At 31.2% G+C, this 57671-nt stretch carries 66 protein-coding genes (2 of these 66 cut by a window edge); 5 read left to right on the plus strand and 61 right to left on the minus strand.

Going from position 1 to position 57671, the window contains the following annotated elements; translation table 11 throughout:
* The 3 genes in view from Q1A73_RS20335 to Q1A73_RS20345 are tightly spaced (at most 22 nt apart) and all read right to left on the minus strand, a layout consistent with a single transcriptional unit that may run on beyond the window.
* Nucleotides 1–3: the beginning of an aldehyde reductase gene (locus Q1A73_RS20335; protein WP_299609441.1), read on the minus strand. 1023 nt of this gene lie to the left of the window's left edge; 3 of the gene's 1026 nt are visible here — the first part of the coding sequence; its start codon is at nt 1–3; its stop codon lies beyond the left edge, outside the window.
* Between the two features lie 22 nt (nt 4–25).
* Nucleotides 26–784: a LytTR family DNA-binding domain-containing protein gene (locus tag Q1A73_RS20340; RefSeq protein WP_299609443.1), complete on the minus strand. Its 759-nt coding sequence runs from the start codon at nt 782–784 to the stop codon at nt 26–28.
* Nucleotide 785: 1 nt separating this feature from the next.
* Complete coding sequence (locus Q1A73_RS20345) at nt 786–1862, minus strand: histidine kinase (RefSeq protein WP_299609445.1); 1077 nt, start codon at nt 1860–1862, stop codon at nt 786–788.
* Nucleotides 1863–2188: 326 nt separating this feature from the next.
* Between Q1A73_RS20345 and Q1A73_RS20350 the strand changes: the two genes are divergently transcribed.
* Nucleotides 2189–4573, plus strand: coding sequence for a TonB-dependent receptor (locus tag Q1A73_RS20350; protein ID WP_299609447.1), 2385 nt, complete (start codon nt 2189–2191; stop codon nt 4571–4573).
* A 114-nt stretch (nt 4574–4687) separates the two neighbouring features.
* Nucleotides 4688–5146 carry a DUF1569 domain-containing protein gene (locus tag Q1A73_RS20355; protein WP_299609450.1) on the plus strand — a complete coding sequence of 153 codons (459 nt, stop codon included), beginning with the start codon at nt 4688–4690 and terminating at the stop codon, nt 5144–5146.
* Between the two features lie 85 nt (nt 5147–5231).
* Here the strand turns inward: Q1A73_RS20355 and Q1A73_RS20360 are convergent, their stop codons facing one another.
* Genes Q1A73_RS20360 through Q1A73_RS20370 form a run of 3 tightly spaced genes read right to left on the minus strand, consistent with a single transcriptional unit; the run spans nt 5232 to nt 8575 of the window.
* Entirely contained in the window at nt 5232–5831 is a 600-nt protein-coding gene (locus Q1A73_RS20360) for a hypothetical protein (RefSeq protein ID WP_299609453.1), read from the minus strand.
* Between the two features lie 9 nt (nt 5832–5840).
* The gene (locus Q1A73_RS20365; protein WP_299609455.1) at nt 5841–7283 is read right to left on the minus strand and encodes a hypothetical protein; all 1443 of its coding nucleotides are present in this window, start codon (nt 7281–7283) and stop codon (nt 5841–5843) included.
* Entirely contained in the window at nt 7280–8575 is a 1296-nt protein-coding gene (locus Q1A73_RS20370) for a serine hydrolase (RefSeq protein ID WP_299609457.1), read from the minus strand. The genes Q1A73_RS20365 and Q1A73_RS20370 overlap by 4 nt, the downstream gene beginning before the upstream one ends.
* A gap of 322 nt (nt 8576–8897) precedes the next feature.
* On the opposite strand from Q1A73_RS20370, the gene Q1A73_RS20375 reads away from it, so the two are divergent.
* Together Q1A73_RS20375 and Q1A73_RS20380 are read left to right on the plus strand one after the other, a co-directional pair.
* Nucleotides 8898–9725 (plus strand): fibronectin type III domain-containing protein, encoded by an 828-nt coding sequence (locus Q1A73_RS20375; RefSeq protein ID WP_299609459.1) that lies wholly within the window; start codon nt 8898–8900, stop codon nt 9723–9725.
* Nucleotides 9726–9929: 204 nt separating this feature from the next.
* A complete protein-coding gene (locus tag Q1A73_RS20380) occupies nt 9930–11897 on the plus strand; it encodes a hypothetical protein (protein WP_299609461.1) in 1968 nt (655 codons plus the stop codon).
* A gap of 75 nt (nt 11898–11972) precedes the next feature.
* Here the strand turns inward: Q1A73_RS20380 and Q1A73_RS20385 are convergent, their stop codons facing one another.
* The 30 genes from Q1A73_RS20385 to ribB all read right to left on the minus strand — a co-directional run bounded on the left by Q1A73_RS20385 (nt 11973) and on the right by ribB (nt 35954).
* Nucleotides 11973–12815 carry an NAD(P)H-binding protein gene (locus Q1A73_RS20385; protein ID WP_299609465.1) on the minus strand — a complete coding sequence of 281 codons (843 nt, stop codon included), beginning with the start codon at nt 12813–12815 and terminating at the stop codon, nt 11973–11975.
* 37 nt (nt 12816–12852) lie between these two features.
* Entirely contained in the window at nt 12853–13353 is a 501-nt protein-coding gene (locus Q1A73_RS20390) for a DUF1772 domain-containing protein (protein WP_299609468.1), read from the minus strand.
* A 5-nt stretch (nt 13354–13358) separates the two neighbouring features.
* Complete coding sequence (locus Q1A73_RS20395; RefSeq protein WP_299609470.1) at nt 13359–13760, minus strand: DUF5367 family protein; 402 nt, start codon at nt 13758–13760, stop codon at nt 13359–13361.
* A gap of 91 nt (nt 13761–13851) precedes the next feature.
* Nucleotides 13852–14706, minus strand: coding sequence for an AraC family transcriptional regulator (locus Q1A73_RS20400; protein WP_299609473.1), 855 nt, complete (start codon nt 14704–14706; stop codon nt 13852–13854).
* A 78-nt stretch (nt 14707–14784) separates the two neighbouring features.
* Nucleotides 14785–15516 (minus strand): phytanoyl-CoA dioxygenase family protein, encoded by a 732-nt coding sequence (locus Q1A73_RS20405; RefSeq protein ID WP_299609475.1) that lies wholly within the window; start codon nt 15514–15516, stop codon nt 14785–14787.
* An 81-nt stretch (nt 15517–15597) separates the two neighbouring features.
* On the minus strand, nt 15598–16065 hold the full coding sequence (locus Q1A73_RS20410) for a GNAT family N-acetyltransferase (protein WP_299609477.1): 468 nt from the start codon (nt 16063–16065) through the stop codon (nt 15598–15600).
* Nucleotides 16066–16116: 51 nt separating this feature from the next.
* Nucleotides 16117–16503, minus strand: coding sequence for a VOC family protein (locus tag Q1A73_RS20415; RefSeq protein WP_299609479.1), 387 nt, complete (start codon nt 16501–16503; stop codon nt 16117–16119).
* Between the two features lie 59 nt (nt 16504–16562).
* Complete coding sequence (locus Q1A73_RS20420) at nt 16563–16958, minus strand: VOC family protein (protein ID WP_299609481.1); 396 nt, start codon at nt 16956–16958, stop codon at nt 16563–16565.
* Between the two features lie 31 nt (nt 16959–16989).
* Nucleotides 16990–17394, minus strand: coding sequence for an AraC family transcriptional regulator (locus tag Q1A73_RS20425; RefSeq protein WP_299609484.1), 405 nt, complete (start codon nt 17392–17394; stop codon nt 16990–16992).
* Between the two features lie 27 nt (nt 17395–17421).
* Nucleotides 17422–17724: a hypothetical protein gene (locus tag Q1A73_RS20430; protein WP_299609486.1), complete on the minus strand. Its 303-nt coding sequence runs from the start codon at nt 17722–17724 to the stop codon at nt 17422–17424.
* A gap of 108 nt (nt 17725–17832) precedes the next feature.
* Nucleotides 17833–18396 (minus strand): isochorismatase family protein, encoded by a 564-nt coding sequence (locus Q1A73_RS20435; RefSeq protein WP_299609488.1) that lies wholly within the window; start codon nt 18394–18396, stop codon nt 17833–17835.
* Nucleotides 18397–18455: 59 nt separating this feature from the next.
* The gene (locus tag Q1A73_RS20440) at nt 18456–19172 is read right to left on the minus strand and encodes a DUF2071 domain-containing protein (RefSeq protein ID WP_299609490.1); all 717 of its coding nucleotides are present in this window, start codon (nt 19170–19172) and stop codon (nt 18456–18458) included.
* 11 nt (nt 19173–19183) lie between these two features.
* Nucleotides 19184–22375, minus strand: coding sequence for an AsmA-like C-terminal region-containing protein (locus Q1A73_RS20445; protein WP_299609492.1), 3192 nt, complete (start codon nt 22373–22375; stop codon nt 19184–19186).
* 153 nt (nt 22376–22528) lie between these two features.
* Nucleotides 22529–22915: a hypothetical protein gene (locus Q1A73_RS20450; protein ID WP_299609494.1), complete on the minus strand. Its 387-nt coding sequence runs from the start codon at nt 22913–22915 to the stop codon at nt 22529–22531.
* A gap of 62 nt (nt 22916–22977) precedes the next feature.
* Entirely contained in the window at nt 22978–23541 is a 564-nt protein-coding gene (locus Q1A73_RS20455; protein ID WP_299609497.1) for a Crp/Fnr family transcriptional regulator, read from the minus strand.
* Nucleotides 23542–23842: 301 nt separating this feature from the next.
* A complete protein-coding gene (locus tag Q1A73_RS20460; protein ID WP_299609499.1) occupies nt 23843–24733 on the minus strand; it encodes a hypothetical protein in 891 nt (296 codons plus the stop codon).
* A 106-nt stretch (nt 24734–24839) separates the two neighbouring features.
* Nucleotides 24840–25550: a M23 family metallopeptidase gene (locus tag Q1A73_RS20465; protein ID WP_299609502.1), complete on the minus strand. Its 711-nt coding sequence runs from the start codon at nt 25548–25550 to the stop codon at nt 24840–24842.
* A gap of 7 nt (nt 25551–25557) precedes the next feature.
* Nucleotides 25558–26271 (minus strand): hypothetical protein, encoded by a 714-nt coding sequence (locus tag Q1A73_RS20470; RefSeq protein WP_299609504.1) that lies wholly within the window; start codon nt 26269–26271, stop codon nt 25558–25560.
* A 108-nt stretch (nt 26272–26379) separates the two neighbouring features.
* Nucleotides 26380–26715, minus strand: coding sequence for a hypothetical protein (locus Q1A73_RS20475; RefSeq protein WP_299609506.1), 336 nt, complete (start codon nt 26713–26715; stop codon nt 26380–26382).
* An 11-nt stretch (nt 26716–26726) separates the two neighbouring features.
* On the minus strand, nt 26727–27440 hold the full coding sequence (locus Q1A73_RS20480; RefSeq protein WP_299609508.1) for a DUF6090 family protein: 714 nt from the start codon (nt 27438–27440) through the stop codon (nt 26727–26729).
* Nucleotides 27441–27599: 159 nt separating this feature from the next.
* Nucleotides 27600–28100: a hypothetical protein gene (locus Q1A73_RS20485; protein WP_299609511.1), complete on the minus strand. Its 501-nt coding sequence runs from the start codon at nt 28098–28100 to the stop codon at nt 27600–27602.
* 277 nt (nt 28101–28377) lie between these two features.
* A complete protein-coding gene (locus Q1A73_RS20490) occupies nt 28378–30033 on the minus strand; it encodes a DUF4832 domain-containing protein (protein WP_299609514.1) in 1656 nt (551 codons plus the stop codon).
* A 126-nt stretch (nt 30034–30159) separates the two neighbouring features.
* Nucleotides 30160–30633, minus strand: a complete 474-nt coding sequence (locus Q1A73_RS20495; RefSeq protein WP_299609517.1) for a YdeI/OmpD-associated family protein — start codon at nt 30631–30633, stop codon at nt 30160–30162.
* 62 nt (nt 30634–30695) lie between these two features.
* Nucleotides 30696–31157, minus strand: coding sequence for a DUF1801 domain-containing protein (locus Q1A73_RS20500; RefSeq protein ID WP_299609520.1), 462 nt, complete (start codon nt 31155–31157; stop codon nt 30696–30698).
* Nucleotides 31158–31411: 254 nt separating this feature from the next.
* Nucleotides 31412–31996 carry a hypothetical protein gene (locus Q1A73_RS20505; protein ID WP_299609523.1) on the minus strand — a complete coding sequence of 195 codons (585 nt, stop codon included), beginning with the start codon at nt 31994–31996 and terminating at the stop codon, nt 31412–31414.
* A gap of 190 nt (nt 31997–32186) precedes the next feature.
* The gene (locus Q1A73_RS20510; RefSeq protein ID WP_299609526.1) at nt 32187–32606 is read right to left on the minus strand and encodes a hypothetical protein; all 420 of its coding nucleotides are present in this window, start codon (nt 32604–32606) and stop codon (nt 32187–32189) included.
* Between the two features lie 80 nt (nt 32607–32686).
* Complete coding sequence (locus tag Q1A73_RS20515) at nt 32687–33160, minus strand: Crp/Fnr family transcriptional regulator (RefSeq protein ID WP_299609529.1); 474 nt, start codon at nt 33158–33160, stop codon at nt 32687–32689.
* A 35-nt stretch (nt 33161–33195) separates the two neighbouring features.
* Nucleotides 33196–34152, minus strand: coding sequence for a hypothetical protein (locus tag Q1A73_RS20520; protein WP_299609532.1), 957 nt, complete (start codon nt 34150–34152; stop codon nt 33196–33198).
* Nucleotides 34153–34694: 542 nt separating this feature from the next.
* Complete coding sequence (locus tag Q1A73_RS20525) at nt 34695–35291, minus strand: Crp/Fnr family transcriptional regulator (protein WP_299609535.1); 597 nt, start codon at nt 35289–35291, stop codon at nt 34695–34697.
* Complete coding sequence (gene ribB, locus Q1A73_RS20530; RefSeq protein WP_299609538.1) at nt 35292–35954, minus strand: 3,4-dihydroxy-2-butanone-4-phosphate synthase; 663 nt, start codon at nt 35952–35954, stop codon at nt 35292–35294. It abuts the gene before it with no gap.
* A gap of 107 nt (nt 35955–36061) precedes the next feature.
* Between ribB and Q1A73_RS20535 the strand changes: the two genes are divergently transcribed.
* The gene (locus tag Q1A73_RS20535; RefSeq protein WP_299609540.1) at nt 36062–36193 is read left to right on the plus strand and encodes a hypothetical protein; all 132 of its coding nucleotides are present in this window, start codon (nt 36062–36064) and stop codon (nt 36191–36193) included.
* 64 nt (nt 36194–36257) lie between these two features.
* Here Q1A73_RS20535 and Q1A73_RS20540 read toward each other — a convergent pair whose 3' ends face one another.
* The 25 genes from Q1A73_RS20540 to Q1A73_RS20660 all read right to left on the minus strand — a co-directional run.
* A complete protein-coding gene (locus Q1A73_RS20540; RefSeq protein ID WP_299609542.1) occupies nt 36258–37187 on the minus strand; it encodes a hypothetical protein in 930 nt (309 codons plus the stop codon).
* Nucleotides 37188–37334: 147 nt separating this feature from the next.
* Nucleotides 37335–37877, minus strand: coding sequence for a hypothetical protein (locus Q1A73_RS20545; RefSeq protein ID WP_299609544.1), 543 nt, complete (start codon nt 37875–37877; stop codon nt 37335–37337).
* A 170-nt stretch (nt 37878–38047) separates the two neighbouring features.
* Nucleotides 38048–38581, minus strand: coding sequence for a DUF4442 domain-containing protein (locus Q1A73_RS20550; protein WP_299609546.1), 534 nt, complete (start codon nt 38579–38581; stop codon nt 38048–38050).
* A gap of 74 nt (nt 38582–38655) precedes the next feature.
* On the minus strand, nt 38656–39714 hold the full coding sequence (locus Q1A73_RS20555) for a bifunctional transcriptional activator/DNA repair protein Ada (RefSeq protein ID WP_299609548.1): 1059 nt from the start codon (nt 39712–39714) through the stop codon (nt 38656–38658).
* A complete protein-coding gene (locus tag Q1A73_RS20560) occupies nt 39714–40469 on the minus strand; it encodes an isocitrate lyase/phosphoenolpyruvate mutase family protein (RefSeq protein ID WP_299609550.1) in 756 nt (251 codons plus the stop codon). Before Q1A73_RS20560 ends, Q1A73_RS20555 begins: the two co-directional genes overlap by 1 nt.
* A gap of 153 nt (nt 40470–40622) precedes the next feature.
* The gene (locus Q1A73_RS20565; protein WP_299609552.1) at nt 40623–41513 is read right to left on the minus strand and encodes a sugar phosphate isomerase/epimerase; all 891 of its coding nucleotides are present in this window, start codon (nt 41511–41513) and stop codon (nt 40623–40625) included.
* Between the two features lie 167 nt (nt 41514–41680).
* A complete protein-coding gene (locus Q1A73_RS20570) occupies nt 41681–42400 on the minus strand; it encodes a L,D-transpeptidase family protein (protein ID WP_299609555.1) in 720 nt (239 codons plus the stop codon).
* 67 nt (nt 42401–42467) lie between these two features.
* Nucleotides 42468–43025, minus strand: coding sequence for a hypothetical protein (locus Q1A73_RS20575; protein WP_299609558.1), 558 nt, complete (start codon nt 43023–43025; stop codon nt 42468–42470).
* 63 nt (nt 43026–43088) lie between these two features.
* Nucleotides 43089–44321, minus strand: a complete 1233-nt coding sequence (locus tag Q1A73_RS20580; RefSeq protein ID WP_299609559.1) for a hypothetical protein — start codon at nt 44319–44321, stop codon at nt 43089–43091.
* Between the two features lie 76 nt (nt 44322–44397).
* The gene (locus tag Q1A73_RS20585; RefSeq protein ID WP_299609561.1) at nt 44398–44835 is read right to left on the minus strand and encodes a hypothetical protein; all 438 of its coding nucleotides are present in this window, start codon (nt 44833–44835) and stop codon (nt 44398–44400) included.
* A 150-nt stretch (nt 44836–44985) separates the two neighbouring features.
* On the minus strand, nt 44986–45363 hold the full coding sequence (locus tag Q1A73_RS20590) for a DUF2750 domain-containing protein (RefSeq protein ID WP_299609562.1): 378 nt from the start codon (nt 45361–45363) through the stop codon (nt 44986–44988).
* A 45-nt stretch (nt 45364–45408) separates the two neighbouring features.
* Nucleotides 45409–45879, minus strand: coding sequence for a hypothetical protein (locus Q1A73_RS20595; RefSeq protein WP_299609565.1), 471 nt, complete (start codon nt 45877–45879; stop codon nt 45409–45411).
* A 69-nt stretch (nt 45880–45948) separates the two neighbouring features.
* Complete coding sequence (locus tag Q1A73_RS20600) at nt 45949–46716, minus strand: DUF1963 domain-containing protein (protein ID WP_299609568.1); 768 nt, start codon at nt 46714–46716, stop codon at nt 45949–45951.
* 149 nt (nt 46717–46865) lie between these two features.
* Entirely contained in the window at nt 46866–47690 is an 825-nt protein-coding gene (locus Q1A73_RS20605) for an energy transducer TonB (protein WP_299609571.1), read from the minus strand.
* 195 nt (nt 47691–47885) lie between these two features.
* Nucleotides 47886–49397: a class A beta-lactamase-related serine hydrolase gene (locus Q1A73_RS20610; protein WP_299609574.1), complete on the minus strand. Its 1512-nt coding sequence runs from the start codon at nt 49395–49397 to the stop codon at nt 47886–47888.
* A gap of 106 nt (nt 49398–49503) precedes the next feature.
* Entirely contained in the window at nt 49504–50040 is a 537-nt protein-coding gene (locus Q1A73_RS20615; RefSeq protein WP_299609578.1) for a helix-turn-helix transcriptional regulator, read from the minus strand.
* Nucleotides 50041–50210: 170 nt separating this feature from the next.
* Nucleotides 50211–51338, minus strand: a complete 1128-nt coding sequence (locus Q1A73_RS20620) for a serine hydrolase domain-containing protein (protein ID WP_299609582.1) — start codon at nt 51336–51338, stop codon at nt 50211–50213.
* Between the two features lie 190 nt (nt 51339–51528).
* On the minus strand, nt 51529–52293 hold the full coding sequence (locus tag Q1A73_RS20625; protein WP_299609584.1) for a hypothetical protein: 765 nt from the start codon (nt 52291–52293) through the stop codon (nt 51529–51531).
* Between the two features lie 99 nt (nt 52294–52392).
* Nucleotides 52393–53157, minus strand: a complete 765-nt coding sequence (locus tag Q1A73_RS20630) for a hypothetical protein (RefSeq protein ID WP_299609586.1) — start codon at nt 53155–53157, stop codon at nt 52393–52395.
* A gap of 78 nt (nt 53158–53235) precedes the next feature.
* Nucleotides 53236–53880, minus strand: a complete 645-nt coding sequence (locus tag Q1A73_RS20635) for a DUF6090 family protein (RefSeq protein WP_299609589.1) — start codon at nt 53878–53880, stop codon at nt 53236–53238.
* 365 nt (nt 53881–54245) lie between these two features.
* Nucleotides 54246–54944, minus strand: a complete 699-nt coding sequence (locus Q1A73_RS20640) for a cyclase family protein (protein ID WP_299609592.1) — start codon at nt 54942–54944, stop codon at nt 54246–54248.
* A 138-nt stretch (nt 54945–55082) separates the two neighbouring features.
* The gene (locus Q1A73_RS20645) at nt 55083–55556 is read right to left on the minus strand and encodes a GNAT family N-acetyltransferase (protein WP_299609595.1); all 474 of its coding nucleotides are present in this window, start codon (nt 55554–55556) and stop codon (nt 55083–55085) included.
* 92 nt (nt 55557–55648) lie between these two features.
* Nucleotides 55649–56158: a DUF4274 domain-containing protein gene (locus tag Q1A73_RS20650; RefSeq protein WP_299609598.1), complete on the minus strand. Its 510-nt coding sequence runs from the start codon at nt 56156–56158 to the stop codon at nt 55649–55651.
* Nucleotides 56159–56358: 200 nt separating this feature from the next.
* Complete coding sequence (locus Q1A73_RS20655; protein WP_299609601.1) at nt 56359–56853, minus strand: hypothetical protein; 495 nt, start codon at nt 56851–56853, stop codon at nt 56359–56361.
* A gap of 192 nt (nt 56854–57045) precedes the next feature.
* Nucleotides 57046–57671, minus strand: partial view of a hypothetical protein gene (locus Q1A73_RS20660; RefSeq protein ID WP_299609604.1) — the 3' portion only. The gene runs 34 nt beyond the window's last position; the window shows 626 of its 660 coding nt (coding positions 35–660); its start codon lies off the right edge, out of view; it ends in the stop codon at nt 57046–57048.

Genomic DNA, 57671 nt, shown 5'->3' on the forward strand with positions numbered 1-57671 from the left:
CATGTTTTGATAATTTTTAATGATATCAGAGATCTAACCACTTTTTAAAATTTGAGGTTCTTTCTCTAGAAACAATAATTTGTTCGTCTTCCTGAGGTTTTAATTTTAGTAGTAATCTGCTATTGAAGTAACTATGGATTTCGATAACAGACTTTACAGAGATCATAAATTTTCTGTTGATTCTAAAAAAATGAACAGGATCAAGAATTTCTTCTAGTTGATCAATAGAATACTCGATAGGGTATTGTTGTCCTGTGTGAGAGTGTAGAAAAATTAACCCTTCGTTTGATTTAAAATAGGCAATATCATCCACACTAAACGTGTTAAACTGATTACCAACCTTGATCATAAATCGTTTTTTATATTCTTTATTGAATAGTTTTTTGATGCTTGCTAGTTTTTGTTCATCAAAAATCCCATTGTTGTTAGACTTAGATTTTCGATATTTATTTAAGGCGTTGTTTAGGTCATTTTTATCAATAGGTTTAAGCAAATAATCGAGTCCATTATACTTAAAACCTCTTATAGCATATTCGTTATACGCAGTTGTGAAGATAACAGGAGGATGATCTTCTAGCATATCTAAAATGTCAAAACCATATCCATCATTTAACTGAATGTCCAAAAATATCAAATCAGGTTTTGGGTTATCTTCGAACCATTGCCTCCCATTTTCTACAGATGTGATTTGCCCTATGATGTTAATTTCAGGAGCCAATTCTTCTATTAAAGAAGCTAATCTTTTAGAGGCAAAGTTTTCATCTTCTACAATTACTGCTTTCATCTTAGGATACTTTTACAATAGAAACATCTTTCATGTTTTTTGGCAGTAAAGGAATGGTTACTTTGAAATATCCATTCTCCGTTTCTATTTTTATGTTTTCGTTTGTATAAAAAGAATATCTCTTTTCAATGTTTTTTAATCCTAACTTAGTGGATTCTTCTTTTCTTTTTCTAACATGCAAATTGTTTTGTACTACTAAGCTGGTGTTTTCAACAGAAATGATAGTGATCTCAAGAGGTTTTTCTTTAGAATAATAATTATGTTTTAAAGCATTTTCTACCAGCATTTGAAGAGAAAGAGTCGGAATAACAAAATCTTTGGGATTTACTGATATATGTGTAGTAATGCTAAGAGCGCCTTCGTGTCTTACATTCATCATGAAGATAAAAGAATCTAAAAAATTAAGTTCCTTTTCTAAACTTACCAGATCTTCTTCTCGATTATCTAAAATATATCGGTAACAGGTTGCTAATCTGGAAACAAAATCAGAAGCGAGATCTCTGTCTTCATACATTAAAGATGTTAAGGTGTTTAGACTATTAAACAAAAAATGAGGACTGATCTGATTTTTCAAAGATTTATATTTAGAGGTCATTATTTCTTTTTGCATATCATTCATCTTATTCTCCATTTCTTTTTTCTGTTGTAAAGAATGATAAAACAAATTGAAAATAATGAGGGCAAATCCGAGAATCGCAGCTCTGAAGAAATCAATTCTAAATCGTAGCCAGGGATCAGCAGCATCTATTTGACAGATCTGATCAAATTGAAAAATGGCCAAATAATATATCAATGCAGAAACCGGAAGACATATTGCTAGATTAATTAGTAATATCTGTATGCCTTGTTTTATATCAAGACCACCACCATTTTTGGATTGTTGTCTTCTTACCAACCAATCATTGCTTTCCCAAGCAAGCATAAATAAGAAAAAAGCACTACTATAATAAAATACACCAGGTGCATCAAAAATGGAATCTTTCTCATCATGTACTATGGTAAGCTTTATTAAAAAGTATACCACATTAATGATGATAAATCGTATTCCTAATTTTTTTAAAGTAGTCTTTTTGAACATATAGCATGTAATAGTACAGTTAAAGATACGTAAGAATGGATCAAATTGAAGATTCGTTTTCAGCGAATTGTCAAAAAACGATCTGAATTGTAGTAAAAGTCATTTTATCTGCAAATGGACTAAGATCATGCCCTTAAAACAGCTTCAAAGAAGGTTTCATACACTTCAAAAGTAAAAATGACGACTCTACTAATTTAATTTTGTTCATCCTGAAGTAGTTAGCAGATTTGAGTAAAATCAAAAAGATAAGAAATAAACAATAATCATTTTACAAGTACCTATAAAGATGATTAATGAGAAACTCTGTCTGACTAAAAATAAAAGAGATGAAAAAAATAATGCTATTATGTACATTACTATGTATTTCCTTTATGAATGCGCAAACTGGCACTATAAAAGGATTGGTCATTGATAAACAATCAGAAACTCCTTTAGTAGGTGCTACCGTAGAATTGTTAAATACAGATGAAACCAATGGCGTGATTACAGATTTGGATGGATATTTTACCCTTGAAAATGTACCATTAGGTAGACAAATAATTAGAGTAAGTTATATTGGTTTTGAATCGATAACCTTACCAAATATAGTAGTAACTTCTGGAAAAGATGCTGTGGTGAATGTTTCGCTTACAGAGGCTTTTGATCGGTTAGATGAGGTGATTATTACCTCAGATACCAATAAATCCAGAGCAATCAATAAGCTTACTTCGGTATCTGCTCGGCAATTTAGTTTGGAAGAGGTAACGCGTTTTTCTGGTGGTAGGAGTGATGTAGGTAGACTAGCAGCCAATTTTGCAGGTGTATCGGCTCCTGATGATAGTAGAAATGATGTAGTTATCAGAGGAAATTCGCCAACAGGATTGCTTTGGAGATTAGAAGGAGTACCCATTCCTAGTCCTAATCACTACAGTACTTTAGGTACTACGGGTGGACCCGTTTCAGCATTAAACCCTAATATGCTAAAGAATTCTGATTTTATTACCTCTGCTTTTCCTTCCGAATATGGAAATGCTATTGGAGGTGTATTTGATCTTGGTTTTAGAAAAGGAAATAAAGATGATTATGAATACACCGCTCAAGTTGGAATTTTTACTGGAATCGAGGCAATGGCAGAAGGACCGTTAGGTAAAAATAACGGTTCGTTTTTAGTAGCAGGAAGATATTCCTTAGTAGGATTATTAGGAGTAGGAGCAGGAGGAACCTCTGCAGCACCTAATTATAGTGATGTGTCTTTTAATCTTGATTTTGGAAAAAGTAAGTTGGGTAATTTCTCTCTATTTGGAATCATAGGTTTTTCTAATATTGACTTTTTGGGTGATGACATTGATGAGGATGATTTGTTTGCAGCAGAAGATGAAAATACCTTTGTAGAATCTGGTTTCGGAGTTTTAGGTGTAAAACATCAAATTAATATTACTGATAAATCGTACCTAAAAACAATTCTTTCCGGATCTTTTACAGGAAATGATTTCGTAGCTGATCGTTTTATTGATAAAAATACTCCACAAGAAAGAACAATTAGATATACCGAAGCGGATAATACCGAAAATAGATTTACCTTCTCTACATTGTTTAATTCAAAGCTTAGTAGTAGAAGCACGATACGAACAGGAGTTTTGGTAGAGAATATAGGAGTAACATCCTTACTTAGAGATAGAACAGAGCAACCAGATCTTAATAATGATGGTGATCCTGATATATTTACATTTCGTGATATCGATGAAAACCTTACCATATTTCAACCTTTTATCCAAGGACAGTTTCGACTTACCGAAAAGCTTACGTTAAATACCGGATTGCATGGGCAATATAGTTCTCTTAATGAGCAATTTGTCTTAGAACCAAGAGCAGGACTTAATTATAAAGTATCACAAAACCATCGTTTGAGTTTTGGTTATGGATTACATCATCAACCCGTATCATTACCGCTATTATTCTTAAACGAAGAAATAAACGGAACCATAGTGCAGTCTAATAAAGATTTGGATTTTGTGAGAAGTAATCATTATGTACTAGGATATGATGTGAAATTAGGAAGCAGTTGGCGTGCTAAATTAGAAGTGTATTATCAAGATATTGATAATGCAGCAGTAGAACCATTTTCGTCTAGTTATTCTTCATTAACCGAAGGAGCAGATTTTGGATTTGATAATGATAGAGTTTCTCTGGTAAATGAAGGAATAGGATTTAACCAAGGAATTGAACTTACCGTAGAACGATTTTTTAAGAATGGATATTACGGTTTATTAACTACGTCCTTATTTGAAAGTAAATATAAAGGAAGTGATGGTATCGAACGTAATACGCCATTCAATAATGGATGTGTATTGAATTTACTGGCAGGAAAAGAATTTGCTATGGGTAAAACAAAAAAAGATGTATTGTTTTTTGATACAAGAGTAACTTTTTCTGGCGGGCGTTATTTTACACCTGTTGATTTAGCTGCTTCTCAAGCTGCAGGTTTTGAAGTGCTACAAGAAGATCTGGCATTTAGCGAACAGAATGATGGATATTTTCGTTGGGATGTAAAGTTTGGCTACAAAATAAACAGTAAGAAAAAGAAAACTTCACATCAGTTTTATGTAGATCTTCAGAATGTAACTGCCAATGAGAATTTGTTTGCCAGACGATATAATCGATTAACCAATAATGTAGATGAGGTAAATCAGATAGGATTTTTCCCTGATTTTGGATATAGATTTGAATTTTAACATAAATAATTGATATGAAACACAATGAGATAACCATTATTTACGTTTGGGGATATCTGTAACTTGGTTTTTGGGGATATGACGAGTTAGCAGTTTGGACGTTAAATGGGTTATATGGAAAACCAGTTACAAGATATTGCTTATTTGATTCAGTTTAGAGATCGATGTAATAGTCAGGTTTCTAATGTCACTGTGGCTTGGCATTTGGATCATATCCTTAAAGTAATAAATAAGATTCATACAATTCTTCAAAATTCGGATCCCACGGTATATGAGAAGCGTTTTAATGTATGGCGCAGTATTTCTTTTTTATTTAGGTTTATACCTAGAGGAAAAGGAAAATCTCCGGCATCGGTTTTGCCTCCAAGTGATATTAAGACAGAGAACATTTTATCACAACTCGAAGAGGCAAGAATACACATTTCTAAATTCGAAGAATTAGATGAAAATGCGAACTTTATGCATCCTGTTTTTGGTCAATTAAATAAAGGTCAGGCGAAATATTTTTTAAAAATCCATACCAAGCATCATCTAAAGATCATTCGAGATATTTTGGGTAAGAGTAGAGAATGAGTTTATTTTGCAGGTATATGCAATGAAAATTAATGTAAATCGGGACTCAGAAGATTCAGAATTTATATCATTAAAAGAGAAATAATCATAATGTATTATTTCTCTTTTCTATTTCAAGAGCTTTTTTATAAAATTCTCTAAACTTTTCTTTGGTATATAAAGCGTTCATAGCAGATAGAACATCTGGCAATGATAGGCTACACCATTCCCATAACATGGTACTGAAGTTATACCGATACATCTGTTTTCCGACTTCTTTTCTGATCATTTGTACTTCATTGATACTAAAACCATTTTCTAAAAGTAAAACTTGTACTTGTTGTTGATACTCTTCGGTTAGTTCGGTGTCTAGATAAGGTTCTAGAATCCAATCCCAGTTCCAACTATATGCTGATAAAGGGATATTATTTTTATGTGCAAATGTTTTTAAATCCTCTTTCTTTTCTGCAGCAATAAAAATGATATCTTCTTTTAGAATAACTCTTGCAGTACCAAAAGCAGTACAGATAGAGACAATATCCTTAGCGTTAATTCTTTTTTCGGGGTATGCAAAGGAAGGTTCGAAAGGATAATTGTAAACCCAAATATCTTTCTCATTAATTTCAGACGCTCCAATTCCGGAAAACAGAAGCGTAGGAATGATTTTTTTAGTTCGCTTTTTAAATATTTTTCTAAAAAAATTCACTTAATCGAATTAATAGTTTACTACAAAATTAAGAAATCCTCCTGTCCAATTAGAGGTTGAATTCGTTATATTTCGAATTCCTTTACCAGGAAAAGAAATACTAAATCCTGCATTAAAGAATAAATGTTTGCCAATAATTTTATTATACTCTATAAATACATCATCTGCTAAATGAGAATTGGTTACTCCAGCAATCACGGTAGGAATTTCATTAGAAAACTCCACTCGCGCAGCTTGTCCAAATTGTATAGGACTTCGTAATTGTTGAGCAGCAATATGAGCATATCTCAGCGTAATAATATCATTAGACGAAGGTCTTACCTGAAACGTTAAGCCTTGTGACTGTACATTAGAATTAATAAATACCATTGAGGATTTGGATCCTGTGGACCATGAACTTGGAGAGCCTTCAAAGTATACGGGATCAAATCGTTCTTGATTATCGGTGTCTGGATTATCTCCAGAAAAGAATTGATAAGAATACATTAATGTTGGTTTCCAGGATACTTTTGGAAATAGATAGGCCAGTTGCAATCGACCTCCTAATGAAGAAAGATCTATCGTAGGATTGAATTGATACGCAACATCCATTCCTAAGGATAACTTATGTGAACTTTTACCAAAGAGATTTATTTTAGAATATAGATTTAGAGCATTTAGATTTTTCCTATCTCCTATAGTAATAGTTGGAGGACCTTCTCCATTTGGTGCTGCCTGAGGATAAGGAGCATTAGAATTTATTACTCGTATGTATGATAATCCTAGATATCTTTCTTTGGAAATAAAATAATTGAGGTCTAAACCCGCTAATTCATTATCAGTATCATTAGAAGGTAACTCATTTGGTGCTAAATAAAAGAATGTACTATTGAATTTATTTTTACTTATTTTTCCTAATATAGTTTTTTGCCAGGCTTTCCTAGGTCCAAATTTCAGTGCACCACGCTCAAACCCACTAGAAGCTCCGTTAGAGATTAACATTCCTGTGCCTAATTTGAGTGGTTGAGATCCTATAGATAGCTCTACTAAAACACTGTCTTTTATTCTGAAACGATACCCTATATAAGCATCTTCTAAGGTTATCCGCCCAGTATTTTTTGCATCAAAAGCGTCTACACCCCAAGTGTAAGATCCAACACCCGATATTTTGGCATAGATACGGGAATTGGATTTAAAATTATGATAAAAAGTTAATCCTGGTTTTGCATAAAGTTCTAACCATTCTGTATCTGAATCAAAGTCTAATTCAGGGACATCTGCTAAATTCCAAAATAAATTGGTTTCTCCTACTGCATTTGCGCCAGCTTGTAACTGACCTTCAATCGTAATGCCATTTTTACTATAGAATAGTAGATCAGATTTTTCTTGTGACGTGGTCGATATTGTTATAAATAGAATAAAGCTACAGACTAAATTAGAAATATGTTTATATCTACCTAATGAGTTTTTCATTTTTCTAACAAATATTTAGCTACAGCATGATAAGCGGGTAGAGAAGTAGGGTCTATTTTTGCATTTTTGGCTTCAGGATGAGATGAGAATCTAACTAATACCATTTCTGCTTTTGGATCAATATAGATTGTTTGTCCATGAACGCCTCTTGCGGCAAAAGCATTATGCTCATTATGAGTAATCCACCACATATCTCGATAACTCCAATTAGTTAATGTTTTGTAAGCAGATTTTCTGAAAGCTTCTTGATTTCCTCCCTTCATAATATTTTCAACAGTTTTAGAAGGTATTATTTGGGTATTGTTGAAATACCCTTTGTTACGTATCATTTCTCCAAACATGGCCATGTCTCTAAGATTTGCACTAAATCCACCACCAGCAAAAGCAATTCCCGCACCATCGATCTGAAAATATCCATCGACATGAGTACCTAGTGGTTTCCATATTTTTTCTGATAGTAGGTGGGGAATACTTTTATTGGTTACTCGAGAAATAATCCAGCCCAGAGCATCGGTATTGATTGTTTTGTAACCAAACTCGTCTCCATGCGTTCCATTTTTTTGAACAGTTTGAAGATATTCATAATAGTTGTTAGGACCGTTATAAGATTTTGGTTTAGGCAAAGGGTTACCTGCAGCCGAAAAGGACCAGATTTCAGCATTAGGATCCGAATAATCTTCGCTATATTTCAGGTTTGTGGTCATATCTAATATTTGCCGTATGGTAGCATCTCCGAATGCAGAATTTTGAAGTTCTGGAATATATTGAACAGCTTTCGCTTCTTGATCTAATATACCTTCAGTGACTAATATAGCACCCAATGTTCCTGTAAAAGTTTTACTAACAGACATAGCTGCATGTACACCATCTTTCGTTAATTCACCAAAATACCTTTCATAAACAATAACTCCTTTGTGCAATATGATAATTCCATCGGTATAATTCTTATCTAGAGATGTCTTCCAACTCATTTTTTCATTACGATCTAATGGAATAAATTCAATTTCATCTATAGCAGGGTCTATTTTTGTAGTAAATTGATATCGATTGGAAGAAGCAGATTTTACCTCGGTAGTAGGCAGAAACTCTCTCATATGACATACACTATATCGCAATGCAGGAAATGTAAAAAAACTACCGTTAGATGCGGAGATAGTTTTTTCTTTGGTTGGAGGGTATCCTTGCATCCATTTTAATGTTTTAGGATCCGAATCTTTTGCACTAAGGAATTTTTGAGCGTTAAGTTGATAGTTTATGAATACAAACAGAATTAGAAAAAAAGTCTTTTTCATAAGATGATAGTTGATTAATCTTGAAAATATATTCCAAGGTGTGAGGATGAACTTTTTTATTTCTAAAGATACTTAATTTACAGTGCTTTATGAAAGGTTTTTAGATTAGTTATACATGAGTACGACTTCTCCATTTTGTAATATGAAGAGAGGTGTTTTTTTCTTGATTCATAATTATATTCAATACTTTTTTAAAATCTGAATACTCCCTTATTTGAAAACTTGTATTTTGATTTGATTCTTGACTCGAAAGTTCTTTCTTAAAGTTGTAAATACAGTTTAATTACTGCATTTTTGCGTTCAATTAAAAAACGAACAATTAGTGAAAAAATTAGTACTTCTTTTAAGTTTAACTTGTATACTGTTTTCTTGTAGTGAGAGTGATATTTTAGGTTTTGATGATGAAGATTTAGATGCTATTTATGATGCACCTAATGTAAAATCATATACCACTTATATTTCTGAAAATTCAGTAACTCTAAATGGTTTTATTAATCACGAAAATGTGTTTTTTAGGGAATCAGACACTTACAAAGTAGGATTTATATTTAGAACTGGAGATCCTCAAGATTCAAGTAATGATCGAGTAATTGAACTAGAAGGAGAAGTAGAGTATTATACTGGTTTCTACAAATTTAATTACGCGATAACATCTTTAGAACCTAATACTACTTATTATTACACTGCATTTACCAAAAATGGGCCAACAGGAGACAATGATTGGAGCTCATTTACTACTTCTGAAGTCCCTTGCTCTTATACACAGGATAACTATTATAGTATTGATGGTGTATGGAGAGATGCGTATGTGACGGTTACGGATCCTAATTGCTGTGGAGAAGGAAATGTTGGATTTAGATTTGGGATATGGCCTGATATCTTTGATATTAATTTTAATGAATTAGAAAACGGGTATCCTAAAACTGGTCAATACTTTGGAGTAGATTACGAATTTGAAGGTACTCATATTCAAAGAGACCTTGTTAAGTCTACGAATCAAGTGTTAATGGAGAATGGAGATTCTACTCCAGAGACCGAAATATTTGTAACGAATGATGGACAAAGAATAACTTTAATTTTTTGTGACACCAAATTAAGAAACGGAGATATTCTTAACGGTAAGGTATCAGTACTTATTCCTCAGAAATAAATAAAAACTCACAAATTAAAAGAAAACTCGACTATGGTCTATTGGATTCCTAGTCGAGTTTTTTGCTTAATGATCTAATATGTATGATGATAATTTTTTTGAATTGTATATTTATTGAAAACGAAATCATAAAAAAGTGCAACGTTTTGTTAAAACTTTAGTTACTATAGTTGATTTTTAAATTCATCACATCAATCAAAAAATATGAAAAAACTCATTACATTATTCGTACTACTTTTTATTTGTTTATTTGCTAATAGTCAGGAAATAAAGAAAATTTCAAGAAATTGGTCTTCATTCAGTCAATCTATAGAAGTTGCTACAGATTCCGTACGGAAATTTAAAGTAGTTGCCTATGTTAAAGTAGAAACAGATGATGATAAAGCTAGAGCAGGGGTTTGGGCTAGAGTAGATAATAAACCAAAACAAGGAAGAGGTTTTTTTGATAATATGAGTAATAACCCCATAAAATCAAACTCATGGAATTCATATACTCTTCAAGGTATTCTAGATAATAAATCTGAAAAACTTGTTTTTGGAGGGTTATTTTACAATAATGGAACATTTTTCTTTGATAAATTCGAACTATATATTGAAGATGATCAAGGAGAATTTCAATCTGTAGATATTAAAAATGCTGGATTTGAAACTAAAACAACCGATCGTACAATTCCCGAATGGACCCCTGGTATTGGAAGAGGAGAAATAATGATGGTAAGAGAATTCACTTTTACATCCAGTACAGATAGCGTAGATGGAAAGTATTCCTTAGCTATTGAAGGAAAAGGTATCTCGAAAAGTACAGGAAGTATAGAAAGTTTTTTTCCCAGCATTGGTATAATCATACCCATTATTCTAATGCTACTTTTCGTCTTCCCTTTGTTTACATATGCGTCTTCTACGGATAATGAAAAATGGTCTATATGGTCTCGTATTGGTTTCAGATTTTCATTTATCTATTTCCTATTAATTATTTTTTTCCAAAATAATGGTGCTTACCCGTTCTTCAGTTTTGTGGCTAAGTTTCCAAGTGATCTCATGGAAAAGTTTGTACTTTGGTTTGCAGAGAGTATACTGGGGATTCCGTTTAAGCTAAGTACAGGTCCTAACGGCAGCGGTGATACAAGCTACGATTATTTAGTGGTATTCGTTATTTTTATTGCAGCCGTAATAGGTACAGGAATTTGGTCTGCTTTAGACAGAAAGCGTTCTAATTATAAAACTTTGTTTTATTGGTTAACGACGGCACTGCGTTACTATGTGGGACTTATGTTGATTAATTATGGATTGGTAAAAGTTATTCAATTACAGTTTTCAGCTCCAAGTTTTTATAGGTTATTACAACCATATGGAGAATCATCCCCAATGGGATTAGCCTGGACATTTTTAGGTTTTTCTAAAGGCTATAACTTATTTATGGGAATAGCAGAAGTTCTTGCCGGGCTATTACTTTTTAGACGTACTACTACTTTTGGAGCTATTATTACATTAATGACAACGATGAATGTGATGGCCGTGAATTACTTCTATGATGTTCCTGTAAAAATATTGTCTACGCACTTAGTAATCATGACATTATTCCTGTTATCTAGAGATTTAAGAAAAGTGATGGAGTTTTTGGTAACTAATAGGCAGGTAGAAAAACTAACTGTTATTGCACAACCAAAATTTGAAAAAGGGATTCGTATCGGTCTTAATATTGTAAAAAGTTTAATCATAGTTTATGCGCTTGGTTATGGATTTTATAATACCATGGATCGTAAAGAATCATATGGTTTAAATAAGCCAAAACCACAGTTACATGGAGTGTATGAAGTGACAAATTTTGTAGTGAATGGAGATACACTAACTGATTATAGAAGTGATAAACGTTGGAAAAATATTAGAATAGAAAGAGAAGGAAGCGTTCAAATAGAGAAAATGAGTAAGAAGAGAGAGAATTTTTCGATCGAAATGGATTCCACAACGAATGGAAGGATTAAATTCATTCCTTCTTCTGGCGATACAGAATCTTTTAATTTTTATTATACGAAAACAAAAAATACTTTAGATTTTAATTTTATCCATAAAAATGATACCATTTATGGACAGACCACAAAAATGGGAGTGGATAAATTTTTGTTGGTCAATAGAGGTTTTAATTGGATAAATGAGCGACCATATAATCGCTAATCTAATTTTACTTAAAGTTAATATAATACAAAATGGACTGTCTATATACATTTAGACAGTCCATTTTGTATTAAATTAAATAGATGGTTCTATAACTGAGTTCCAAATTCCTAACGCATTTGTTTTTTCTGCATATTCTCGAAAAGTAATAGGTTTTCTACCTAGTACTTTTTCGATGTCATTTGATATTTCAGAATTATCAGGGTTCCCTAGCACCTCGGTAAATAAGTACTCAATTAACCAAATGAAATCTGCTGGGAGTTCTTCTTGTTGTAATGCAGATACATAAGTTTCTATGCTAAGAGGAGTAAATTGAATCTCTTTTTCAGTAATATCCGAGATGATCTGAACAGCTTCCTGAAAAGTAATAGCTTCAGATCCAGTAAGTTCATATATTTTTCCGTGATGTTGATCTTCGGTCAATGCTTTTACAGCTACTTGAGCAATATCATTTGCATCTACAAATGGAATTTTCATTTCAGAAAATGGTAAAGCTACATGACCTGTTAATATTCCTTCAACTAAAAAGTTCTCACTAAAATTTTGATTAAACCAATTAGCTCTAACAATGGTATAATCAATACCAGAATGTATGACAACTTGCTCACATAATTGGGCTTCTTTTTCACCTTTACCAGAAAGTAAGACTAACTTTTTTACATGCTGATTTTTAGAAATTTCTACTAATTTTTCAATTGCTTGTAAGGCACCAGGAACTGCTAAATCTGGTTGATAGGTAATGTAGATGGTATCCATCCCTTCGATGGCTGCAGACCATCCTTCTGGGCGATGCCAGTCGAATGATGGATTTTCTTGTCTAGATCCAACTCTTACATTGTGATCCTGATCTTTTAGTAATTTAACAATTCTCTTTCCTGTTTTACCGGTCCCTCCAAGGACTAAAATGTTTTTTTTCATGATGTATAAAATTTATGTATTTAATTATGTTTGATATTTAAGATTGATGATAATACAATGACCCAACTAGTAGCAAAACAAAGGATATTGTGGAGCTTATCGTTCGTATAAAATGCCACTGCTTCCAAGGGTTTTCAAATCTTTTACGGAGCATCTTAAGTTCTTCCAAAGAAGCATCTGCCAAATTTGTTTTATCTAGGACTTCGTTTAAAGGAACATTTTTGAGTATGGTTATAAAAACCACTCCAATAGTGAAGGTTAGACTAGCTGCTAAAAAGATCCAAAACGAAGCATCTTGGTGTTGATATTTCAAAAAGGCTACATAGCTATTGCTTATAAACGGTCCGAAAAATATGATCAGAAATATTGGATTAATGATCGCTCTGTTCATTTGTTGAAAAGACAATAAAAATGATAAATCGTCTAACTGGCCTATTCCTGGAGTTATGACATTGGTCCATGTAAAACATAGTCCTGCCGTTAATCCTGTTAATACAATACTGATGATCATGGTCGTTGTTTCGAAATTGATATCCATAATCGTTAGGCTTTGATTGTTTTTACTTTAGGATAAACCTTTAGGTAATAGAATAGCATGGCTACTCCCACAAGCTCTATCGCAATAATCCAAAAGCTGAAGTCTGTAAAAAACGTGTAGTAATTACCTCCATTTGGCATAATAAAGAGCGGAACAGTGATGAGCGTGTCTAAAAATGCTGCGATCAAAAAGAATACTACTCCTACGATATACCCATTAGTTGTAACGCCGTTTTTATAATATATAGAAGATCCTAACCAGACTAATGGAAGTATTGATAAAGATAAAACCATATTGGCTTGCTGTTCAGGGTTATGTAGGATTTGGAATTCATATGAGAATGTGAAAGCACATACTGCTAAAATCCAAATTCCAATACCGATAGTTACTAATCTAAAAATTTTCATGTCTTATATTTTTTTGATTACAAGACAAAATTAGAGTAGAACTTCTGGGATTATTTATTCCAAAAGAAGTATGATTTGTTCGAAAAGACGTTTATTTAATTTGACTAGGTCTATAGCCAAATTTCTTAGCGAAAGCATTGGAAAAAGAGCTTAAGCTATCATACCCCACATGCCAAGCAGCTTCTTGTACGGTAGCTTTCTTTTTGCTGATCATGCTATGAGCAGTAGTTAATCTTTGATTTTGTAAGTATTTAAATACGGGAAGTCCAAAAACTTCTTTAAACTCTTTTTTAAGTTTGGTAGTATTTAATCCCAATTCCTTAGAAAGCTCAGAAAGGGAAGGAGGGTTGTTGAGATTACTAGAAAGAATATCTTTTGCTTTTTGTAGTCTGTTTTTATCAATTGATTTTAGATGCTGTGCATGATTAGCAGCTAGTTGACCAAAAAAATGTGATAATAATGTGGTTATCTGACTTCTGAAAAACATCATTTTAGTTTTTCCTTCATATTTTATATTAAAAAGACTATCGATAATTTGATGCATTTCTGGAGTCATATAAAAACTAGGACCTTCTACATAATGGTCTTTTGGGTTTACAAGGTTCTTTAACAGTTCAGAAAATAGTTCTCCTTCCTGATTAGGTAGGTTTTTTAAATTTCGAGTAGCTGTTGCTATCACAATACATTCTAAGGGATTGTCTTTAGAAACTGTATGAATACAGTCTACCTGTTCATCTGCGAAAAAGGAAAGTGCCAGACCTTTGGTATAATTAAAATGATGAGAGCCCGTAGGAGCGGACATTTCCAAATCAACATTGCCAGATCCATAGAATGCCACTGCAATCACAGGTTCGTCGAATCTACAGGAGTCTTTGATAACTTCTTTAGAAAATGCGGTTTCCACCAAAATAGTGAAATCATTGATATCGATAATATCTCTGGTCATTTTAATAATTTAAAAGTATGTTCACTGACACCTCTAAGTTAGTAAAACCTATAGAGTTTTTGATGACTGTTATATACTTTATAACATTTTATGAGTAATATCTCTTCGTTCTAACCAATCTAAAGGTTTGGTGAGCTCATTTTTGTTAAACTCTAGATGTATGACTCTTCTTTTTTTTCCGTTTGTTGTTCTATTAGAAGCATGTAATGTTAGGGGCTTCATTAACATAGCACTGCCTTTATCTACCTCACACACCACTTCGTTTTTAGTCTTCCAATTTTTAGAATCTGTACGTATTATTCCTTGTTGGTGAGAATTAGGAATTACTTTTAAAGCACCATTGTCACGAGTTGTATTATCCAAATGGACTCTCAACGTAATAGTGTCTTGTAAAATTTTTAAAGGTGGTTGAACACCATACTGGCCTTTTTTAAAGGTCCAATTTGAATAATTTGGAACATTGGCCTTTTGATTAACTGAAATGCTCAAATCTTGATGATAAGCTACAAACCAATTGGATTCACTGGGTTTGTCAAAATAGATTGCCTTTGTTAAGAAATAAGTAGATTCAAAAAGATCATAAATTAATCTTGTCATAGATTCAGTAAATAACAAATCACCTAATTGAGGTACGTTTTTGATTAATTGCCTAATGGCAAACAAATCTTTTGTTTGCTTAAATGCATTTCCAGTTTGTTCCGTATTTTCTATGCAATTTAAAATTCTAGATATTTCTTCCTCTGAAAATAAAGATGATACTACTGAGTATCCATCATTTTCAAGTTGCGCCTTGTTTGTTAAGTAACTCATTGCTCTTTTTTTAATCAAAAACATTTAGATTAAATACCGTTTCTTATATGGCAAGTATGCTTCCCAATGGAAGTATATGCACTATACAAATCGTTGTAAGATGGTTTTATTTTTTTTACAAAGAAGTAATACTTTCTTTCCATAATTGCTTTCAGAATTACACCATTCTAGTTTTCTAACTATTTTTTCAGGAACTTCTATATTGCTATAAGTTTTAAATCCAAATTTTGAGTAAAAATTCAACAAATTTTCAAATGGTAGGCACCAAATATTAGATTCCCCAAATGGTTTCTTCTCACATAAATTCTGAACTATGTTTTCAGCAACTCCTAAACCTCTAAAATTTGGAAAGGTATAAATTCCTCCAAGTTCCGCATTATTTTCATCAATTTTCACCAATCTACCAAGTCCAGCATTTTCGTTTTCAACTTTAGCAATAACAATGTATTCATTTTCATAATTTGATTCAACAAAATCAATTTCATTGTATTTTGAGTTTATCCAATCTATCTCTTCTTTTTCAGCATGTTTTATAGTTACTGTTTTCATATGAACATCTCGTTTGATCAGCGCGCTTATAACTTCGGAATATATCCAACGTTATACAGTATCATCGTTTACTTCTATCCAATATTCATTCGGATCCTGAAAATATACTTGTCTGATACCGTCTTTTCTTATGTAATCCTTGTTAGGAGTATCTTTCCAATCCGAGTATTCCACTTTTAGCTCATTTAGACGTTCTATAAACGCATCAAAACTAGCTGTAGACAAAGCAAAATGAACTGCTTTATTTGTTTTGATTTCGGCATTTGGACGTGGAATCAAGTGAAGTTGTTTCCCTTCGGCAAAGGACAACCATCTTGTTTTGGAATTAGAAGCAGTATTTTCAATTTCTTCAAGGCCAAGTAATTCTTGATAAAATTTAACCGATTCATCAACATCTTTTACGGATAGTGCTATATGGTTAAATAAAAAGTTTTGCATGTATATTGAAAATTTATGATCGGTTAATAGGAATGTTTCTCAGGAATACGATTCCTGTTTTATAAGGTTTCCACAATTTGAATATTATTACCACAAGTATCATTGAAAACAGCAAATTTTACTGTTCCCATTTCTGTTGGTTGTACGCTAAAATCAACATTAAGTTTTAGGAGGCGATCATATTCTTTATCTACACTATCCACATCAAATTGCGTATAGGGAATACCAGCTTCCATTAATGCATCTTGAAAAACTTTGCTAGGTTCGAAGTGATTCGGAGCAGGTTCTAATAATAATTCTGGTCCATCTTGCCATTCTGGAGAAACGAGTGTGATCCATCTGTTTCCGCCACCTAATGGGGCATCTTTTTTTATGATAAAACCTAGTTTTTCGGTATAAAATTTCAACGCTTTTTCTTGATCTCTAACAGGAATGCTAATCAGGGTTACTTTCATTGTTTGTATTATTTGATTTATTTGTCAAAGGTTAAAAGTTTGTGTCTAATTCGCTTCTCGAAACTTGCTCTTTTTGAAATTTGCTTGGTGATTTTCCTGTTTTAGTCTTGAATAATTTACTGAATGAGCCTAAACTTTCGAAACCAACCGCAAAACAAGTTTCAGTTACTGACATTCCTTTTTTTAAATTTTGCTTTGATTGCTCAATACGTTTATCAATTAGATATTGTCTGGGAGTAAGTCCGTAATATCGTTTAAAAAGTCTATGTAAATGATATTTAGAAGTAGAGTTTACATCTGACAATACATTTAAGTTTAGATCTTTTTCAAAATTAGTGTCAATGAATTGTCGAGTTTCTATAATCGTTTGAATCTGCTGATCATTAGAATAGCAACTAGCTTTGATATGGTTTATTTTTTCCTGGTAGAATGTCATTTCTAAAAGGTGTGGCAAACAAATTCTTTAGAGTCTGCTGGTTGTTTTAATTTTTCTTGATCCATTAGGTTGCTCACCTTGTGTTAAAATGCATTTACTTATGGATCCTTTAGCATTAGTCACAAATTCAATTGTAGCTTTTGGTTTTACAATATCGACAATAAATTTTGAACTTCCTATAGATGTTAATTTAGAACTCCATTTACCTTTTTCTGTTAATATCAATTTTCCTCTTTTCAGTTGTACTTCAATTGCTCGGTTCGCAAGCACATATGTTCCGGTATAGTTCGTAAGATCTTCTTTTTTAGTAGTTAATTTTTCAGAAACCATAATTTTCTCATGCCCAGGCCAATTATATACCAAAGAAACGCTACTGATAATCTCTTCTATAATTTCTGTGTTTACATCATTTCAATTTAAAACAATTCAATGATACCTCTAATATGATACCAATTCTAAATCTTGTATTATATTTTCGAAACTATTTACCGTAATGCTACCGTTGGTAGGGATCATATTTTGCCATACCCAATTATAATGTGTAATTACTTTTTCTGCCGTTAAATGTGGTCTTTCACCAGTAGTATGACCATCGGAAACAACAGTGATATGGTAATCCTTTGTTAATGCAGATTGAATTGTGGATTCTACACAAAAATCAGTTGCGCATCCTGTTACTAATAAATCGGTCACTTCTAAGGATTGTAGTTTTGATTGAAGCTTAGAATTGTAAAAAACATCATTCGCATACTTGTTAATGAATATGTCAGTTGTGGTTATCTCTAATGATTCTAATAATTCCCATTCCCAAGTGTTTTTTTCAAAAGCTCCAGTTCCTGTTCCATCATGTTGAATATAGATTACAGGTAATCCGATTTTACGAAATACATCAGCTAATTGATTTATTCGTTTTACAACACCATCTGTATCAAATCGAGGAGTTTCTTCAGTAAAAGAACCTTTTTGCATGTCAATTATTAAAAGCGCTTTTTTATTTTTCATTAATGTTGACTATTTCGTGAGTTATTTATTTAGACTAAACTTAGTATGGAGATATGTATCTAGTTTTTTCGAATCGTTCTTTTACTTTCTACGGTGATTTTGGATCCTTCTGCAAGCATTACCGAATTTGGAGTTAAAGAATTTAGAAACTCAAATTCTTTGCCATATACAGCGCCAAAATCAACGTCGATATCGTAGTCATTTACTTTGTAAACTTGCCATGTAGGATGAGTCACTTCATATTCATTAGATTTCTGATCATTTACCTTTGCATAACCCCAATAATGCTCAGTGATGAATTCTGTTTCGCTATCAGCTTCGATAGGATAAGAATCGATACTTGCTTTTATCTCTATAGAATTCCATTTACTACTTCTTTTCCATTTGTACTGAACTGTTCTTTCATCATTTTCAGTGCTCCAAACATGTTCCATTGGGAGCGTTTCATAGTTTTCGTTATAAACGGTATTGGCAACAAAGGTTAATGCATGTTTAGGAACAATTTCTTTAATAAATACAACACCTCTTTTCCATTCACCATTTTCTAATCTTTTTACATAAAACCTCAAATTTACTTCTTCAAAATTTACATGATAAGGGATTTTTATACCTAATAGCTTCGTGTTTACAAACATGAAACCAACCAGACTCACATAGCAGTTTCCATTCCATATGTCTAATTCTGTGCCAGCAGGTAAGTATTTAACAAGCACATTTTTATCAATCACATAATTGGCGAGTGCAAGTTTTCTCCATTCTGCCTTTAGAAAGCTCATTATCTATGGTTTTATTCCTTTTTCTTTCCCAAGGATATCTTGTAGTCATCTACACTACCTTTAATCTTTAGGTTGAGGTATTTTGTTTTTTTGTTAGGATCTACTTCTACAATTTCATCTTCTTGTTCTGGACTGATTATAGTGTCTTTTTTGTTTCCAAATAGTTTTTGCCAAGAAGCTTTTCTTACAGTTTTCCAAGGTATTCGTAAGAAATAATCAATATTCTGATTGCTATCATGTGTACCTGATAACTCCATATGACCTAATGTAGATTCAATGGTCATAGAAGGGATGTTGATTTTTCCCTTATTAATATCCAAGTTGTTTTGTAAAGTATCAAATCGAATATTTTGAAGGTTTTTATCTCCCATATAATCCGAAAGCGCCAACATAGGATCATAATTTTTTAACCTTCCATTTAATACTTTTACATCCATTTCTACTGTGGATTGATCAAGATCCGGTACCATATCAGGATATACCCTAATCTTTCCTTTAATTCTGGAGGTTAGTTTTCCTTGTATATTTTCTGAAACAAGATGATCTTGACCAAAGTTCTCAAACTTGAACAACAGTTTATCCAGATCTACATTATTCATCACCAAATCTGGACGCATATAAATATGTTTAGGATCACTACCATTAAAATATCCACTTAATCGAATATTTCCTCCAGCAGCATTCATATGCAAAGTATCCACATAAATATAGTGATTAGGTGTTGTTCGTATATCCGCTTTGATGTTTTGAAGATCTATTCTATGATAAATAAAGTGTGCTATATCTGCTTTGAATTGCATATCTGTAAAAGGCAATTCATATAAGTTAAAAGCTTCTGCATGTTCTTTTACGTCTGCTGTTTTAGAAGCGGCTACTTCCGTTGGTTTTGATGATGAAACATCGAATTTAAAGAGGGCATCAAAGTCTATATAATTAGCTTTTACGGCAAGATAATTATCCCTTTTCTTTATTTTCTGATCTTCTCCAATGTAATAGTTAAGATCAAAATTAAAATTAGTTGTTCCTATTTCTCCATGAAAATCTTTTATCACGATGTGTTTATCTTCGTAATGAATATTTCCTCTAAAATTGTCAAAGCGAAGAGGATGCAGTTTCATTTTTGTATCCAATTTGTCTAATGTAAGATCAATAGAGTGTAATGCAGAGTCTTTGTAATGCATACTGGAGGCAAAATGCAAAGCCAAATCATCAAATTCTTCATGTCGATATTCTTCTGGGACATAATTTTCTCCTTTATAAGAAAAAATATCTTCGAGTTTTAACTTTTTAGAAGTTAGATTAATATCTAAATCAACATCGCCATTCAGTTCGGGTTGCATCCAAAAAGCATATTCGTGTACCAGCCCATCAAGATGAAAATCGCTATCATCTATATATCCAGTAAAATCTACAATTTTTAGATCTTTATCATCGATAAGTACATCCGCATGGAAATCATGTAGTTTATGTGGATAATGCTTTAAATCGGCATACAAACTATCGATAAAAAACTCTCCTTTAGGTAAATATTTAGACTCTGTAAAGTCTTTAGCAGAAGCTTTAAAAGAAAACCCCATACTTAGCTTTTTTATTTGTTCATCGAAACCAGTTTTGATAGAATCTTGATTAGAAAAACGTGTTAGCTGAGCGATATCTAAGTTTTTAGAACTAATATCTAAATGGACATCTACAGGAATATCTGTATGATGTACAATAGCAGGTAAGTCTGAAAGAAATCCACTAATAGACAAATCAGATTCTCCGATTAATAATTCAAACTGGTTTAGGTTTGCTTCTTTACCGTTCATCACTAATTGAACGTTGAGGTCATGTAATGGAGCAGGAAGTTCTTTAGCTTCTAAACTAAGATCTTTTATATTTAATTCTGCAAAATATGCTTGATTTAATTTTTGTAATGCCTTTTCAGGATTATCGATATCAATAATATCATGAAAGTTCATTTTTAAGGACACTTCGCCAGAAGTATTTTGTACTTGCTCCAGCTCAAAAAACTCTGTAATAAAATTAAGATTGAAATTGGAGTTTACTTGCATATCAACTTCTGGAGATTCAAAATTTTTCACAAAAAGCGATCCTTTAAATTCTCCTTTTTCTAAAGAAGCAGTCATATCTGTTAGCGAAAATTCCATGGTGCTGGCATCTCTATTACTACCATTGGTGAAATAGCCATTGAATCCCATATTATCTATCTTTTTCGCCTTTTTAGTATTTTCTAAATAAGCTTTGCCAGCACCAAAATTGGCTTTTATAAAGGGTCTATTTCCTTTGTTAGCAGGACCTTCAATTTTAGCGTTAAAATAAATTTCACCTGCATTTCTATATTTCTCTAATACGGGAATAACATCTGTAGGAGCAAAAGCAATCAGCATGTCGAAATTTGGTTTTGTTCCGTTGATAGAAAGATCTAGATCTACATCATTCTTTGTATCTATAGATCCTTCTAATTCGAAATCTCCATTTTCCATTACAATTCCAGAAGGAGCGATATCAAGAATTCCCGTCCTTTCATTAAATACTAAATCCGTATGTACTTCGAAATGTTTATTATGAATAAAGGTGGTATCTCCATCTTTAATGACATTTAACTCGAAATGAGTATCTACGTGCCCAGAGATCATGCTGTCTTTCTGACTAAATCCACCGTTACCAGCATATATGAATTTTTCTACATCCGAATTTGTAGCTTCGTCTAAGGTGTGTACATCCAAATTTTTAAATCGAATCTTTTTAAGATGAATATTAGTAGAGGAGGACTCCGATTCTGATGTGCTTGCTAATGAGTTTTGAATATTCGTGGTATTGTTTTCATGAATGACAATATTAAAAACACCTTCTTCTACGACTAGTGATTGTATGTCATAATTTCCCTTTACGATATCCCATAGATTGAAACCTACATAGATATCTTTTACATCCATAATAACGGGAGCATTATCTTCTTTGGTTTCAAAAATTTTGACATCATACACTTTTATAGAAACGTACGGAAAATTACTAAAAAGAGAGAGTTCACTTTCTCCAATGCTGACTAAACCCTTATGTTCTTTATTTAGTTTTTCAATTTCTCCTTGAATGATTTCGGATTGGTTACTTTGGATATATAGCATCAGGCCTCCGACTACTAAAATTGGGGCTAAGATTACTATTAATAAAATTCGTTTCCAGAATTTTTTACGCTTCAAGGTGGTGGTATTTAAGGTTATAAAAGATGTTCGACTTTAAAAGTAACGAATTCATCGGAAAAACCACTTTGAAGTTTTTAGATATTTGAACGGAGCTCCTCTTTTTAACAAATTTAGTGTAGTCTATTATTAACCTACACGTACAATAGCTTCTTACATATGAGGTATTGATTTATAAGTTTTGCGTAAACCAAGGATTTGATTTATTCCCATACATAAAACAAAAAATGCTATAATTCCGATAATGATATTTCCAGTTTCGGTAATCCCAAAAGGTTTAAAGATTATAAGTAAGATGCTTCCTATTACCCAGATGAAATCTTGAATAATAATCCAAACAACGGCTGGTGTTCGTTGTTTTTTTATTTCGAACCATATTGTCATAGCGAAGTATAGTAGTAATAGTCCAATGACCCAAAAGGGAGTATTATTATTAATTCCAAAAAGCGTTGCTATTTGTTGATTTAGAAATACCATTATAATACCTGATGTGCTGGAAAATAAGGCGTTTAATTGAAGTGATTTTTGTAAAGGATTCATTTGTTTAGATTTTTAAAACAAATTTCTACAAACCACACATAATCTCTCTTGACAAATGTTAATTAATGCATTTTCCTTAATCTACTTAATGATTCGGGAGCAATTCCTAGCATAGAAGCTATATACTGCAAAGGAACATACTTAAAAAGTTCGGGTTCTTCGTTCATTAATTTATCATATCGTTGCTTTGCCGTAGTATGCAATTGAAAAAACATCTTATTTTCTAATAAGGCAAAAGAATTAGCCAATAAAATATTATCAAACTCTAACCACTTTGGATAGGTTTTGTTTAGTCTAAAATGGTTCTCTCTCGTAATTGTGTAAAGGCTACAGTCTGTAATGGCTTGTATATTCCAACTATTATTAGTCTCAAAAATAAAACTACTAAGAGAGGTTATAAATCTTCCTTCACTGCCTATCCATAAGGTTATTTCTTTTCCATCCACGATATTATACAACCTCATGTATCCAGATACTATAAAAGCCATTTTTCTACAAATTTTTCCAGCTTGGAGAAAGAATTCTCCTTTATTGATTTCCAAAGGTTCAAAAAAGGAAAGAATACGATCTAAAGATTCGTTTTTTATAGATACTTGGCTTGCAATACAGTTTTTTAGTTTTTCCATAGCGTTTACTTACAGCTAAAGGTTTTTTTATTGAAGTGGTTTAAACTTTTTTCAATTTGCTAAAAAAATGCTTTTTTGCACCCATATTTCACAATTTTTGACTTCCGTAGCGCTGCTATGCAATTAAAAAATTACTTCATCTGATCACAAAACTGCTATTTTTCACTTAAATCAAAAAAGTTTAAACCACTTCATTGATAACAGGTCGAAAATGTACTGGATGTTCAAAATACATTTGTGAAAATTTTCTTGGATACCATAGTAGTAGAGAGGATCTATTTATGATGCGTGTGGTTTTGGTTTAAGGGGTTTTTAATAACTCTGTAGATACCCATCTTAATTTTCCATTATTAGAGAAAAATATAAATTTTCCGTCTGGTGAAAGAGAAGGCGCAAAATCTTGATTAGTAATATTAATTTGATCTCCTAAATTTTGTGGTGTCGTCCAGTTATCGGATTGATTTTTAAAACTTACATATAAACTACTATTACCGTTTTGGATGATAGAAAAAATTATAAAACGTTCATCGGGCGAAATATAAGGATCAAATTCATATTTCTCTGTGCTTACTGGTTTTCCTATGTTTTTTGGTTCTGAGAACTGATTATTAGCTAGTACTTTAGTAGTGTAGATATCAAAAGATCCTTGACCACCATTTCTGTTCGAAGAGAAGAATGCATTTCCTTTATTAGAAATAGAAAAGAAATATTCATCAAACTCATCAGTATTAATTGGTTTTGGTAATGGTTTTGGTTTCATCCATTCTCCATTTTTATGATCAGCATACCAAATATTGAAATCTAAATTTTTATCAGTAGCGCTGGTTGGCCTTTTAGAAATAAAATAGATTCTATTACCATCTTTCGTTAGGAATGGGTCCGCATCATTATAGTTAGGATCAGAAAAGGAAGCGATCTTGGGTGTACTCCATGTATCACCTTGCTTTTTTGAAAAAAAAATATTCTCACTAGATGTAATAGTCGTGAAGTAGATTTCATCACACTTTTTAATCTCAACATTAAATTTAAAACTTCCCTTTAGATCTAATATTTCTGGGTCGAAATCTCTAGGAGTTGTAGTTGGTTTTTCAAGTCCGTAATAATCACATAGATTTTCTTGAGCTCTTATTTCTTGAGTAACAAGCAAACATGAATAAATAAAAAGAAGTCTTTTAAGAATAAACCGAGTCATGATTGAATATGATTTTAATTGATGAATGGTTACTAAATTAAGCAAAAAACGGTTTGAGAATGAACCCAAACCGTTTTTTATACTTTGTTGTTTTCTAAGATGGGATTTAATTTTTTCTAATAAATTGACTTTTTACAGGTTCTCCGAGATCCACTAATGTATCATCTTCATAATAATTTCGGAATTGAGCTGGCAACCCAATTCCGTTCAGATAATTTGGGCTGTTTTGTAAGTGGTAGTGTAAGTGTGGACCAGTTGAGTTTCCGCTATTTCCTGCTTGGCCTATTTCTTGTCCTTTTGCAACGATGTCTCCTAGATTTACTAAAACTGACCCTTTTTTTAAATGTGCTAATAATGAGTATTCGCCATTAAAATGATCTATTAATATATAATTACCTGCAAGATTACTATCATTGATATTATCATTTACGATCCCCGATAAGTAATTATCATCAATATTATTTTCCATTGCAATGATTTTACCATTTGCAGGAGCATTTAAACGTTTTCCAAAGCAGTAATGATTTTCGTTTTTACTACTATCACCAGAAAAACTGCTGCCATCAATCACAATAGCTAGGTCATACGCATATCTCTGACCTGTTCCTCGAGTGATAAAGTGATGTCCTCCATCTTGGTGGGTTCTACCACCAACGAAAACGTACCATTCTTCATCAAAAGGTAATTCTAAATCTGTTTTGGTTTGATAGTTTAGATAAATGTCTTCATCTTGTTTTCCTTCATCACCGATGAGAGTTTTGGTACAGGAGAATAACATCAAAATGAACAGAAAAGAAATAACACATATTTGTTTCATAGTGTAATTAGAATTTATAATTAATACCGAAGTTTACCTGATATTGAAGTTCCCTAAAAGCATTGGAGATTTGTAATCTATCATAATTAAAGTCATAGCTTAGTTGTCCACTTAATTGTTCAGAAAAAGAGTAGGAGTATCCTATTTTCCATAAGATACTTTGAAAACGATTTAAAGAATATACATTAGCGTTTGAATTCGTAATTCTAAGTAATAGAGTAGGGAGCGTTAGTTTAGAAAATAGATGTTGTTTTTGATTAATTTGATAGGAAAATCTACTTGATAGCCCTAGTGTTTGATCAAATACAAATTGATTATTAGGATTGATGTCATATAAAGAAAGATCACTGTATGATTCCAACCCTACATGAATTAGGAGTCTATTTTTATTATAGATTTTTTTTAATGAAGCAACGCTTATACCTATTTTGGTGTATTCAAAATCTAAAAGAGCGTTTACATTGTTCTCCAGTTTGGATTGTAGATAATCTAATTGAACTTCAAATATTTTTTCTTTTTTGGTGATTCGTTGATACTTAAATTTATAGATAGCGCTGTTATAATCATATCTGGAAACAGGTGCTATTTCCAAGTTTTTTAATGCACCAACATTATAACCAATAGAGAAGTCGAATGAATTGTTTTTAGAAAGAGTTTGCGCGTTAAAATTTGTAAATAATAATACGCATATTACAACGATTAAGAGTTGGTTTTGTTTCATTTAAGGTATAGGTTACTAAATACTTAAATGAAAGACTATTTGTATTTTATGACGTTGCAATAATTGATTGTATGGTACAAATAAAGCTAATTGGCAAATTGGAAAGTTTTATTCAATTTCTATATATTCGGATTTACCACTAGACAGATCTCCGTTCAACCAATTCCAATCAAAATTTAATTTGAGTTTTCCATTTTGTGTTTCAGAAATAGTGCCCTTTGATTCTCCAGCTTTTAGTTCTCCATCAATGGTGAGACATTGATATAAAAGTTCAATTTTAGAATCATCAATCCGCTTGCCGATGATACCCCCTTCTTTTATGGCTCCACCCGAATAGGTTCCTGTTATTGTCGTTCCCTTTTGAGAATAATGAAAAACGGTTTCTCCGGATGATAATCCATTTTTGTTTTCAGCTGTTATAAATTTCTTATTGTTTAAGTTCAATTTGAGTTCTTTTACTGTTTAATTACTTCAATTTCATTGATGAGTTCTAATCCTCTCTGTTTAAATTTTTCTAACTCAGGTAGATATACTTTATAGGCAAAAAAATCTGCAGTAGCGACACGGTTTTTATAGTCTTTACTGTTTATAGCATACTCAATAAATTCATTGTTTATTTTTAATTGTACATAATCCAACCACCATTCTGTGTTATTTTTCCAATAATTAAAATTGTCCTTGTAATCTTTAGAGCGTAATTCATCATCTACTTGTATTTCCCATAGTTGTTCTTTGTAAAACAGAATTAATTTTTGCACAAGTTCTTCTTTTTCCTGACTTATCTCACCTCTAAAATTTTCTAGTTGCGAAATACCTCTTTGGTTAATGGCTAGTTCGGGATAACCAAAAATTAGAAATGCTATGTTGGGATTTTTAATATAATCTTCTTGTGTATATTCTGATTTTAGAACTTTTTCGAAAACAGGTTTAATATTTTCATAATGGTTAAAGATGTTGTCGATTTTACTTACATCATTTTTGAGATCTTCTTTTACTTTTAGCAGTAATTGATTCAACTCATTATTTTGTTTGCGATTTTCATTCCAGTTATTAATGGAAACAGCTATCAATATTCCTAGAACCACCAGGATAATTTCTCGTATTGCATAGATAAAGAAATTAGACTCTTTCTTTTCTTTTGTCTGTTTTTTATTGAAAACGTTTCTCATTCTTATTTTTCAAGGTTATCTAAATCTTCCAATATGGATTTGGAGATTACATCAATATACGTTAGAGTGGCAGCATAATTGTCTTTACTATACATCGAGTATGGTCTAACATGTTTTTGTGTAATGGTTTTAAAGCTGTGATAGACTTATTGCAGCTTGCTACTTATTGAGAGCACTTTCAAATTCACTAAGCGATACTTTTTCTTGTTTTGTTGAATACTCTCCGAAAGCAATTCCTTTATAAAAGTCAACATTCAAATAATCTGTTGTACAGGCAAAAAAGTCATAATCACCTTTATTGCCTTCATCTGAGTCACTCAATATTTTTCTTGGTGCAATTAAGTAATATTTTCCAACCTCAAAATTTGAAATATAGGGTCTGCATAGCATTCCATTGTCTCCCCATATTTTAATTCTCTTTTTTGATTCTACACCTTTATATTTTTTGATGATCTCAACGGTCATCGAAAAAGGCATGTCTTGATCATACCCAAGAATTTTATGATCTAAAAAATCAGTGTATTCGATCACTTTTACTAAGGCCACAAACCCGCTTTGATTGGATATTGCGCTAAAAGAACAGTCTCCTTGGCAGTCGCAGTCGCAAGCAAACGAATCGAAGGAGAGTAATACAAAGAGTAGAATTAGTGTTTTTTGCATCAAAGAGGTTTTCATAGTTCTCAATAATATTTCTTATCAGTTGTAGTTATATTCCAAGACTAACATGCAATATACAAATTGTGAGTTAGATAGCGATTCGCAGCTGATAAGATTTACCTATGTAAGTATTACATCTAATAAACTACCTGTTCTAAAAGTCATTTTGCTTACAATTAGTACTAGTCCAGTTAGTTTAGTTGCCAATGACAATAAACTTTTGTTCCTTTTATGTTATGATTCTACCAAAAAAAATCAATTGATTGGTAGCGTAGGGAAGTTATTTTTTGATCAACTTACATTGCGCTACTTTAGAATTACCAATTTTAAAGAAGTAGATTCCACTATCTAAATGAGAGACATCAATTTTTTGAATTTTTAGAGGATGTATTTTCATGATGAGTTGTCCTAGGCTGTTAAAGATTTGTATGTCTTCTTTTATAGATTCATGAACTTTAATCGTTACATCACTAGAAGCAGGGTTTGGGTATATTGAAAGTCTATTGTTCTCTAATGCAATATCATCCACAGAAAGACTTGGTTCTAAGGTCACTGTTTGTAGTAAGTCATTATATCCTGTTTGTGAATCCCAAGTACCAGCATTTGCGAGTTGAATACTGTAATCAGGATTTGTTTGTAATGAAACATCATTATCAGGAATCCATAGATATAATTTATACGTTCCAGAAATGCCAATATCGAAGTTTTGATTTATAATTGTAGTATTTTCCCAAGTTCTTATATCGGTATCGATTAGAGAAGTAGTAATGTCATTTGTTTCAGTATTTTGGATTATAAGATATACATCACGTTCTTTAAAAATTCTTGCAAAACCAACATTCTGAATCTCTAGCGCCAAGTCGAAGTCAAGATTATTTACAGTTACGGTAGATGATGTGAGGGTATATCTATACCCTAATCTTCTAACAATTTCTTCGTAAGTATTAGAAGCAATAATTCCATCCCAAAAAGGAGTATAGAAATCTCTATTAATGGTCGTCCAATTTGTTAAATCCATTTCATTAATGGCATTTTCTCCTGAGGTTCTAAATCCGTTATCACATCCATTAAGGCCATTAGTTTCGCCTGTCATGGGAAGATATTTTGTTTCGTTGGCAATAAAATTGTAATCAGATGTTCCTACAGGTGTTGCACATTGATTAGAAACGGAATAGGTTCCCTGATCTCCATAATCATTTAGGAAAGCATCATTAAAAAAACCAATTCTGGCATTTGCTGTATTTTCGTAAGCAGTTTGCTCTGTTAATAGTGTATTGCCATACATAGTTTTTTTGATATTAGCATATCGTACTTGCAAAGGGATATTTGAAGGAGTGGCAGAAAGCATTGCATCTACAATCTCTTTTCTATTATTCCATTGTGCTGCAGATATAGCGCCTTCTGTACCAAACTCATCAGAGTTGGTGTAGTACCATTCGCCCCAAGTGCCAATAAATCCAGCTTGATGAGATAATATAATGTCTTTGTTCTCATCTAATATTTGAGTAATTTGAGTGATATGTGATAGAATTTGAGCTTTAGTTGGTTGCTGAGGTCCGGTTCCTTGACTATTGGAGTAAGAAAACCTAACAATTGTTTTTAAACCTGCCAATCTAATATTATCAAAGTCATTTCTAATGTTATCTAGGTAGGTGTTATTAATATTTGAATCTAGAAATGCATCTAATAGGAAATACCTAAAAACTACCGTTACTTTATCAGTGCCATTCTTCCAACTCTCTAGTGTCGATACGGATAAATTATTCGCTCCGACAGTGGTAGCATAATTATTAGACGTTATAGAATACTTTTGTAATCCTCTTTCTGGATTAGCAATGATGTTTTGAGAACTTGTATAATTAACTGTTTGTGCTAGTAAGATGGCATTGCAAAAAAGAAAAGCTAAAACTCTAATAGCATTATGTATCGCACTCATATGTTGGTTTTAAACTTAAAACGAGTAGGTATAAGATTTGTTGTTTTATGAATAAAACCAATTAGGAAAGAGTTCGGAATAAAAACAGGACGGAGGGTTTCTAAAAATGCTTTCAAATATAGTATTTTACTTTGCTAGCTTAGCCTTTTCCTTTGCTAAGAATTCGGTAATTATTTTTATTTGCCTATCCATATTCTTGATTTTTACAATACTATAAATCAAACTTCTTTTTTTTCCGTCGGTTATTTTATCGAATATTTCTTTGGCTTCGGAATCTTGTTCTAGCAAAACAGAAAGAACTTCAGGAATTTCAACACCTAGTTGATCAGGGTCTTCTTCAATTTTATATGCTACTTTATCATTAAGTTCTTTATCTAGTTTTTCCAAATGTTTTCCTGCAACTATGATATAAAAGTTTCCATCTCCTAGGTGATTTAAACCACAGCGATAAGAAACTATATTGTCTATAGTACAAATCATTCTGGTCGCCCTTTTTCGACTAAATTGATTAATGATTTCAGAATCAATTTTTAAGTAGAAATATCCGCCTTTTCTTTTTTCGAGTTGTTTTATCGTCTGTTCGCCAGAATAAGATTTCATATAGTTTTCAATATAAATATTCTTGTAACCAAGTTAAGCTTTTATGGATTGGTTTTAATTGTTTATGTTTTGTTTGGTCTTATTTTCTTTTCAGAAATAGACATTACAATGCTTTTGGGATTATTGTTTTCTAATATTAATTCACCATTTATTTTTTCTGATATACCCACCGCTTCCCAGATCAGTTCTTTTATTTCCTCTTTAGGGAAAGATCTAAAATCTTTCACCGAAATATGTCGTATCAATTTTCCTTTTCCATCTAGTTTAATAGTTGTTTTGGATAATTCTGCTCCGCGATTAAACCCAAAATTCACATGTTTAGAATACACTGCTATATGACAGAATGCGTCTTTCAATTTTTCTGATTTAGAATAAGCAAGAGCTACAGCATTATAATTATCCCAAATCAACTCATTAGCCTGAGGAACTAATTCCGTTATAAAGTTTCGTAAATCTAACGTCAACTTTTGGATTTTTGGATCGTAAGGTTTTATAAAGCTTTTAAGTTGAGGATTTGGTTGCATGTCTTTCTTTTTTGATAGAGAACTATCTTATCAAAATATGAATTTTTTATTTTATCTAAAGTGATAAGATTGTATAAATTTTTTAGCATTGGCTAGGATAGGAGAAACTGTTTATTTTCCTTGGTATTTCAATTTCTCATAAGAAATTACTATTTCACTCGATCTTATTTCTTTGTTTACTACAAATCTTGAAAATCGAACAATATTTAAAGTTTTATCGATAGTGTTAAATAATGCGGTATAAATTATGCTTTTTAAGGGAGTAACCAAAATCTCCATCCGCCAAAATAGTTTCTGTAATTTTGGTCAAAGGTCATTAAACTTGATGATTTGGGCAAGTTGTTTGAAAGCGCATATTCATTATATTCTTCTTTATTGCTGAATTCAATGATTTGATCCGACTTCATATTTAAGACAAAAAAATCATTTTCATAATCATAAAAAAAGTGATTTTGATCAAATTCTCCGCAGAAAAATTCCTCTCTCGTGATAAATCTTGAAATACTAATTTGATGTCCGTCTTTATTCTGGTATCCTTCTAAATCAGAAAACTCCCAATTAGTGTTCTCTACTGTGTTCCAATAACCAACAGGAATTCTAGGGCCATCACCCAAGCCATGATTTCCCCAATAGGTGAAAGAATAAATGAATAGTAAAACAGAAATTATAAACCCAAATATGAACCAACTTGACTTTTTATTATGTACTACTTTGTGAAGAGAATCACCTTTTCTAAAATAAGAAATTACCGTTATGATCATAATCAAAATCCAAGAATAAATCGATGCTAGAATTCCGATTTTTAAAATCATGAATATAAAGTGTCCTAAAGCTTCCATTTTACTTTTTTGGGTGTTTTTATAGTCTTTACTATAAGTACCTTAAAAATAGAAAATGTTACCTTGTTTCTTATATAACTAGGCTTTTTTCTGGAAAATATTAAAAAATATGTTTATCCATTTATGATAATAATAGTATAAACGATTCATAGTATTCTTTAATTTATTCTTCTTTAAAATATATTGATATTTAAGGAATATGATTCTTTTTTAGCGTTTTAAAATATACGTAGTAACTCAAGATTATTGCTAGTGAAGAAAAAATGGTCATTAACGTCCCTGGTATAAAATTTACAAAGCCTCCTAAATCCATAAATAAAAAATAACCTAAATCAGCCAAACCACCAGTAATCGCAGCAAGAAAAATAGCGTTTTTATTTCCTTTCCAAATATAAAATGCTGAGATAAAGGTTACAATTCCAATCCGGAATAAGTTAAATCCATGCTGACCAATAATAGCACCTGATGCTTCTGTGTAATTCATTTGTAGAAGGTTTGGATCAATAGCATCTGCAATTCCTGATACCGAAGACGAAATATCACCTGCTAAAATGTGAACTAACCCCCAAATAATCCAAAGTATTGCGGATACTCGTAATAAAATTTTCATCCTGTTTGATTTTAGTTTTGTTGAATTACAAAATTAAATCTGGTAGAAAATCTGTGCATTATGATTTCATAAGAAATATGTTAGCGATCTTTTTTTACACGTTTAGATTTGGCAGCACTAAGGGTTTCTGGATTAACACCAATGTAAGAAGCGATCATATGTTGTGGAACACGCTGAGCAATATCAGGATATGTTTCGATGAAGTTCTCATAACGTTCAATGGCGTTCGTACTAATGAGCATTAAAATACGTTTTTGTAAAACATGCAATCTTTTTGTGAGCGCACCTATATTTTGCTTTTCTCTTTCGAGATCTTTATTTAAAACGACTATAATAGAATCTTCTAGAGTATCGATAAACAATTCTGATTTAACGTCAGGGGAACAGGTATCAGCAATTACCCATCCCTCAGGGGCGAACATAAATATATTTTCTTTTCCATTTTTGTCAATAGAATAACTTCTAAGCAATCCAGATTTCACTAGATAAATCTTTGAGTTTAGTTCACCTTCTCTTTGGATGATCTGTCCTTTCTTAATTTTTAGCTCTTTCAATATTGATTTTTTTTTGAATTTACCTTTCGTATTGTTTAATCAATCTGATTAGCATTACTGGTACTACGATAAACGTCACTTATAATATCTTCGGGACTACATTTTTCGAAAAGATACTCTTGTTTAGGGATTATGAAAGTTTGCGTTGATGTAGGCATGTCTTCTTCCATGGTATTGGTAACTTCTTCAATTAGTTTGCTATTAATTACATCAAAGTTTAGACTATGATGACTTCCAGCACCAACATTATAGGTTTCGATATGAGTTAAAACTAGTTTCTTGTCATCATATTTAAACGTAGAAAAGTTATTGCCAACAGGCCCTGTTCCATATAATTGAATCTTTAGTTCTTTATTTGAAATAATGATATCCTCTTGATAATAAGTTTCCATATCACTTTCATTAGAAAAAAACTTATTTGGAAAAACTGTGTTAGAAACTTTATCAATCTTGTAGCTGTTTTCCTTTTTTAAGAATACCATTACAATTCGATCCCCACTAAAGTTCTCGATCTTTCTTATCACCGTAACAATATCGTCTATGTTATCTCCATTTAAATCTCCTTCTGTTTTATATTCTATTTCATAACCGTAGAGGATGAGATTTTCAATGTTAGTGCTAATATGGTCAAACTCTTTCTTATTTGCTATAAAACCATCGAATACATATTTTACATCAGATTCCTTTTCTATTTGAACTCCAACCCATTCTCCCGATATGTGTTTGTTCTCGTCAACAATTTCATCAAATATATTTGTATGCTCTACAATCTGTAATTTTTGACCAAATTCAAACTTTCCTAAGATTTTTCCCTTTGGTGTTTTTCTATAATTGAGACCTGATCTAGCAATGACGTATCTAATTTCGGTATTGTTTACCGAAGAGTTATCTACTGTAGTTTTAGATTCATTTTTGATATTGGAACTAGTGTTAGAATCTGTTTTACAACTCAATAATTGGAAAAGAAGTATACAAATAAAAAATTGTTTCACGAGAATTAGTTGGTTTTACGAATATGAATTGTTGTATAGTTAGTTATTTGATTTTTATAAGTATGTTTAAGACAAACGAATAAGAATAAGAATAAGAATAAGAATAAGAATAAGAATAAGAAAAATAAGGAAAAAGATTTTATGAAAATATTATTTGGTGTTGATTTTTATAAAATCTATGGTGCGTGAGGAGTAGCAAGACAAAAGAATTATTGAAACAATTTCACCAGGAAGGGAAATAAAATTGTAGCATTTAACTTTTGTTTTTGGTTTTCCATTGTTTATAGCTATCCCAATTGGTAAGCTACCAATTTTCTATGGCAAATTGCGTTATTTTTTCAGTTCCCTTATGATCTATATAAAAGCTTCTGGTCAAACCTTTGGAAATGAAATAGTGATGCTTACAAGTCTTACCAGCTTCTAATATATATTCAGATTTAGAGTACTCTTTTAATTACATTAGGGTAAAAAAGTAGTCAATGTCAGAAATTGATATTTTTCCATATCGTTTAAAATATGCTGCTAATTGTCCTTTTTCTGTCTTAGCTGACTTCATTTTTTAAAAGAAATTTAGACTTAATTCTGCTTAATGTTTCATGCGATATATTTATGTAAGATGCGACCACTTTATTTGGTAAACGTTTTACAATCTCTGGATTTACATCAAATAATTGCTCATAACGCTCTAACGCATTTAAGGTAGTAAAAGAGATTAATCTCTTAGAGTTATTTACATAGGCTTTTTCTAAATAAATATTATAAAAGTCTTTCCACTTGGGAATGATTTTCATCAGTTGTCGGAAATCTCTGTGAGTAATATATAAAAGTTCACTGTTTTCAATGACTTGAATAGATTCTTCAGCTGGTTGATTCGTAATAAAACTTACTAATTCTGTTGCAAATTGATTTTCGAAGGCAATATATCGTGTGATATCCTTACCTTCTTCATCTATATAAAATAAACGTAAACAACCTTTTACGACGAAATAACTTACCTGACTATTTTTACCTTTAGGTAATAAAATATCATTCTTGTTTTTATTTATGGATTTAAAATATGACAAAACAACTTTTAAATCTTCATCGTTAATGTCAATATTCTTTTTTATGAAATAGGAGAGTTCTTTATAGTCTGTCATTTACTTATAGTCTCTTACAAATGTACGATATTGAACAATATCCTGAATTGACAATACACTCAAATTATGCTCTTTAGCAAACTGTAGTATGGAATTATCTTTGGCCATTGTTCCATCATCATTCATGATTTCGCATAAGACAGCTTCAGGTTTTAGTCCCGCTAGTTTCATTAGATCTGTACTTCCTTCTGTATGTCCTTTTCTTGCTAATACTCCATTATCATTAGCTCTTAATGGAAAGATATGCCCAGGTTTTACTAAATCACTATTTTTAGCGTTTTCATTGCTAGCTACCTGAATTGTTGTTAATCTGTCTTTAGCAGAAACTCCAGTGGTTACTCCTTCTTTTGCTTCAATACTGATCGTAAAGGGTGTTTGAAAACTACTTGTATTTTCTTCTACCATATAGGGTAAATCAAGTAGGTCAGCTTTTTTATTTGTCATACATAAGCAAACGATACCACTACATTTTCTGATCATTAGGGCCATTTGATTGACAGTCATGGTATGTGCAGAAAATATTAAATCCCCTTCGTTTTCTCTATCTTCATCATCGACTAGGATAACTCCATTTCCGTTTTGAAGATGTGTTATTGCATTTTCCAACCGTTCTTTACTATTGATGCCAAATGTTTCTAATTTATCTAACTGTGCAATTATCATTTTGTGTTTTTTAATGTATAGTTACAAAACTAATGCTGTTTAAAACCAAACCATTTGACCTAAGTCAATAAATTAGTTTAGGTTTTGAAACACCTACCGCATTCGGCTTGCAGCGACTTATTGATGTAGACTTTAATGACAAACAAATAAAAGGTACTTCCGAAAACAAGGAGCTTTTTGAAATCGGATATCAACGATTGAGCGAAAAAGAAGATTATCTAAATGGGATTTATGAGTAAGCATAGTTTATCCTATATCTTATTACTTTTTTGAAGGAAACATATTCTCTTCATTAATAGTAGCTTAATCGAAGTTAACTTTTACAGATTTAATCTTTCCTTCTAAAGTGGGTTGCTTCTTCAAGAACATAGTTTTAAAAAGTTCTGCTTTTTTTGAAAAAGTAAGTTTGTCCATTTTTTTATTGTAACAAATAAAGTAGAAGGTACTTTCTTTTGATAAATTTACACTTGGAGCGAATAGTGATTTAAGACCATTATGATTTAATTTTTGATTTTGAAGCTCTTCTTCTGTAAAAACAGTTGTAGAAAATTGTATTTCATCTAATAATGCTATTTCTTTTTTAGGTGTTGTACCAACTGCAACAAACCAAGTTGCCTTTCTATTCTCTATTTGTTCGGTCAATCGTTGTTTTGCCTTATCGGAATAGTAATAAAGTTGAATCACCTTATATTTGTTTTTAGAATCTTTTTTATTGATGTTTTTGAGATGTATGGTACTACTTAATTTTTTTTCGAAAATATTAGCAATAAATTCATTCCCTTTTCCTCGATCAATAAAAATATTATAACCTAAACTATCTTCCTTTTTTTGAAATTCATTTATGTATCTTAAAGTTTCTTCTGATTCAGCAATATAATTTCTACCAATTTGAGAAGGATTAACATATTGGCTTCTATATTCTCTGTTTGCACGAATTTTTGCAGAGTTTATTTTGGTTGTATCATTTGTGTAGTATAGAATGGAATTAAGTTGTTTTGCTTTTTCTGAAATTAAATAATTAAGCTCCTCAACTTTTTTATTCCTCATTTCAATATACTTATTAACCTCGGAAACAGATCCGCCATAATGAATAGTTTCCATTTCGTTTTTTGCTTTGTAGCTGTGAATGAATTCTTCAATAGAATACCCACAGACTCTCATTAAAAGTAATCCTCCTAAAATAACGTAGATTCCATATTTAAATATCAAGAAGCCAATAGTTTCTTTTTTCATAAAGGTAAAGTTACATTAGAAATATATAAAAATTGTAGTCAACATTTTATATAAGTATCCTAATGCTGCTAAATGTTACCCTGAATTAACCAAAACAGAGCAAATGTTGCTTATGCATAGAGTTATAAATTACCTCCTTAATAGTGTTTATCGTATATGTTCAACAGAAAACCGAACTCGTACATCTACTCCAGTAAATTCTGTAAGTCTAAATTCGAATTCTACAGGATTGTTTTCATTGGACACTGTGCGAAAAACTTGTACAAATTGAGATCGAAGTTCATTTCCTAAATAATCATCGATATTCCCATCTGGATCTCTATCATACATTTGTGTATAAAATCTAAATTCTGCTCCATTTAGTATTTCATCTTGGGTAATCGTAAAAGTATGTTCAGACCCTTCGGAATTGATCAAGAATTCTTGAGTACCTATTGATTCGAAAAAGTCGCGATTTCGTTCCCATAAAATATGTTCTTCAGTAGTATCGCCAACTGCTATAGTAGTACTGATTCTTCCATAAAGTTCGAGAGCTTCTCCTTCTGTATCCGGAAATTGTCGTGAGACAATGGAGACTGCTTTTACTTTAAAAGATTCTGTTTGTGGCTCTAGAATGCCATCGTCGGTACTACAAGCAGTAGCAAATGCTAACAATACTGAAATAAAGATTGTGAACTTTAATGTTTTCATAATATTTTGTTTTTTAGATTCAACAAGGCAAACCTATTTCAAAATACTACCTGCACCTAGTTTTTGCTATGGACAAAGTATGGACAGGTAAGAAAATCCAGTATATACAAGAGGAAATTGTAAAACACAATGTAACCTTTAATGAGGTTTAGTAGTTGCAATTAGACGGTTTATTTCAGTGCAGTTCTAGCTTGCTTTCGCTTTTGTTTGTAGTAGTTCTTATTAGCAACATAGATTGTTTTTTTTACTTCACAAAAGATGGTTGCTTCATTTTTATTAGTGAGTACTGTGTTTTTCAAAATTTCGATTTCATTTTTTTCTGAGACTTGCTGTTTAATGGAGTCTAGTTCTTCTGTTGTATAAGTAAAACGTGCATATAAATCTTCTTTTGCAGGTTTTTTGAAGAAGATTTCAGCAGATTTATCCCAGACTACATAATCGTCACCCAGAAGATTAATTAGTTGAACCATTGGTATCGGATCTACCGCAGAAAACATACTTCCACCAAAAATAGAGTTTACATAATTTCTATTCTTATAACTTATAGGAAGTTTTATTTTTACTTCTAGTAAGTCTTCTGAAACTTCAATTACCCTTGCCGTACTTCTTCTGTACATTGGCGAATAATTGAAACCGTACTTAAATAGGGTTTTCAACTTAAAAAATCGACCACCGATAGTTGCTACTTTTTTGTATAATGACATTATAAATTGCTATTTAAACTAATGTAAAACTTTTTATTTTTTCAGTGGGCTTTAAAAATGTTTTTCATTTGTTGTTATCTACTGGCATTTTTATATTCGTGTTCAATTAACCATTTTTTTCGTTCAATTCCTCCTCCGTAGCCAGTCATTTTTCCATTTTTTCCGATTACTCTATGACAAGGTACGATAATCGCAATACGATTATAACCATTTGCTGAGGCGACTGCTCTAATTGCTTTTGGATTATTGATCTTTTTAGCTTGTTTTTCATAAGTTGTCGTTGTTCCATATGCTATTTGCTGCAAACATTTCCAAACCAAGTTTTGAAAATCAGTTCCTGGGGTTTCGAGTTTTACATCAAAAGTTTTTCTAGAACCATCAAAGTATTCTTTAATCTCTTTTTTGACTTGCTTAATATGTTCATTTTCCCCAGAAATGATATTTGCTTTTAATAACTTTTGTAAGTCTTTGAATTCTGTTTCCAGCATTCTTCTGTCAACAAACTCTAGTAAACAAATTCCATTATTAGTTGCACAAACAAACATTGGCCCTAAAGGTGTTGTGAGACGGTTGATGAGTATTAGATTTTCTGCGGTACTCTTTTTTGGTGATTTTCCTACTAATTTTTTAAAAGTATATCCAAAACCACTCAGTGATTCATAACCAGTATCGAAAGCGGTGGCTGTGGTTTTCTTTCCTTGTTTAAGTTCTTGAAAAGCATTATTAATTCTGTACATTCTTTGATATGCATGAAAAGTCATACCATAATTTTTTTTAAACCACCTTCTAACCACTTCTGGACTAATACCTTTTTGTCTTAACTGATAATCCGTTATTTTCTCTTTAGGGTTTTCTTTTACTAATATAATTGCACTTTCTACTTGTTCTGGTGCTTGATTTGCATTTTGTGTTGGCTTACAAACTTTACAAGGTCTGTAACCATTATTTAAAGCTTCTTTAAAAGTAGTGTAAAACTCAACATTTTCCTTTTTTGGTTTTCGCGCTCTACAAGTAGCGATACAAAAAACTGAGGTTGTTTTTACACCAACAAAAAAGATACCTACAAAGCTTTGATTCCTTTCTAGTAAAGCCTGGTAATATAATTCTATTTTTTTGTTGTCAGTTATAAGCATTAAAAAATGGGATTAAATGATTTTTCGTTTAAAACTGTTCCTGTTATTTGCTCAAATAGACGATACATTTTATCAAAAAGGAAATTACCACTACTTATTCGCTTTACACCTAATTTGGATAGTGTATCAAAGTTTGGGAGATTAGGCATGGACATCACATTAAGTGGTAAATTAGTTGAATCAACGATTGTTTTGATATCAACTTCTTTTTCAATACAAGGTATGAAAATTCCATCAGCGCCAGCATCTTCGTATAGCTGAATTCTTTTTTTTGTTTCTTCAATGATGTTTTCCTGAAGTAGGATAAATGTATCTGTTCTCACATTTAGAAAAATATCAATCTTATCTTTTTCTAAAAGTTCTTTTATTTCGGCTAATGTGTTTGCAAATCTATCAGCTTCTAATAGAATTCTTTTTTGGGTAACTAAGCTATCTTCAATATTAATTCCAACCACTCCTAACGCAAATAATCTTTTAATTCGATCAACAATTTCTTTTGGTTTATCACCATATCCTGATTCTAAATCTACTGACAATGGAAGTTTTGTGTTTAGAGCTATTCTCTTCACCATATATTCCATTTCGGAAAATTCCATTTCCTCTCCATCTCTATATCCTAAAATTTGAGCAATTGCAGAACTAGAAGTACCAATGGCTTGGAAATTCAATTTTTCGGCAGTTTTGGTACTGGTAACATCCCATACATTTCCAATAAGTAATGGTTTTTCTTGATTGTGTAAGTCTTTAAATTTCATTTGTTTGTAATTTTATACAAAGGACTCAAGATGAAATTTATTCAGCAACCGAAAATTTGACGAGTATTTTTTTACTAATAAGGTAAGAACAATCATTTTGTCATGGAATCATCTAAAGCCTTATTTACTGCAGTAACTAAATGATACTTCTTCCTATAATTTGGCTTTTAAGTTTTTATTAAAATAATTAGCACTATCGATGGCGCTTTGCATAGAGTTTACGGTAAAATTTCCGCCTTGTTCTATATAAAAAAAATCTAGTCCTGACTGTTTAGGATCTGGTAATTCCTCTTTGTAATTGATAGAGCCATTTCCTAATTCTGTATAATCCCGAGTTTGTTTGTCCATATCTTTTATATGCCACATAACGATTCTTCCCGATTGACTAGCAACAATTTCTTTTGGCGTTTTATCAGATGAATGCATAACCCAATATATATCTAATTGAAGTTTTACAAGTGCAGAATCCGTTTCATTTAATATAATTTGATATCCGCTAGTTCCATTATGTTTTTCAAATTCGAAACCATGATTATGATACGCAAAACCTAATCCTGATTTATATACTTGTTCGCCAATTTTGTTTAATTTGGATGACAGTAGTTTAAAATTTTCTATTGTTCTCTGTTTCGGATCTAACCAAGGCCACGTAATATATTTACTTTTTAGTTCTTTGGCTGCTACTATACATTTGTCAACATATTTTTCTAGGACTACATCTGATTTGTTTAAGTAATCTGAAAAACCATAATGTCCGCTGGAAACGGTTAACCCTAAATCATTTAATATTGTGTAAAACTCTTTAGGACTAAATCCATAAATTTTGTTTTTAGTTGCATCATATCCATAAATTTCAAAATCTTGATACCCTGCTAATTTTAATTTCTTTAGTGTATCTAAGGGATCTGTTTTCATTCTATCTCTTATAGAAAATAACTGATATCCCAATTTATAATTAGTCGTATTGTGGAAATTCATGGAAGGATAGGCAAGTATGGATGCACTACTAATCGCTCCTGTCTTTATAAACTTTCTTCGATTCATAATGTGTATTTCCTTTATCGTGAGATTCTGGTTAAAAAGGATTTAGGTTATTATAGATACTAATTTAATAAAAGGGTAGGAGAGTGAGGGATATTTAGAGAAATTTCCGATCTATGATAACTAGCTGAAAGAGTAGTTGTAGTTTCTTTGTTTACTACCTATGAACCTTACCTGTTGTTAGGTAGTGTTTTTAATTCGTTATGTATCATTTCATATAGTTCATTTTCCCAATTAATTTTTTCAATTTTTGGGTATTCTGAGTTTATTCTAAAATCTCTAGGACTAATAATTACTTTAATATCGTTGTTTATCGCTTTTTGTGTCAATAAGAATACTTCTTCTATGGCTTGATCTCCAATTGGAATGCATCCGATTGTTGCAGATTTTCCATGTATGAATATATCTCCACCCATTTCCGAAATATTTGTAAATTCAGTTTTTGATTTGTCGAATTCGTTTGGATAACTCACTTTTACGGATAAGTAATATGAGCTGTTAGGGTTTAAATATTCTACTTTATAGATACCTTCAGGAATTTGTTTGTCACCTTCTTTTAACTTAGGACCTAATTGACCACTAAATGCTGTGAAAGGATATTCTTTAATTAGTTTAATTCCACTGTAATCTTTAGAATAAACCTGTAGTATTCTTTCCTCTTTAAAAGCAACAAGAATAATCTCTTCTGGATAGTCCATTTTATAACCTGCTATCTCTAAATTTTTTTCGAGTCGATTCCAAACGTCTTTTTCAATGCGCTCTATTCTTGACTTAACAGTTTCTTTTCCTTTTACTTTGTTAAGTAAGGGGATATAGATCGACCTCCCGAATTTCAGGAATACTATTATGATGACTATTAATCCTACTATTAAGACTAGTTTTCTTATCATTATTTTAATTGTTAGCTTAACTTTGTTACTATACTATCATGATCAGATATGTTGCGGAAAATGTATTCTATTTCCATAATTCTTCATTTTCGTCTAACCACTTTTCGGCAAACTTAGTTGGGCGAATAATTGCTAAGAAGTCGGAGAAGGACTTACTTATAATTTGCCCATTCTTAATTAATTCAGAAGTACTTTCTCCACAATCGTGATATATGTAAATTACGCTTGGATTTTTTTCTTTAGTATTGATGTAAAAACCATCACCATCATTATTTTCGTTAGGAGCAATACAGATATATCCAGCTTTAATTAATTCGCAACCAGGAAATTCCTTATTAGCCATGAATTCAATATCATTTAGGCTGTTCAATGATGTAATCATAAAAGGAAGCTCGTTTTGTTTTTTATCTTTTAATGATTCCCAACCGTAGTTAAATGGAATTCCAATTTTCAAACCTTTCATTGGATATTCAGTTAGAATTTGATTGTACCAATTTGGAATCTTATTCTGTATTTTTCTTTTAATTTTTTGAAAAATACTTTGTTTCGTTTTAGATCCAGTTTTAATTAGTTCAGGATATTTTTTGAATAGTTGCTCAATATTTTCTATGATTTTTCCTTCCAAACTCAATTACTTCTAAATTTCACATAATGGTTATTTGAAAATAGATTTTAATCTAGTGTCAATCTATATTTTTATTATTGGGTTTCTTTCATTATTTGCATACTTACAGGGCCACGAACTTTTTTCAAGGTTTCCAAGAGTGGTTTTCAGAACGTATAAATTTTCATTTACTGAAAATACTAAAATTCCTTTTTTATATAATAACATTCGATCAGAAGTCCAATCTCGTTCAGTGGGTTCAACAGAAAATAGCTTGTGCAAAATTCCTCTGTGATCCATAATCATTAGTTCGTTATTTCTCCAAAATATAGTGTTTCCTAAATCATCAATCACGGGATTAATAATATAATAACCTGGAATCCTTTTTCCCTTTTTTACTTTACCTCCTTTTTTTAATTCTACAAAATGTAGTTTAGAGGAGGTATTGTTGTCCATTTCAATAGCGAAGATTTCATCATTAGAATTCACTACCACGGCGCCCACAGATTCCCATTTTTCAATTATCTTACCATCTTTACTGTATAAATTTGTGTCAAAAGCTCCATATCCTTGATGACCGATTAAGAATTCGCCATTTTTTAGCCCACAAACTGATTCAAATGGTGCTGGTTTTGTTTGCCATTGTATACTACCGGTATTGATATTTAAACAAAAAGATATACCAATTGCGCTACCAGGAAACTCAAAATAATTAACTAGGACATTTTTACCTGAAATAACTATTTCGTTATTAATTAAACAATTCCAGGATTTAGGATTCCAAGGAGGTGCCTCTCTTGCTTCCCAATTATCTTTTGCACTCATTTGAACTAACCCTTTGTAAGATATGTCTTTTGATGGAATCGGAGATTCCCAAATTACCTCTCCATCCAATGTAGTTCGTTGGACTTTAGCATTTGGTTTACCTTTTCCTTGAAGAGTAATGAGAAACCCATCATTAATTAGTGCGAAGCTTCCAATTTCTTGATGCGCATTTATTTTGAACATTATTGATTTTTGAATCTTTCCATCCTGAGATACCTGTCGTATTTCGTTGGCATAACTAATATAAGCATCTCCGTTATCCGAGATTCTCAATTCATTAGGTTTAAAGTCAGATGTTTCATGTTCCCATATAATTCCTTTGTCGAGAGAAATCCCAACTAACCTGTAATGATTCCATGACGCATCCATTTTGTTAGGGTGTAGAATGGCAAAAAGGGTTCCTGAGGTATTCATCCCGTATTTTGAAACTAAACCAGAAAGTCTAATTTTATTTTTATCTAAAATTTGGTATTTGTTTTTATCGTGAATCAAGTGTTATGCTTTTTAATGGATTTAGGATTGTAGACGCATATTGTTGTATCGGAGTGATAAAGAAAAATATATTTTGTTATGGTTTTTTATTTAATTCAAAAACTACTGGGATGATTCCATACATGGATGAGAAAGACTCTCCAGTAGGATCATTTACAAATTTCTGAACTTTTCCAATAGGGAATACAAGATTGTTGTCAGATAATTTAATCCCCCATATTCCAGGCTCGTGTTCAATCCATTCACCTCCATAGGATTTAATTATACATTCTCCAAGATATGATCCGACTTTAAGAATATATTCTGTCTGTTCACGTTCTGATTTACTTTCAAGAAATTTTTCGACTTGCTGAAGTCCAATTTCGCTACAAATAGGTTCTATTTTTTCCATTTGAAGTTCAATATTAAGTGCTCCAGCTAACTTTTCTATATCTGAGACATCATTTATTTTATGTAATTGAGAACTACAGGATGCTAAGAGACAACATGCTAATATTTGTATTTTGATCTTCATGGCTTTCAAATTGGTTATAACGTTTAATACTTTGTATCTTGATAGGAAGATATGTTACCTTATTTCATAGAATTATTTAGTCTGGGTTATGATTGGGTTGTATAATATAAAGTGTAATTCTGTAAAGAAATGAGCTAATAATTAATGGTTTTATTCATATTGCTCACATTCTTTTAGTAGATCATTCTTAAATTCGGATGCGCTTACAATTTTAACTTCGTTTTGTTGATTTGGGAAAACGGCTAAATTCAATTTGTTAGATTTATCTTTTTCTAACCAATGAATGAATTTATTTAAACTTTTCTTCTTTACACTTTTAGATTCTTCCGACTTTATATGCTGTTCAGCAAAGTCTTTTTCAGGAAAAACCAATATACATTCAGCACCGTTTATATTAAATGTACCTATTTGCCAAAACCTTCCATAAATTAGATATATAGTTTCAAAGTCGGCAACTTTACGAACTAGATATTCATAACGTTCGTCATTACTTGATTGTATTATATTTTGATATTTTTTTTGATTCATCATCGACCTAATGAGAGCTAATATTTATCGTTCTACATTTTATTTTTAATTGATTTTCGATTTTATGTCGGATTTTTCTTTTAAAAGTTCGAGGAATTGAGCAAGAGGTAGTTTTTTATCCAAAGTCTTTGAAAATATCATTTTAAATAATCCTAGATATCCTATTTTTTGACCAAAACCTAACTGTGTAAAATGATATTTATTAAAAATGTTATCTGAATCGGTTATAAAAAGATAAAAAGTATCCTTATTGAAATCAAATACTTTTAGATATTTTATTTGATTATAATTAAAAGCTTTACCATTAAAATAAACAAGTTCTGAAGTAAACTCCACTTTTTTAAGGCAAATACATAAAATAGAAAACAATATTGCCAAAGTCCATATAGCATAAATCAAGAATCCAGAGTTAGCATTTGCAAGTTTGGTAATAATGAATAACCCCAAAATAGTAAACCAAGACAAAAAGTATTTTTTAAATATAATTCCAGTAGATATTTCTTTTCGTTTTTCCATTTTTGATCCCATTTTTAGATTGTGTGTGTTATAATGGTGTTATTTTTTATCAATCAGCAGATATAATTTTTAACAACAATCCCAATAAAAATAAGCTTTGGAAAAGTCTTTTTCAAGTAAACTTTCTTTATCAATAAAAATATGTCCAATACCACTATCTCCAAACATTATGTGGTCGTCAACATCTATTTGTAAAACTTGTATGTCATCGCTTTGCCCGTCATTGCAATCTCTAGGGTCGGATTGTGTGAATTCTGCATATCCACCAATTTTATGTCCCATTGCATCAAAATATTCTCCAAATTGTTTCTCCTTTTCTTCAGTGAGGTTTTCTGTAAAATCCCAGTAATCCATATCGTCAAAAAGATAATCAAACTGAGAATCTTCTGACGCTCCTTTATCAATTCCTTTTTCGAATGATAGTCGATGAAGTTTAAAAACAGGCATTTCATCATAATCCTTTTCTTGAATAAATGAAAAGTCGCTCAAAGTTTCTTTAGTTAACTCTTCAAATGTATGGTATACAATAGCCGAGCCATCTAGATACCAATCTGAAGGTGACAAAAAAAGTTGAAGGATTCCATTTTTTGGAAACAAATCTAGTTCCGGTATTTGCTCAAAGTTTAGTTGAGCAATCATTATCATTGGTTTTCCATTTTGATCTTTGGGATATTCTTTATTAATTGGAAAGAATGGTATCCCGAGAAATTTGTTGTCTTTTAGATCCAAATTATCCTCCAGAGGCTTTTCTTTTTGTGGTTTAGCTATTATGCGAACAAATTCACGTTCGTATTTTTTTAAGTCAGATTCGAATTTCTTTAAAAAGTCGGGAATCATTAATTTATGGTTTTATTTTAAATACAGGTTCCCCTATAGGACATTGAGCATTTTAGAATTAGTTAACTGTAGTAAACTATAGACTAAAATTTTTGTAACAATTTTCTGTATAAGTATGCAATAAAAGTGGTTTTTATAGTTCTTAATGTTTAAATGTTTAACGGTATTTTAAATCTGGTTTTTACATTTTTTCCATTCAAAGTAGCTGGTTCCCATTTTGGCATTTTCTCTAACTTTTTGATTGCTTTTTTTTCAAAGTTTAAACTTTTATTATTTAATGGTTCAAAATCAGTCAACTTTCCATTCTCATTGACTACAAATTCTACCGTTATTCTTTTATCAATTCCTAATAGTTTGGCAAATCCTGGATATTTTATGTTTTTTGCCAAATCTTTATAAAAAGATTTAAGTCCATTTTTGGGATATGCTTTTGTATCAGTCTTATAATAAATGGTATCACTTTTCAATTCCCGAACAACATAACCCTCTATCTCAACAGAATCTTTAAAAATTCTGACAAGTTTTTCATTCTTTTTGTCTGAATTGCATTGATATTTTCCGGAACCATTAATCAAATATGTTTTGTCTTTATTCCATATTTGAATAAATTTTGTTTTGTTTTCAATGAATAATTGCTCGGAAGTTTGTTTGCCTTCTTTATTAAAGTATTGCACTATTCCTTTTCTGTTTTTTGTTTTTAATTTAGGGTTTTTATCATATTGATTGTTAGAGTTGTACCAGATAAATTCATCAAGGTTGTTTAAATCGGTGAATCCATAAAATTTACCAGTTCTAAAAAGTTTATTTTTATAATAATCTTTAATTTCAACTAAACTATCTCTTAAAAAATATTCTCTTTTGTTCTTACTTTTAGAATCATCAGTTCTATGATGAAAACTTCTATCAAACATCGCAGATTCTTGCGAGTAAATGATAGAAGTTGTCAATAGAAAAATTATAGATATGTATTTCATTTTTATTTCAAAAAGCACTTAATAATATTTAATAAGTATCATATCAGCGTAAAATGTTACTCTAATTTTAGACAAAAATTATACTTTGGTTGCTAGCTAGTTATTTTGCTCATTACTTTACCATTTCTAGAATAGGCAGATGGCCTGTCTTATCGTTCAAGTTACTATGGCCATAATAGGTTATTGTATACAGAACTATTTCATATTTCTTCTCATAATTTCACTTCCATAATCTGGGAAATATTCATTTAATAGTTTTTGCCATAACACCATACCATTTTCGGAATTGGTAAATAGCACTAATCCTTTTTTCGATTTTAATGATATGATAGCAATTGTCTTGGTTCCATAATCTCCTCCTGTGTGCATTAAAACCGTTTCATTTTTATCCAAATTTGGTAGTATCTGCATACCTAATCCCCAGAAGATTCCATCTTTCTCTTTGGTTTGCGGCTTTATAAACTCTTTGTATAACTCTTTTGATAATCCAGCTCCATTAAGTACGTGAGCTAAAAATTTAGAATAATCTTCTGCCGTAGTTAATAAGTTTGCAGCAGCATTGACCTTAGTATATTTTTCGAAAGGGATCTGTTTACCATTTTCATCATGTTCAACCGCATATAAGTTATCGTCAAGATGCTTTGTCCAATAAAAAGAGGTGTTTCTCATTTTTAAAGGATCAAATAGGATCTCTTGTGCAATATTTTCCAAACGTCTTTGAAGTTTATTTTCAATAACTTTTCTTAGATATTCAAAACCCTCTCCAGAATATTCCCATTGAGTTCCAGGTTCTCTTTTAAAATGTAGTTTTTTTGTTTCGGTAAGGTATCTCCAATTCGGAAAGCCAGATTGATGAGATAATATATTTCTAATGGTTAACTTGTTTATATATGGATGGTGTTTTAAGTCCTTGTCCACATAGTATTGAGATAGCGGTTCGTCTAAATCTAATATTTTCTTATCAACTAGTTTTAATACTACGTTTGCAACGATTGGTTTGGTTAAAGAGGCTACTTTGTAAAAGGTGTTTATCCCAGTCTTTATAGTATCCTTTTGTACACCAAAGTTTCTAATTTGAGATACTTTACCTTGTTGTATTAGTCCAATAGAAATTGATGAGATTTTATGTTTTTTTAGTAAAGATTCTATTTTGAGATCATTGTCGAATAAAGGCATTGGATAGTTAGCATGAAATCCTTTTCCATAATCAGCTTCAGGTTCTTTATGGTCATAACTTAGCACTCTTGTAAGCTTCCATTGTCCTTGATCAAGACGCCAAACCGAAGTGAATTTCGCAATATTGGTGAGTAATAACTTCTTACGAGGTTCTTTTATGTAAAATAAATGTATCCCTTTTTGAATAGCTCCATAGGTTTCACCGTTATTCTTTAGTCTATAAACTTCGAGACTTTCTTCAACAACCTTTCGTATTGGTTTTCTGTCAGGATTTGAACAAATACTTTTTTTAAATCCTCTAAGAAATTCTTCTTTGTTTTGTACTCCATTTTCATCATGATAAAACTCAAAGTTTTGGGGTATGTATTGTTCTAAAATTTGAAAATTACAATTATTGAAGCCTTGTGTAAAAAATAAACTGTCAATCTTTTTTAATTCTTGGAATAGTTTTGATTCTTTAGAAACCTGACTATTAGTAGATAAAGATAACATGCTTAATAACGTAAATAGTATTCGTTTTAAATATTTCATTGTTGTTTTCTGTGTTTAAATGTGACTTTGGCGCAATAGTCCAAATTTTATACATATAGAAGCACGAAAACAATACGAAAAAAAGCCGACAGTTTTACGACATAAATTATATGATGCTGAAATTCAATTTAATACGAAGGGTTTTGTTTTTGGATAAAGCAAAGGCGTTTATTAAGATCATAAGTATGTTTACCAATACTGAAATGATCAAAACGGGTAATGTTATTCGAATTTCAGTTTCAAAAATCCTATGAAAAAATGGACTGAGAAAAAATACTATAGTGGAGATGATCGTCCATAAAATTTGAAGGGATACAATTTGTTTGGTCAATGTATTGAATTCCTTTTTCTTATAAATGATAATGATAGGGAGTAAAATATTTAAACAAGGAATGATTAAAACGGGTAAGGAAGATAGGTTAATCCATTTGACCCATTGCAGGTTAATATTTTCTTGTGATTTCTTATCAACCAATAAGTCTTTTTCAATATTTAAAGCATCTGCCAACACATTTAAGGTATGGCCTTTTAATGTTGCACCAGCTTCGATTCTTTGGATTGTTCTAATGGATACTCCAGATTTTTCGGCTAATTCCTGTTGCGTAAGATTTAGTTTTTCTCTGTATTCTTGGACTTTCGGCATATGTTTTTGTCAATGGATTTGGTGCTTCAGTATTGTAAACGATTTTGTATACAGCTCGTTGGTAAATTATCTTATGAAACATTAAGATGAATCACTAAAGTAGTAAATCTGCAACGAATTTTGTCTGGAAATTAAGTTATAATAAGCGATACAGGATATAATTTATTGTTTTATTCTTTTATCAATTCTTTAAGCATTTTTTGGGCTGTTTTATTTAGTAGCTTCGGTGTTTTAGGACCGCTCTGATTCGTTATAATCGAAATCCCCAGATTATATTTTGGATAAATGAATAACCAATTCTGAGTACCACTTGTTCCGCCGTGATGATTGTATGAAGTTCCATACTTATCTTTCCAAATTCTCCAGTAATACCCTATTTGCAATGGACTGCGTATTTCATAAAGTGCTTTATGAGATTCAGAAACTATGGGGTTGTTATCATCTAGTTGTAATTTGATATAGCGCATCATATCGGTGATTGTCATTTTAATTCCGCCTGCAGTTCCCCAAAGAGGATTCAAATTATTGGGAGCAAGTGTTTCACTGTCCATCCAATACCCACGAACAAGGTTTTTAGCTTGGAGAGAGTCTAATTTAATTGTTGTCGCAGACATGTTAAATGTATTGGAGAAATTATCTTTTAATAACTCGTCAATACTTTTATGATAGACTTTTTCCAATATGTATCCTATTAATTCTGCACCTGCGTTAGAATACAAATAATGGATACCTGGTTCTGTGGTTATGGATACAGTTGTTAAATCATGTTGAAACTTTTCTTTATCATATGATTTTTCTAATGCGAAATATTCATTGGGTACTTCTTTAGTGAGTTTTTCATACAATCCGTTCATCTTAGAAGGAAGGAAAGTGGGCAAGCCACTGGTATGCGTTATTAGGTGTTTTATTGTTATTGGTGCGCCCTTATATTCTAAGTTTGGATAGTTTCCATCTAGATAAACTCTAATATCATCTTCTAGTTTAATTTTTTTATTTAGAACAGCTTTAGAAAGGAGATAACCAGTGATGGTTTTTGAAATAGAACCGATTTCATAAATAGTGTTGTCGTTAGGAGGGTTGTTCTTGCCTTTCACTATTTCTCCAAAGTGTTCTGTATAAACTCGCCCGTCTTTATAGATCCCTATAGAGACAGAACTTATATTTTTATTTTTTACAAACTTCTCACCGTTTTTTTTGATAATTTTTGGAACAATATCATCTAAATTATTTTCCTGAGAAAACGATGTTTTGAATAAAACAATAAAGAAAAGAGATGCAAGGAGTAAAGAATATTTCATGATATTTTTTTGCTATTTAAAGCAATAATTAAGCCAGAATTTTAATAACTAACTCACATGTAAGATGTTTTTGCAATGTCCTATATATATTGGAAATTTTGCCGCTCAATGCTATTGAAATAAAGTGAAATATGATTAGGAAAAGAAAAGTTTTAATTATTTGTTTTACTATGTATTACATATAAAATTTTCAGTGCTGTACTTCTTTTATTGCCAATCCTTTTTTATCACTTAATTCTTTAATTTTTTTACCAAGTAATTCTTTATCCTTTTTTAGAGCGAAGAATCCAAAAACGTGACTACTCCATTTATACTCATCATTCATTCCTATCACGTAATGATCAATACTTTTAGACTTTCCTTTTTGCGTCAAAAATATATCGCTATGAGCTAGACTAACTATGTTTTCAATCTTGTAAGTTTTTGATCTCAAGTTAAATAATTCATTAATTTCTATTTGATTACTATTAATTCGAACAAACCAGTTTAATCCAAGAATAAAAAATACCATACCTGTTATGGAAAATATTAATTCTAGAGGTCTCCATATTTTTTCACCATCAAATCCATGTTTCATATTGGTAAAATGTTTATAGAGGTAGTAATCATTTTTTAGATATAATTTATAAATGAAATCCATTGGAACTCTCAAAAATCCAAATCCTAAAATTAATCCAGGTAAAAACCAAAATAGCGATGAAGGTTTCATTATATATTCATAGTCATTCGAAAACAAAATGTCTACAAGGTTAGTTCCCAATATGAATACAAGGAAACTAATAAACCCAAGTGATAGGAAAATCCATAAAACTGCCATTTTCTCTAGACGATTAAATTTCTTTTTATTTTCTTCAATTTTTGAAAAATCTAAATTTTTTGGAGATCTATATGGAAATATCAGTTGAAATAGTATAAATGATAATGCTATACCAGATGTTATTATCAATTGATTCATGTTTAATTTATATGGTTGGTTTATATGTTGAATTATAACATTGCTAAGGTTTACTAAGAGGATAAAAGTATAAGAGTAGTTGTTTGTTGCTATAGCAAGTTACTTATGCATAAAATCGGATACTATCTTATTAAGTGATTCAATATCTGTTTTCTTATTTAAATACGCATCAATATTTTCATCTCCCATAGTCTGGATCTCATATTCTGGTAATTTTTCTTGGAACATTAGATATACAAAAGTGTCTATAATTCTTTCTTTTAATCCGTGAGGGAGGTTGTGTTTGCGAACTATTGAATATTCCATTCCCATATGGGTGATTTCGTGAATTATTGTATAAGCAGGATTTTTATACTTCATAAACTTGCCTTCTTTGTTCGTTAGCAAGGTGATTGTTCCTTGATCTGGGTCATAGCTTCCTCCAGTTCCATACAAAGTGAAAGCAACTTTGTAATTGTCAAACATTTTAAACTCCCAGTCCCAATTCCTTTTCGTATCACTTATTTGATGGATAAGATTGTTCATAAGGTCAATCTCATTGTTAACTTTTTGTATTGCCAGCTCATAATTCTTTTGATCAAAAACTTCGGTTTCGACAAGTGTATAAATTGCAGAAAAGTCCTCATTTCCGAAAGTTCCATTCTTGGATTTTACTATTAAAGAGTCAATCAAAGAATTTTTTGGTAGACGAATGTTATATCCTTGTTTTTCAAAAAAAGTGATGTCATTTATTGTTCTCCAAATTGAAGAAGCTTCTTGTTGTATAGTTGGCTGAACTATTTTAATTCTTGAAACTTGTTCTTGTGATTTACAGCTTAAGCTGAATATTAGAAAACAAAGAAGCAATACTTTTGGTAATTTCATTTCGTTTTGATTTAACCTTCCGGAAAAGCTTTGATTTAGCACATTTTTTCGTATTCTTATCAGTATTTTACATTTTTTTTAATAAACATTTTCAATAAAATGAATTTCTTCATTTATCTTGTTTATAAGTTTATCAGCTCTGTTTTTTTGATGATTATAACTATTTATTTGTTTTTCGATTAAGTGAGTTCTGTATAGAATAGAGTTTTCCAGAATTTTTACATAGCTGCTATCGGTGCTATTATTAGAATTAAATCTTAAGATAAGATGATTCATTGTTTCGTTGTTTTGAGCGATAATAGCTTTATCAATTGTTTCTTCAACATGTTTTGTTTGTCTGTAGTAAACTAAAATATCTTCAACTAGATAATTACTTCTCAATAATTCTATTTGCCCTGATGATATAAGATTGTCAATTACCGTTGTATTAGAGCTGAACTTATATCCAGCTGTTAAAAAATTAAAATCTTCGATGGGATTTTTTATCGATTCAATATATTTTGGTAGATTTTTTTGAACTCGATTTAATGTATCGATTAGAAGACGATCTTTATTTACTATCCCTTCATATAGTTTGATATCTGAACCTAAATTTGTAGTAAGTCGGGTTAGATAGAGTATCTCTTTTTCTTCATTTTGATACTTGATATTCAAATTGTTGATCTGTACGGCTATCAGTATTCCGATAACAACCAGTATGATTTCACCAATAGCGTATTTCATATACTTTCCGATTTTTTTTTCGGTAATCAAGTTTTGTCTAATTTTTCTAAATAATTTTATCATTGTTTGCTACTTGGTTATAATTAGGCATAACATCTTGGTATAAGAAATATAAGGGTAGGAGATAGACAATACATTTGGAGCTGGTATTAAGTCAAATATAAATATTTTAAGGTTATCATTTTCTAATAAACTCTCTACAGAAAAGGACTAAACACTTTAAAACTATAAAATAAAAAAAGAGTTATACATTTTATATTTGAGGAATTACCAAATAAGTAGAAGCTTTTTAATTAAGAATTAAACTGTATTTTTTTAATTTCATTTTCTCTAATGAATTATAATTCCTTCTAGAACCGTTTTTATTACTCATTTTCGAATATTGCAACCGCTCGTACTGGAGATCCAGTTCCTCCTCTAATTTTTAATGGTAACCCGATAAATCTAAACCTGCCTTTTCCGATTAACAAATGAAGATTTATCATATTCTCATAATGCGTAAAATTTAATTCACCGCAGATATGATGAACTTCTTTATTTGATATACCAGGAACACCTGGCGACATCGTTTCAACACCAAAAGCGGATATTTTCTTTTCTCCTAGGAATCTTGCAGAATCAGCGGTAATTCCAGGACCATTACCCCAATTTTCTCCATTAAAGTTTTTTCTATAATGATCCGTATAGAACAATACAGTATCTCCCTTTTTTATTTTTAAATTAGCCTTGTTACAAGCTATTTCTATTTCATCAGGTCTTATTAATTCTTTTAATCCTTTATGAGAAAAATCTAAGCAAATCCCTTCAGTATAGAACATCGATAAAGGCATTTTATCAATCGACTTTCCTTTATGTTGAATTTCCATATGATTAATAGCATCAACATGAGTTCCTGTATGTTCTCCTAATTCTAATTTATGTACTGCTGGTGTTTTAGTCTCTGGATTTTTTATACCATTCCATTCTTCGTGAGAATTATGGATTGTCATTTTAACCTGTGGAAGGTCTTTATAAATAGGCATTCCTGGATAAATTTCCTGACTTAAATCAATAATATTTGCCATGCTATTTTCTGATTTTTTGATTGTTGTCAACGTTTTGCATAAAAAGAGTTACGGATTTTAGAGCAGGGATTTTCTATGAAAAACCAAACCTTATAAATACGCACTTATCTTTAGGTGATCCCAAATCAGGATAATTTTTTATACCATGTCGGTTTTAGTTTTATCTTTTTCTTTATATACTTTAGGGTTGTGTTTCTCCATATAAAATTCGGGGTTAGGTATTTCGGTAAACCCAAACTTTTTATAAAGCCATTCGGCTGTGTTGGTTAATAATATCCAGCGTCTTAATCCTTGAAGGTTAGGGTGATCCATTATTTCACTCATTAGCCATTTACTCAACCCTTTTCCTCTGTATTCATCTAAAATATAAACATCTCCTAAATATGCAATAGTGGAATAGTCTGAAATTATTCTTGCAAAGCCAATTTGCTTATCTTCATGATAAAGCCCAAAATTCAAGGAGTTTTCAATGGATGTTTTCAGTGTTTCTATTGGAATTCCGTTAGCCCAATCGGTTTCGTTTGCAAGGAATTTGTGAATGCTAAAAATATCTAATTTATCCTTATCAGTTGAAATGGTATACGTATTTCTATGAGTTTCTCTAATTTTCAATTTAGTTTTCTTAATTAAAGTTAACGTTTGGTATATGTATGATAATAGAGTAGAGTGTTATTTTACCTTTTATTTTTCTGTAATGTTTATATTCAATGATATTTTTCATAAAGTTCTTCAAGTAAAGTATCTAATTCGGGTGGACAACCTTCTGTAAAATTAGACGGATGCTCAACTATTTTTCCATGAACCTTTTTGAACATAATTTCTGGAATCGGCTTAACTAATTTAATTTCAGCATATTCATCTGCCCAAAAACTTGGTTCAAATTCAAAAATACTTGAATTATAAAAATCATTAAGGTAGTTCTTTTCTACTTTTTCAACAAAATCAAAGTCGTTAATGGAATAGGGTTGTTTTTTCAATACTTCATTTCTGTCCATGAATTGTTTAAAATATCTCGGAGCAGACTTCCAGTAAATCATCAAAATCGTTGATTTATCGGTGAGGGGATTGTCTACCAGCCAATTTAGAAAACTATTCGAGGAATCCCAATTCCATTCCATTACCATTTGATAAAGAACTTTTTGTGATTGTTTGGCTGCAAATTCCAAAATAATTTCACTTTCTAAAGCATCATATTCCTCTTGACTTATTTTCATATGGTTTTCTTGATTGAGGTAATGTTTAATATGTTGTAGTAACGCAAAAATTACTTTTGTTCAGTTTTGCTGAGCATTGACGGCTAATTGTAACTTTCTTCAAGCATTGTACCTTACCAAAAATACACTAATCTTTCGATTGATCACCTAGCTGCTATGATTACGTATATATGGTTTTGCTAATAGTTCTTTATTCTATTTTAGTATGGTTTAAATTTTTTATTTTTTGGAAATCCATGATAATAAATAACTTCTATTACAAAACCTGTTGCTCCATTCCAGCGTTTAAAATTATTCCAACTCAGTGAGTCCAATATTTTATTTGATTTAGTTAATACCAATGAATCCAACTCAGATATTTTTTGATAAGCAATTTGAGCATCAGCTTCTTTAGGTATTTCTCCATAAAATAGTTGATAAACCGAATTTTGGTCTTTATTAGTTAGCTTATTAATTTCGTCTGAATACAAACTGTAAAAAACAGAATCCGCTACTTTTATTACAATTCGTTTTTGGTCGTTTAGGGTATTCGATGCAGACTCCAAATAATTGTCTTTTTTTAGTTCAGTTTGAACGTAATATTTTACTGTTCCAAATTCTGTTTTTTCTCTTTTAATAAGTCCTTTTTTTGTCGAGCACGCGATAACTATTGAGGTGAAACAGAGTAGCAATATTTTTATTCGTGTGTATTTCATTTAAATTACTACCAACGTTTTATATATGTGTCGTAGCAGAGCAAAATGTAACCTTGCTTTTTGATTTTTCTACGCATTGGTTGCTAACTTTTACTTTCCGCAATCAGTGAACCTTACCAAAAATACAAGTACCAATCGATTTGTCACTTTGCTGCTATGGTACATATATGTTGTTGTGCAATGTATTCTTTTTTAGTTTTTATTGCGTAATGAATTTTCCAAAAACTTATTAAATTCTTCCATTCCGTTTGGTTTCAGAAAAACCACTTTCTTTTGTAATCCCATTGGTGTTTTCTTGCCTAGGTTACTAATAATTTCTAGAGGCCAAGTAAAACTAAAATCAGTTGGCATAATAAATTTATTCAGATTGATATTTCCCTCAATTACATTTGAATAATACACTTTATTGTTCTCACTTAACTTAAATCGAATTTTGGTTTTAAAATCTCCATTATACTTTGTCGATTTAGTTTCAATTACTCCATTTGGCTCAATTTTTATTTCCCCAAAACTGTTTCCACATTCAGAGCTTTCCCAATATTCTATTGGTTTCCAAATTCCTTCTTTATCTACTGCTTCTTGTAGAATGTGAATTTTGTAATCCTGATGAGAAATTGAAATTGTGTCAGAAGTATTATTTTGAATATAAACTGAAATTTTTCCGTCAGCGTTTGGTGATGCAATCAGTTTAAATTCCTCGTCGCTTTTTAATTTGGATTCGAATTGTTTGTCTAATTCAGCGTTAGTAGTAAAATCAGAATTGTAGTTATTTTGATTTACGCTCATTTCAGATTGCTGTGCATTTAAAAGATTGCACA

The organism is uncultured Aquimarina sp. (assembly GCF_947492115.1).
Lineage (GTDB): Bacteria > Bacteroidota > Bacteroidia > Flavobacteriales > Flavobacteriaceae > Aquimarina.

Bases quoted from the DNA above. Each gene is read 5' to 3' on its own strand.
- Q1A73_RS20585 (WP_299609561.1), bottom strand. From the start codon at position 44,835: ATGAAGATCAAAATACAAATATTAGCATGTTGTCTCTTAGCATCCTGT.
- Q1A73_RS20370 (WP_299609457.1), bottom strand. From the start codon at position 8,575: ATGAAAAAGACTTTTTTTCTAATTCTGTTTGTATTCATAAACTATCAA.
- Q1A73_RS20595 (WP_299609565.1), bottom strand. From the start codon at position 45,879: ATGGAAAAACGAAAAGAAATATCTACTGGAATTATATTTAAAAAATAC.
- Q1A73_RS20385 (WP_299609465.1), bottom strand. From the start codon at position 12,815: ATGAAAAAAAACATTTTAGTCCTTGGAGGGACCGGTAAAACAGGAAAG.
- Q1A73_RS20480 (WP_299609508.1), bottom strand. From the start codon at position 27,440: ATGAGAAACGTTTTCAATAAAAAACAGACAAAAGAAAAGAAAGAGTCT.
- Q1A73_RS20455 (WP_299609497.1), bottom strand. From the start codon at position 23,541: ATGGAAAAACTAAAAAACTGTATTGCAAGCCAAGTATCTATAAAAAAC.
- Q1A73_RS20590 (WP_299609562.1), bottom strand. From the start codon at position 45,363: ATGAATCAAAAAAAATATCAAAATATAATACAATCAAGTAATGACGAA.
- Q1A73_RS20470 (WP_299609504.1), bottom strand. From the start codon at position 26,271: ATGAAACAAAACCAACTCTTAATCGTTGTAATATGCGTATTATTATTT.
- Q1A73_RS20350 (WP_299609447.1), top strand. From the start codon at position 2,189: ATGAAAAAAATAATGCTATTATGTACATTACTATGTATTTCCTTTATG.
- Q1A73_RS20655 (WP_299609601.1), bottom strand. From the start codon at position 56,853: ATGAAATACACACGAATAAAAATATTGCTACTCTGTTTCACCTCAATA.
- Q1A73_RS20565 (WP_299609552.1), bottom strand. From the start codon at position 41,513: ATGAATCGAAGAAAGTTTATAAAGACAGGAGCGATTAGTAGTGCATCC.
- Q1A73_RS20510 (WP_299609526.1), bottom strand. From the start codon at position 32,606: ATGAAAATTTTATTACGAGTATCCGCAATACTTTGGATTATTTGGGGG.
- Q1A73_RS20395 (WP_299609470.1), bottom strand. From the start codon at position 13,760: ATGAAAATTTTTAGATTAGTAACTATCGGTATTGGAATTTGGATTTTA.
- Q1A73_RS20620 (WP_299609582.1), bottom strand. From the start codon at position 51,338: ATGAAATATTCTTTACTCCTTGCATCTCTTTTCTTTATTGTTTTATTC.
- Q1A73_RS20490 (WP_299609514.1), bottom strand. From the start codon at position 30,033: ATGAGTGCGATACATAATGCTATTAGAGTTTTAGCTTTTCTTTTTTGC.
- Q1A73_RS20420 (WP_299609481.1), bottom strand. From the start codon at position 16,958: ATGAAAGTAACCCTGATTAGCATTCCTGTTAGAGATCAAGAAAAAGCG.
- Q1A73_RS20345 (WP_299609445.1), bottom strand. From the start codon at position 1,862: ATGTTCAAAAAGACTACTTTAAAAAAATTAGGAATACGATTTATCATC.
- Q1A73_RS20545 (WP_299609544.1), bottom strand. From the start codon at position 37,877: ATGAAAACATTAAAGTTCACAATCTTTATTTCAGTATTGTTAGCATTT.
- Q1A73_RS20630 (WP_299609586.1), bottom strand. From the start codon at position 53,157: ATGAAATTACCAAAAGTATTGCTTCTTTGTTTTCTAATATTCAGCTTA.
- Q1A73_RS20465 (WP_299609502.1), bottom strand. From the start codon at position 25,550: ATGAAACAAATATGTGTTATTTCTTTTCTGTTCATTTTGATGTTATTC.
- Q1A73_RS20505 (WP_299609523.1), bottom strand. From the start codon at position 31,996: ATGGAAGCTTTAGGACACTTTATATTCATGATTTTAAAAATCGGAATT.
- Q1A73_RS20405 (WP_299609475.1), bottom strand. From the start codon at position 15,516: ATGAGTTACTTAACAAACAAGGCGCAACTTGAAAATGATGGATACTCA.
- Q1A73_RS20605 (WP_299609571.1), bottom strand. From the start codon at position 47,690: ATGAAATACATATCTATAATTTTTCTATTGACAACTTCTATCATTTAC.
- ribB (WP_299609538.1), bottom strand. From the start codon at position 35,954: ATGATAATTGCACAGTTAGATAAATTAGAAACATTTGGCATCAATAGT.
- Q1A73_RS20380 (WP_299609461.1), top strand. From the start codon at position 9,930: ATGAAAAAACTCATTACATTATTCGTACTACTTTTTATTTGTTTATTT.
- Q1A73_RS20400 (WP_299609473.1), bottom strand. From the start codon at position 14,706: ATGACCAGAGATATTATCGATATCAATGATTTCACTATTTTGGTGGAA.
- Q1A73_RS20440 (WP_299609490.1), bottom strand. From the start codon at position 19,172: ATGAGCTTTCTAAAGGCAGAATGGAGAAAACTTGCACTCGCCAATTAT.
- Q1A73_RS20560 (WP_299609550.1), bottom strand. From the start codon at position 40,469: ATGAAATTTAAAGACTTACACAATCAAGAAAAACCATTACTTATTGGA.
- Q1A73_RS20415 (WP_299609479.1), bottom strand. From the start codon at position 16,503: ATGCAAAACTTTTTATTTAACCATATAGCACTATCCGTAAAAGATGTT.
- Q1A73_RS20625 (WP_299609584.1), bottom strand. From the start codon at position 52,293: ATGAATCAATTGATAATAACATCTGGTATAGCATTATCATTTATACTA.
- Q1A73_RS20450 (WP_299609494.1), bottom strand. From the start codon at position 22,915: ATGAATCCTTTACAAAAATCACTTCAATTAAACGCCTTATTTTCCAGC.
- Q1A73_RS20610 (WP_299609574.1), bottom strand. From the start codon at position 49,397: ATGAAATATTTAAAACGAATACTATTTACGTTATTAAGCATGTTATCT.
- Q1A73_RS20425 (WP_299609484.1), bottom strand. From the start codon at position 17,394: ATGACATTCTACCAGGAAAAAATAAACCATATCAAAGCTAGTTGCTAT.
- Q1A73_RS20615 (WP_299609578.1), bottom strand. From the start codon at position 50,040: ATGCCGAAAGTCCAAGAATACAGAGAAAAACTAAATCTTACGCAACAG.
- Q1A73_RS20340 (WP_299609443.1), bottom strand. From the start codon at position 784: ATGAAAGCAGTAATTGTAGAAGATGAAAACTTTGCCTCTAAAAGATTA.
- Q1A73_RS20555 (WP_299609548.1), bottom strand. From the start codon at position 39,714: ATGCTTATAACTGACAACAAAAAAATAGAATTATATTACCAGGCTTTA.
- Q1A73_RS20525 (WP_299609535.1), bottom strand. From the start codon at position 35,291: ATGACAGACTATAAAGAACTCTCCTATTTCATAAAAAAGAATATTGAC.
- Q1A73_RS20550 (WP_299609546.1), bottom strand. From the start codon at position 38,581: ATGTCATTATACAAAAAAGTAGCAACTATCGGTGGTCGATTTTTTAAG.
- Q1A73_RS20650 (WP_299609598.1), bottom strand. From the start codon at position 56,158: ATGAAAATAAGTCAAGAGGAATATGATGCTTTAGAAAGTGAAATTATT.
- Q1A73_RS20390 (WP_299609468.1), bottom strand. From the start codon at position 13,353: ATGGATATCAATTTCGAAACAACGACCATGATCATCAGTATTGTATTA.
- Q1A73_RS20635 (WP_299609589.1), bottom strand. From the start codon at position 53,880: ATGAAATACGCTATTGGTGAAATCATACTGGTTGTTATCGGAATACTG.
- Q1A73_RS20355 (WP_299609450.1), top strand. From the start codon at position 4,688: ATGGAAAACCAGTTACAAGATATTGCTTATTTGATTCAGTTTAGAGAT.
- Q1A73_RS20365 (WP_299609455.1), bottom strand. From the start codon at position 7,283: ATGAAAAACTCATTAGGTAGATATAAACATATTTCTAATTTAGTCTGT.
- Q1A73_RS20570 (WP_299609555.1), bottom strand. From the start codon at position 42,400: ATGATAAGAAAACTAGTCTTAATAGTAGGATTAATAGTCATCATAATA.
- Q1A73_RS20600 (WP_299609568.1), bottom strand. From the start codon at position 46,716: ATGATTCCCGACTTTTTAAAGAAATTCGAATCTGACTTAAAAAAATAC.
- Q1A73_RS20495 (WP_299609517.1), bottom strand. From the start codon at position 30,633: ATGAAATCTTATTCTGGCGAACAGACGATAAAACAACTCGAAAAAAGA.
- Q1A73_RS20430 (WP_299609486.1), bottom strand. From the start codon at position 17,724: ATGGTTTCTGAAAAATTAACTACTAAAAAAGAAGATCTTACGAACTAT.
- Q1A73_RS20460 (WP_299609499.1), bottom strand. From the start codon at position 24,733: ATGACTCGGTTTATTCTTAAAAGACTTCTTTTTATTTATTCATGTTTG.
- Q1A73_RS20410 (WP_299609477.1), bottom strand. From the start codon at position 16,065: ATGAAAACAGTAACTATAAAACATGCTGAAAAAGAAGAGATAGATTGG.
- Q1A73_RS20500 (WP_299609520.1), bottom strand. From the start codon at position 31,157: ATGCAACCAAATCCTCAACTTAAAAGCTTTATAAAACCTTACGATCCA.
- Q1A73_RS20540 (WP_299609542.1), bottom strand. From the start codon at position 37,187: ATGAAAAAAGAAACTATTGGCTTCTTGATATTTAAATATGGAATCTAC.
- Q1A73_RS20485 (WP_299609511.1), bottom strand. From the start codon at position 28,100: ATGCAAAAAACACTAATTCTACTCTTTGTATTACTCTCCTTCGATTCG.
- Q1A73_RS20640 (WP_299609592.1), bottom strand. From the start codon at position 54,944: ATGGCAAATATTATTGATTTAAGTCAGGAAATTTATCCAGGAATGCCT.
- Q1A73_RS20435 (WP_299609488.1), bottom strand. From the start codon at position 18,396: ATGAAAAATAAAAAAGCGCTTTTAATAATTGACATGCAAAAAGGTTCT.